Genomic DNA, 57671 nt, shown 5'->3' with positions numbered 1-57671 from the left:
AATAGAATTCAATGTCGCCTTACTACCAAACTGGTTAGGTCCAAGAGTCGCACTATTAATGCTGTCGACCAGCTTGCCATTCATGTCCACCATCGTGACAGAAACCACACCACCCGCATTGACCAGATTGCGCAATTGCTGGCTAGCCAAACTTGAAAGGCTGAAGTCTACCGATATGTCGTTCGCATTGACGGAAGAGTCGACTGCAACAACTTGTCCGTTGATTTTCAGATAGGCCTTTGAGTTGAGGTATTCCATACCATTGATGCTAGCCTTGACAGTCAGTCCATTGCCATCTGCATAGATATTGATATTGGATGCTGGAGTTCCATCCTTGTACTTGTATACAGCGGGGATCGAGTAATCAATTTTGCTGGTAGTCACATTACCAGCAGCGTCCGTCAAGACCAGGGTGAGATTTTTATCTTTAAAATGGTCGTTATATACCTGTTTGCCAATTTTGGGGTCAATGACAAAATCCAATACGGTATCTTTACTGCCTATGGATGTAATTTTCCCTATTGCTGTACCGTTGTCCAGCAAGGTTGCACTCCCGCCAGTCATTTGGCCCGGAAGAATGGCGTAACGAATATCCCCAAGAACGAAGTCAACATAACCGCCCCCGGTTGAAACCCACCATGTTTCATAAGTAGCATTCGCAGGAGAAATTGGCGGCGTTGTATCCAGCAGGACGTATAATTGCCCCCCTGCCTTGCCGGTATTTCCAAAAATATCACTGACTCGTACACCTATGTTTTTTAAGCCATCTGGTCCCAGGTTTGCACCACCGGGAATATGGATGACAGCCTTGTGGGTAATCACCTCGTCCATTGTCAAAACATGGGTAATGGGTATAGTGAATGGACTATCACCATTCATCAATTCGATTTGAAAACCCGTAGCGGCTTGCATACCTGTCAAATCAACCAGCACGTCCATGCCGGCTGCTTTTTCCAACATATTGATGCCATTACTTACTGCAGCAATTTTTACTGCCGCAATTGGTTTCAAAGCGGGTAAAGGCCCGGTACCTGTCACGGTTAAAAGTATGCTGCGCATAAGCTCGAAGGTATAGGCGGAGCTATACAGATTGGCTTTTTCTACCGTGTTCAGGCTGGCCGTGAAGTTGGCAGAGAAATTAAGTTTATTCTGTATCGTGATACCGTCAAGACTGTCAGGCGTCGCGCCATTCAGGATGGCCAATGCTGCCGTACCCAGATTGACGGCACGCGTATCGATTTGGGTTGCCCAGTATGTCAGACCAGCCGCATCTGGTGCCCGGCCAAACAGGTTTTTGTACAAGGACGTAACAACATCTGCCGTGCTTTTCCCACCATAAGTCGCGACATATTCAACTTGCTCACTGAATGACTGGGCCAACCCGGCAAGAGAAATCTTGTTGGTATCCAATTGCCCTTCCCAGTAAGTCAAACCAGCCACATCAGCTGGACGGTTGAAGTAAGCGATATACAGTTTTTGTATGGTGCTGGCATTGATGCCCATGAGACAGCCTTTTCGATAGAAGATAAAAATACGGAAACATGCTTGGGTCAGCTCCTGGGCAAGTGTTCGCTGGCTTTGCAAGGCGCGCAAGATCCCTGCCGTTTAATGAATACGGCCAGGATAAAGGCGACGAAGGAGAGCCAGGCCACGAACATCAGCCAGGATGGATATTGGTCTTTGCCGAGCAGGTGGAACCAGATCAGCAATGCCTACATTTCGTTACTTACATATTGTAACAACTTTTGAAACAGTTGTAAGTAAGTACTCAGTTTTGATCTGGCGTGTATAAACCGAGGCTGCGGGCGGCCAGTACGGCCTGGGTACGGTTGACGACATTCAACACCCGGAATATCGAAGTCACATGCATTTTTACGGTAATTTCTGCCAGCTCCAGGCGCAGGCCTATCTCTTTATTCGACAAGCCCTGGCAAAGCAGGGTCAGGGTTTCTTGCTGCCTCGGCGTCAATGCCAGCAAGGGTTCTTCCTTGTTGGCCTGTTTGCCGCGTAAAGTGATCCACGGAGTATCCAGCACTTCATTGGCCAGTATCTTGCGCACCACTTCTATCATCAGATCGGTGGAAACGGCTTTGGAAATAAAGGCTTTGGCACCAGCACGCAGGGTGGCATCAACCTCGCGTCGGTCTTCAGAAGCAGAAACCACGACGATAGCAGCGTCTGCATAATGCTTGCGTAAAGAACAGATGGCCTCTACTCCATTCATGCCTGGCAGACGCAGATCGAGCAAGATCAGGCGCAGCCCGGTGTGCGTGGTCGCTTGTGCCAGGGCCTCTTCTGTTGAAGTAACCGCGGCCACTTGTGCCTCCCCCAGCAGGTGACGCATGAATAGCAGCAAAGCATCACGATAAATCGGGTGGTCTTCAATAATCAGGGCAGAAATTTTCATCTGATTTATTGGCAGGAAGGCAAAAAGTGAGCGTCGTACACAGGTATTACCTTTAATTAATAGTGCAGACAGAATATTGATGCCGTCACTGCAATTCGGCAAGTAAAAACTGTTAGTTCAGATACGGTGTGGCTTGCAGACACGCTTCAATTAACTGCCAGCCTTGATCTTTTTATCATCTGAATTGCGTTTTGCTAAGCCATTTGTGATGGTAAAAAACCGACAGCTCCATGACCCGCCATACCCAAGCCCTTGATTTGACGTATAATTTATGCTTTGTTGCGCCGATTTGAGATTCAGATTGCGGGCGCGTAATAAGTGCTGCTAAAAGGACGTCGCCCGATCCGCCTGCACACACAAGCTGATCGGGTTTTGTTTTATCAGGACTGATACAAAACTGCTGCGGCCTATTCATTGCTGCAACAATTTTGCATAAGCCCTGCTTTTTTGAGTAAACATCATGACTACGACCCTGCCTGTATCTGCCCTCGAAACCCGTTTGCGCGAGATTTTGCAAAAGCGCATCCTGATACTCGATGGCGCCATGGGCACCATGATACAGCGCTATAAATTGACGGAAGAAGATTATCGTGGCGAGCGTTTCAAGGACTTTACCGGTCCTGAAACCGTGCGCGAACTCTTCGTCAAGGGCAATAATGAACTGCTGTCGCTGACACAGCCACATGTCATTTCCGAAATCCATGAACAATACCTGGCAGCTGGTGCCGACCTCATAGAGACCAATACCTTTGGTGCGACGACTGTTGCGCAAGATGATTACCATATGGCGCATCTGGCCTATGAGATGAATGTCGCCTCAGCCAGAATCGCGCGTGCTGCCTGTGATAAATATTCAACACCAGACAAACCACGCTATGTGGCAGGTGCCCTGGGCCCCACGCCAAAGACGGCATCGATTTCACCCGATGTGAATGACCCGGCTGCACGTAACGTCACGTTCGACCAACTGGTGGCAGCTTACCTTGAGCAAACCCGCGGCCTGGTTGAAGGCGGTGCCGATGTACTGCTGGTCGAAACCATATTCGATACACTGAACTGTAAAGCAGCGCTGTTCGCTATTGATCAGTTTTTTGAAGAAACCGGTACCCGCCTGCCCATCATGATTTCTGGCACGGTTACTGATGCTTCTGGCCGTATTTTGTCGGGCCAGACAGTACCTGCCTTCTGGAATTCGGTGCGTCATGCAAAACCGCTGACAGTAGGTTTGAACTGCGCCCTCGGTGCTGCGCTGATGCGCCCGTATGCAGAAGAATTGTCGAAGATAGCCGACACCTTTGTCTGTATTTACCCGAATGCCGGTTTGCCCAATCCCATGAGTGATACCGGCTTTGATGAATTGCCTGCCGATACCTCAGCCCTGCTGAAAGAATTTGCCGAAGCCGGTTTCATCAATATCGCCGGTGGCTGCTGCGGTACCACGCCTGACCATATCAAGGCGATTGCCGACATCCTGCAAACCCGCACGCCGCGTGATATCCCGACCGTACCGGCAGCCATGCGCCTGTCTGGCCTGGAACCGTTCACGATTGATGAAACATCGCTGTTCGTCAACGTTGGTGAACGTACCAACGTCACAGGTTCAAAAGCGTTTGCCCGCCTGATCCTCAATGAGCAATACGATGAAGCGCTGGCTGTGGCCCGCCAGCAAGTAGAAAACGGCGCGCAAGTCATCGATATCAATATGGATGAAGCGATGCTGGATTCACTGGCAGCGATGACACGCTTCCTGAACCTGATCGCGTCCGAACCTGATATCGCCCGCGTGCCTATCATGATCGACTCGTCGAAATGGACGGTCATCGAAGCTGGTCTGAAATGCGTGCAGGGCAAGGCCATCGTCAATTCGATTTCCATGAAAGAAGGCGAAGCAGAATTTCTGCGCCAGGCCACGCTGTGCAAGCGTTATGGCGCAGCTGTCATCGTCATGGCCTTTGACGAAAAAGGCCAGGCGGATACTTATGCGCGCAAGGTGGAAATTTGCGAACGTGCCTATCGCCTGCTGGTGGATAGCCTGGATTTTGATCCGCAAGACATTATCTTTGACCCGAACATTTTCGCGGTCGCGACAGGTATTGAAGAACACAATAATTACGCCGTCGACTTTATTGAAGCGACGGACTGGATACACAAAAACCTGCCCGGTGCCAAGATCAGCGGCGGTGTCTCTAACGTGAGTTTCTCTTTCCGTGGCAATGACCCGGCACGTGAAGCGATACACACGGTATTCCTGTACCACGCCATCAAGGCAGGTATGACCATGGGCATCGTCAATGCCGGTATGGTCGGTGTGTATAGTGAGCTGGACGCTGAATTGCGCGAGCGTGTCGAAGACGTGGTGCTGAACCGCCGGGACGACGCGACCGAGCGCATGATAGAAATTGCTGCCACGCTCAAAGCCGGCGGCAAGAAAGAAGAAGCCACGCTGGAATGGCGTAACGAACCGGTAGAAAAACGTCTGTCACATGCGATGGTACACGGTATCACAAACTGGATCGTCGAAGATACCGAAGAAGCCCGCGCTGCCATCATGGATGCTGGTGGCCGTCCTATCCAGGTCATCGAAGGCCCATTGATGGCAGGCATGAATATCGTTGGTGACCTGTTTGGCCAGGGCAAGATGTTCTTGCCGCAGGTGGTGAAATCTGCCCGCGTCATGAAGCAGGCAGTTGCCCACCTTATCCCTTACATCGAAGAAGAAAAGAAACGCAGCGGCGACAACAAACCCAAGGGTAAGATCGTCATCGCCACCGTCAAGGGTGATGTGCATGACATAGGCAAGAACATCGTGACCGTAGTCTTGCAGTGTAATAATTTCGAAGTGGTTAACATGGGCGTGATGGTGCCCTGCTCAGAAATCCTGGCCAAGGCCAAGGCAGAAAATGCCGACATCATAGGCCTGTCCGGCCTGATCACGCCGTCACTCGAAGAGATGGCTTACGTCGCCAAAGAGATGCAGCGTGACCCGCATTTCCGCATGCTAAAAATCCCGTTGCTGATAGGCGGTGCAACTACCAGCCGTGCCCATACTGCGGTGAAGATTGCGCCGAATTATGAAGGCCCGGTGGTGTATGTGGCTGATGCTTCGCGCTCAGTGTCTGTCGCACAATCACTGCTGACGCCGGAGAGCCGTGACCAGTACATCGCTGATCTTGGTAGTGATTACGAACGTATCCGCACCCAACATGCGAATAAAAAAGCCACGCCCATGGTCACACTGGCGCAAGCTCGTGCGAATAAAATGAAAGTGGATTTCACTGGCAGCAATGCGCCGGTCAAACCCAAATTTATAGGCCGCCGCCTGTTCAAGAATATTGATCTGGCGACGATTGCCAATTACATAGACTGGGGCCCGTTCTTCCAGACCTGGGACCTGGCTGGACCTTTCCCGGCGATACTGACTGATGAAGTGGTCGGCGAAGCAGCCACCAAGGTATTTGCCGAAGGCCAGGCCATGCTGAAGAAAATCATCGAAGGCCGTTGGCTGACGGCGAATGGCGTGGTCTCTTTACTGCCGGCCAATACCGTCAATGATGACGACATAGAAATCTATACCGACGACACCCGCAGCCAGGTGGCCCTGACTTATTACGGCACACGTCAGCAAACCGAGAAACCCATCATTGATGGCGTGCAAAGACCCAACCAGTGCCTGTCAGATTTCATCGCGCCAAAAGACAGCGGCATCAAGGACTATATAGGCATGTTTGCCGTGACCGCTGGCCTGGGTATAGAAAAGTATGAAAAACGCTTTGAAGATGCGCATGATGACTACAGCAGCATCATGCTGAAGTCACTGGCCGACCGCCTGGCCGAAGCCTTTGCCGAATACCTGCATGAACGCGTGCGTAAAGACCTGTGGGGTTATGTCGCCGATGAAACCCTGAGCAATGCAGACCTGATCAAGGAAAACTACAAAGGCATACGCCCTGCTCCCGGCTACCCGGCATGCCCTGAACATACGGTCAAGACCGAGATGTTCAAGCAGATGCAATGTGAAGAGATAGAGATGTACATCACTGAATCATGGGCCATGATACCGGGCGCGGCAGTATCGGGCTTTTACTTTGCCCACCCTGAATCGAAGTACTTTAGTGTAGGCAAGATCGCTGATGACCAGGTCACGGATATGGCAGAACGCCGTGCTGTGCCCAAGGATGAAGTAGAACGCTGGCTGGCACCGAATTTGTAAACGCCAGGGGACCGGGTCTGTCCCTGATTCCCTCTAGTGGACTGTAACAGTCCACTGGCATCCTGTAGCCTGCTGCAGGATGCTGTATAAAACTTAGCCCATTTCCCTGACTACTATTGTAGTCAGTTCGCTGGCAACCTCGGGGTCAAAGCCTTCTTCCAGCAAGCGCCACTTGAAACTGTTGCCGAGCTGCGCTTTCTTATACACGTTCAGACGATGATCCCGTTTAAATTCCAGTACTTTGATTGCCGCCTGCTGCATGACTTTCTGGCGTTTGGCCACGGTCTTGTCTTGCTTTTTTTTGGCCATTTCCAAGGGTATTTCCTTGATGACAAATTCAGCAAGCTGCAGACCGAACGCTTTTTCTTCTTTTGTACTGAACCAACTAAACATGGCGTGCTTTCTACTTGTATCAAAAATCCAGCCGATTGCCACGCTGCCTTGCCTGCCTGCGTGCGCGTGTAAGCTGGTTTACCAGAGACAGATGTCTTAATTGCCCTGATTATACTGAAACTTTGCAAGGCTTAATAAAAAACAGGGGCCTAGGCCCCTGTTCTTATACTACTTCTTGCATTGCTTGCAGATTATTTGAATACATAACCTACGTTCAGACGGAATGCACGGCCATAGGCATTGTGTAAACTATCGTTGTAGCCTGCAGTTGTGTAGTTAGGATCATATGGTGCTTTGGAATCCAACGCATTCAATACACGCAGACCGATAGTCAGGTCTTTGATACCTTTGTAGGTATAGCCCAGATCTACTGTAGTCCAGCTGGCTACTGCGCAATCTGGTACATAAGTCAGGTACTTCGCAACGCCACCCAGGGATGTCGCTGTGGAAGGCTGGCCAGTACCATAGTGGCAATAAGATACTGGGTAAGTTTCAGCAGCATTGGTGTAACGCATCAGGGATACGCCGCCAGTGAAGTTGATGGCACCATTGACTGTGTGCGCTGCCTTGGTCCAGGAAGAAGACAGGCTTGCACGCAGACGTGGAATGTCGCCAACACTGGTAGAGAAGTTGGAAATACCACCACGTGTACCAACCAGATTGGTTTCTGGATCACCCGGTTTTTCTGCACGACGGAATTCTATCGTGTAGGAAGTACGGAAACGTGTATCCAGTTTGCCATTGTCGCCGAGGTTATTACGCAAAGCCATTTCGACGTCAACACCACTAACTACTGTACTGCCCTGGTTGATATAGTTACGCAGCAAGGAGATCAACGGGCCAGAATTAGGAACGACATTGCCGTTCTTGTCTTTGACGAAATTGATAGGATTGGTGTCACGGATCACTGTGCCTGGATATGCATCTTGATTATTCAGGATCAGTGTGGATGACAGGGCCGCAACTTCATCTTCCTTACGGATGTTGTAGTAATCAACCAGGATGTCGAAGTCACGTGTAGGTGACAAGACCATACCCAGCGAGAAGCTACGTGATGTTTCTGGCTTCAGGTTAGGATTTTGACGGATCAGCGTCGAAATACTTCTGGAGCAATCAGTGTTGTCGGCACCAGTCAAAGGTGTCTTACCATCAGGGCAGCGGATAGGATCAACCAGGCCGTTCAGGAAAGTCTGGGTACCACCTGCAGTAACTTGTACCAGTGCTGGTGCACGGAAACCTTGTGCATAAGTAGAACGGAAAGCCAGGGAATCATTGACTGTCCATTTTGCGCCAACTTTTGGTACGAAATTGGTTTTGAAGCTAGGGTATTTATCAATACGTCCAGCAAAATCCATTTCAAAGTTTTTCAGGAACGGTGTACGTACTTCAACGAAAGCGGAAGTGACGTTGCGTTGACCCTGGATAAACTGGTTAGCCAGGCCCAGAATCTGGCCAGAGCTGGTCAGGTTGTCTGGAGTCAGTGTCATTTTTTCCTGACGGAATTCAACACCGGAAGCAAAGCCAATAGCGCCACCTGGCAAGCTACCGAATTCTGTGCTGGCCTTGAAATCAGCCTGGGCGATTTCAGCAACACCAACGCTCTTCAGTGGACGGCTCAGATTAGGCTGTTTGGCAACATCAGCCAAAGGCATGTTCTGGTCGATCAGTTTTTGCACTTCTGGCAGCAGCAGGAAGCCATTGGCGATATCTGTACGCTCGGAACGGTTCCACAGGACGCCAGTTTCCCAATCCCAGGTCTTGTAAGTACCTTTCAGGCCAGACGCGAAACGCAGGGATTCGTTGGTAGTATTGCTGCCACCTGCGATGTTTTCAAAGCGATACACGACAGCGGCGCGGCTGGTCGGGAATGGATTGTCAGGATGACCAACTGGCAAGATAGCCTGGAATGGTGTACCTGCGCCAGACAGGGCAAATGCTGTGGATGGTGTACGACCATCGATGGAACGTGAACCACCTGTGTAGTCACGGTCAGTTTTGTTGTACGCAATTTCAGCAAAAGCGGACATGGTATCGTTGATCTGATAAATACCGCGGGACATCAGGCTGACGTCCTGGCCGGCGCCCTGTACTTCAGCGAAATCGTCGAGGTTGTAGTTACAGAACTGACGACCATACAAAACGCTGGTAGTAGCGATATTGTATTGCGCGCCGCCTGTGATCAAACGGGAAGGATCGCAATTAGTGCGGTTAACCACGTTGGCATCATTAGCAGAGAAGAAAGTCTTGCTGCCTGGTGTACGTTCACGGTAGAAGAAAGGCTGGTTACTGATGCTGCTGGAATAAGGTGACAGGCGGCTGTTGAGCACGCTGTACAGGTCTTTTTCTACATCGTTGGCATCCTTGATCGCAACGCGGTCACGTTTGGATATTTCAGCACTGACAGTAACGTTGTAACCGTCTTGTGCATAGTTACCAAAACCGGCAAACCCACTGATGCTTTTTTTCTTGAACTGGTTGTTATCATTCGCGCCTATGCTGGCGTTCATTTGCAGACCCTGGTAATCGCTCTTGGTGATAAAGTTGATTACACCAGCGATAGCGTCAGAACCGTACACTGCAGATGCACCATCCTTGAATATCTCTACGCGTTCCAGCATGGACAAAGGAATGCTGTTGATATCGTACAGTGTCGATTGACCCTGGTTAGGATTGGCATAAGCCGATGGCGTCATGCGACGGCCATTCAACAAAATCAGCGTGGAGCTGGAACCCAGGCCACGCAGGGATGCTGTCGCTACGCCGCGGGAAAAGCCGCCATCAACTGCATCGAATGCGCTACCGCTGCCCAGGGCAGGGATAGTACGCAGCAATTCAGCAACAGAAGTCGCGCCGCTTTGGCTGATATCTTTTGCTGTCAGAGTCTGGATAGGAGAAGTACCTTCTTTATCAATACGCTTGATGTGGGAACCAGTAACTTCAATTTTTTGAATTTTTTCTGCTGGCTCAGTCTGTGCATGAGCATTGACGAGCATACTGCCAGACAACATTGCCAGTGCCAGCTTGACAGCATAAGCACATTTCTTCTCTTGATAAAACATCCAGAATCTCCTTGGTGGAACATGAACAGGTATAGCCTGCAATGATGGCAACAATCGCTTAAGTCTCTTGAACTGACTTGAGGTTTCGCGGTCGAACCTAAACGTTGCTTAAACAATGTGCATATCGTCTTGTTCTTACGCGATAGTGTTTTGCCAAAAACCTGTGGTTTTCCACAGTCTGCGTAACACTAACAATTCGATACACTTTGTTGCATCTCAGAATGATCCCATTACAATTTCATTACCGTCCAATGAGAATTTCATAAAGACGTATATAATTATCGTTATGATTGATACCTTACCCATAGAAAAGTACTTCGCCCGGCAACTCAAGATCAAGCATCTGCGCCTGCTGGTAGAACTGGCGGATAAGCAGACGGTTGCTCAGGTTGCGGCGACTTTGCATGTCAGCCAGCCGGCTGTTTCCAAGATGCTGGGTGAAATGGAAGAAGGAATAGGTGTCAAATTATTTGAACGTGCTGGCCGTGGTATAAAACCAACACCCTCTGGTGAATGTCTTATCAGACATGCCAGAGAAGTCTTATTCAATTTACAAAAAGCACATCAGGAGATGCGTTCACTGGCTACCGGCACCGTCGGTAAAGTCACAGTCGGCATCCTGAGTGTGGTCTCGACCACCATCATTCCGAAGGCGGTCAAGATACTCAAGGCCAGCTGGCCCAATGTCACCTTGTGCATCATGGATGGCACGGTTGATCAGCTCTTGCATGAACTGCGCGAAGGCAAGATAGACATGGTCATAGGCCGTGTGTTTTCTGAACGTGCGGCAGAACATCTGCAGGAAGAGGTTTTGTATGACGATCCACTCGTCATCGTCACGTCCAGCAAGAACCCGCTGGCAAGACGCGATAACCTGACCTGGATGGATTTGAATAACCTGCCCTGGATTTTGTCGGTAGAAGAATCACCGACGCATCAGCGCATGATCAACCTGCTGGCCAAGAATGGCTTGAACAAACCTACCGACGTCATCGAATCAGTGTCGCGCTCAGTCAACGTGCCTTTGCTGATGGAACCGCCACGTCTGGGCTTGTTGTCACTGTCGGCGGCCCGCCAACTGGTGTCTGAAGGTGTCTTGCAAATCCTGCCCCTGAACCTGGGTCACCTGCCCAGTCCGGTAGGCATGATATGGAACAAGACCCGGCCTTTGTCCCATGCAGCCCTGACCTTCCAGGATTGCATACGCCAGGCTTCGCAATCCTACAAAAACATGCTGATAGGCTAAGCATGAACATGCTTGGCTGATTTACAATGTGTCCAGTTTCTTCGCCTGGACAGCAAATGCAAACAGATCACTTATCGTATGGTTCAGATCAGTCAGGGCTGATTTGTGGCTATGTTTTTGCACATGAACAGCCTGGCAAGCCCCTGGACACCAAAGAGGCGGTCGAATGGCTGCAATCACCGCACAGCAGCCGTGATGATTCTTTTATCTGGCTGCATTTCAATTTATCCAATGTCGCTGCCGAAAAATGGCTGCGCGAACATGCGTCCCTGCCGGACGAATTTTTTGAAACCCTGCATGAAGGCTCACGTTCTACCCGCATAGAACACGCCGACCATAGCCTGATCGCGGTCGTCAATGATGTCTTGCATGATTTTGCCTTTGAAGCCTCGGACATCGCCACCCTGTGGCTGAATGTCAGCAGCAATGTCATGATCAGCGCCAGGCGCAAACCGCTGAAGTCGGTAGACCGGTTGCGCAATGCGGTGAACCAGGGTGAACATTTCAGCTCACCGACAGAATTACTGACCCATTTATTGCGTGACCAGGCTGATGTGCTGATAGGCATAGTGCGCAATGTCATCAAGAAGATCGACGACATCGAAGACCATTTGCTGGCCGATCGTTTAAATCACAAACGGGCCAACCTCGGCGAATTGCGGCGGGTGCTGGTGCGCCTGCAAAGATTGCTGGCACCTGAGCCTGCCGCCCTGTTCCGCCTGCTGCAAAGACCACCGGTCTGGGTGGCTGAGCGTGATGTACAGGAGTTGCGTCAATCGACGGAAGAATTTGCCGTGGTGCTCAGTGACATGGCCTCTCTGCAAGAGCGCATTAAACTCCTGCAGGAAGAAATTGCCGCCAGCGTCAATGAACAGAATAACCGCTCGCTGTTCGTGCTGACGATCGTCACCGTACTGGCCCTCCCCATCAATATCATCGCTGGCCTGCTCGGTATGAACGTTGGTGGCGTGCCATTAGCGCAACATGAAAATGGTTTCTGGATAGTCGTTGCCATCGTGGCGACGTTTACTGCGATTGCCGGTTGGCTGGCATTCAGGAAAAACCGTAACGATTAAAGCTTCCCTTCCACCAGTATTGCAAGGAAAAGCCATGAGCAAGCTGTCATTCAATCAGGGATCACCACAATTCATCCCGCTATCGACTTACCAGTCCTACCCGGAAACTGAAATGCTGGCGCGTGCGCAAAGCTTTTACGAGGACATGAAAAGGCGCAAGACCATACGCGAATTTTCTGAGCGCCCCGTACCACGCGCAGTCATAGAAACCTGTTTGCTGACAGCGGGGACAGCACCATCAGGTGCCAATCACCAGCCCTGGCATTTTGCCGTGGTCAGCGACCCCGCCCTGAAGCACAAGATACGCATAGAGGCAGAGATAGAAGAGCGCGAGTTTTATGACAGACGTGCCCCACAAGAATGGAAAGATGCGCTGGCACCACTGGGCACGGACGCGGACAAACCTTTCCTGGAAACTGCCCCTTACCTGATCGCCATCTTTGGGCAAAAAGCCACACTCATGGATGACGGCAGCGCTGTCAAAAATTATTATGTGCCTGAGTCTGTATCGATTGCGACTGGCTTTTTGATTTCAGCCCTGCATCAGGCTGGCCTGGCAACATTAACCCATACCCCCAGCCCCATGGGGTTTCTCAACCAGTTGCTGCAAAGACCAGACAATGAAAAACCTTATATCCTGTTGGTAGTCGGCTACCCGGCAGAGCATTGCCTGGTACCGAATATACAAAAGAAGCCACTGGAGCAAATTGCCAGTTTCTTTTAAATCTGTAAGCTGATGTCTATCTGAAGGGGTTTCTTATGACTGCCATTTACTCACGCCTGCTGCTGGCCGCCTGCATGCTAGCTGGCATGATCATCAGCCTGCATGCACATGCCGCTGATGACAATGCCACTCTGGTCAAACAAGTCATGCAAACTGAAGCCGCCTTCGCCAGGACCATGGAAGTGCGTGACCACAAGGCTTTTACTGAATTCCTGGCGGATGAAACCATCTTTTTTTCGACCAAAAAAGTCTTGCACGGCAAACAGGAAGTGGCAACGGCCTGGAAACGCTTTTATGAAGGTGCTGCCGCCCCTTTTTCATGGGCACCGGAAACAGTAGAAGTGCTGGAATCGGGCAAGCTGGCACTCAGCAGTGGACCGGTGCGTGACCCGCAAGGCAAACTGGTGGCAACCTTTACTTCAATATGGCGGCAAGAAAGCCCGGGGGTCTGGCGTATCATTTTCGATAAGGGAAATGACGTCTGTGAGTGTGCCAAGCCTTGAATAAGGCAAAAAATCCCTGTTTTGCATCAGAACCAGCACAATTTGAGCATAAAACCCACATTCACCCCGGAATTGTAGACAGACACACAAAAAGCTGATGTAACATGCAGAATAAAGCTGCGCGTAACACATCGCGCTGCCAGCAGTAGCTACGCTAAAAACCGAGCTCAAGCGTCACATTTCCGGACACCGGTGTCATGACTGATATTCATACACAGTTTATTGAGCTTGGCCAACTGCGCATAGGCATGTTTGTCTATTTGGACGTGGGCTGGATGGACCATCCCTTCCCGGTTTCTAATTTCAAGATCAGCAATCAGTCGCAAATCGATACCATACGTTCGCTGGGTCTGGAGCGTATACGCTATGCGCCGGATAAAAGCACGCCGGAAACCAGCAGCACTGCCGAACAACAGCCCGCCCAACAGGAAATCAAGGCCACTGAAAGTCCTGCGGCCTTTGCTGCCCGGCAAAGAAGAGAATTGCTGGCCAGCCAGCAAGCCAGCCTGCAAGTCTGTGAGCGCCAGTTTGCCCACGCGGCACAAACCTTCAAGCAGGTCACGGATCTGCTCCATTCCCAGCCTTCCCAGGCCAAAGAACTGGCCGAACAATTGATACAAGGTTTCTTGGGCCAGATACTCGGTGAAGATGAAGCAGCGATACGCCTGCTGTCAGAAAAAGCCGGTGAAAAAACTTCACTGCATTCGATCAATGTGACCGTCATCTCACTCTTGCTGGGCAGGGCGCTGCATTTGAGCAAGGCAGAGATGCTGGACCTGGGTGTCGCCACCATCCTGCATGACATAGGCAAGATGGAATTGCCAGACCGCCTGCGCTGGCAGGATGAGCATTTCAATCATGCCGAGCGTGAGCTGTATCATGAACACGTACTGCATAGTCTGGCAATGGCGCGCAAGATGGGCTTGTCGGCGAATGTCATGCTGGCCATCGCCCAGCATCATGAGCATGCCGATGGCACGGGCTACCCCAGCAAGGTACAGGGTGACAAGCTGAGCCCGATCAGCCGCATCGTTGCCCTGGTCAATCATTACGATAATCTGTGTAATCCGGCCAACCCGGCATTTGCAGTCACGCCGCACGAGGCCCTGTCGCAAATTTTTACCCAGCACAAGCCACGCTTTCATGCCCCCACCCTGACCGCCTTTATCCGCATGATGGGTATTTATCCGCCGGGCTCAGTCGTGCAATTGACCGATGAACGTTATGCGATGGTGGTTTCTGTCAATTCTGCGCGGCCCATCAAACCCAAGGTAGTCATCCACAATTCGGCCATACCTCGTGACGAAGCACTGGTCATCAATCTGGAACATGAAAGCACATTGTGCATACACCGCAGCTTAAAGCCGCTGCAACTGCCGAAGGCGGCTTATGATTATTTGTCGCCACGCAAACGCCTATGCTATTTCTTTGAACGCGGGCTGGAGGCCGAAACGCGTACCGAAGATGGGGCAGCCGCATGAAAGCCCATCCCTGGCAATCACTGATAGAAGGCTTGCTGGAAGCGGTGATACTGGTCGATCCCATACAGCTACGTATAGTCGCGGCCAATAAGTCTATTCATCACTTGCTGCAAGTCCCGCCCGGCAGCCTATTTGGCAAGGGCATCGTTGATCTGGCGGCGGCACCTGAAGATGTATTCTTCTGGGAAGATGTGGCGGCAGGTTTATCAGAAAACATCCATTCCGAAACCTTGCTGAAACGTGCTGATGGCAGCATAGTCCAGATAGAAAGGCGGGTAACCCTGCTCAGAATGGGGCTGGACAGCTCAGTCTATGTGGTCGCCATCAATGACCATTCCAGTCAGCGCCAGGTCGAGAACGAGCTTGAAAAATTGATCGCCGAACTGCGCGCCACACTGGAATCCACGGCAGACGGCATACTGGTCACCGATCTTGATGGTGCGATACGCAGTTACAACCATTTGTTCGCTGAACTATGGGGCTTGCCAGACGGGTTGATGACACAGCGTGATGACAAAGCCATCTATGCCTGGATGGACAAGAGCATGCTTGATGCCCGCCAGTATGAAGAAAGACTGGGTACCATCACCCGCTCGCCGTTGATGGAAGCCACCGATGTACTGACCCTGCGCTCTGGCAAGATACTCGAGAGAGTGACGCTGCCGCAGTATGCACGGGGACGCCCGATAGGCCGGGTTTATTCTTACCGCGATATCACGCAGCGCCTGGCAGATGAGGCACGCCTGCGCCTGGCCGCCAAGGTATTTGAATCGAGTACCGATGCGATTTTCATTACCGATGCAGAACAAAAGATAGTCACCACCAACCCCAGTTTCGAACGTCTCAGCAGTTATACCGAACAGGAAATGCTGGGCAAGACTCCCAGAGAATTTTTTTCCATGGAAGGCAATGCCACCCAGGTGGAGAACCTGCTCAATGAGCTGGAAAACCTGGGTTTCTGGGAAGGTGAATTGTGGAACCGCCGCAAGAATGGTCATGCTTATCTGTGCATGATTTCGCTGGTCAAGGTCGCCGATGCCCAAGGTGGTGCTTTGCACTACATAGGTTTTTTCAAGGACAGGACCGAAACCCATACGGCAAAACAGAAGATAGAGGAACTGGCTTTCACAGACGTGCTGACAGGCTTGCCCAACCGACTTTTGCTGGATGAACGCATACGCCAGGCGATCACGATTTCCAGCCGCAATCATTCGACCTTTGCCCTGCTATTTCTCGACCTTGATCATTTCAAGCAAATCAACGATGCCCTCGGCCACCCCTTTGGTGACCGGGTGCTATTGCAAGTCACAGAACGGTTGAAGAAATGCATACGCCAGGTGGATACTGCCTCGCGACTGGGCGGCGATGAATTTGTCTTGCTCCTGCATGAAGCAGATGCCGAAGGCGCAGAGATTTGTGCCAGGCGAGTATTGGAAGAATTGTCCGCACCGTTTTCACTGGATGGCATGAATTTCACTGTGACGGCCAGCATAGGCATTGCGCTTTATCCGGCAGACGGACAAAGCATGGCTGACCTCATCAAGAATGCCGACAGTGCCATGTACCACGTCAAGGAACGCGGGCGTTCAGACTTCCGTTTTTACCAGCGCCAGATGAATATCGGTCTGTTGTCACGCATGAAGCTCGACCATGCCATGCGGCAGGCACTGGAACATGAGTTATTCCGCTTGCATTACCAGCCTCAGATAGAGCTGGCTACCGGCAAGTTGCTGGGTGTCGAAGCCTTATTGCGCTGGACGGACAAAGACCTGGGCGAAGTCAGTCCTTCACAATTCATACCGGTGGCAGAAGAATCGGGCGTCATTGTCCCCATAGGTAACTGGGTCCTGCAAACAGCGATACGGCAGGCCGCCTTATGGAACCGTGACGGCCAGTCCATGCGGGTGGCGATCAATGTCTCGGCACTGCAATTCCAGCAGGCCAATTTTGTTGACAGCATTGCCGCAGCCTTGCTTGAACATGACTTGCAGCCACATTGCATAGAACTGGAATTGACAGAGTCGATACTCATCAAGGATGCAGAAGATGCCCTGAGAAAACTGGAAGCCCTGGCAGCCCTCGGCGTCAAGCTGGCGATTGATGATTTTGGTACCGGTTATTCCAGCCTCAGTTACCTGAAACGCTTCCCTATCTACAAACTCAAGATAGACCGCTCATTCATCAATGACTTGCCCGGCAATGAAAGCGATATCGCAATAGTCACCGCCATCATCAGCCTGGCCCATGCCCTGAAATTACGGGTGATTGCCGAAGGCGTCGAAACTCAGATGCAAAGGGATTTTCTGCAGCAACTGCAATGCGAAGAAATGCAGGGCTATCTGTTTGCCCAAGCGATGTCGGCAGAAGAATTTGAGCAGCGTTATCTGCGCTGAGATTTGCGCTGAAAATAAGCTAAATTGCCGGACACATAAAAAAATGCCGCTAAAAAATGAGCGGCATTTTTTCATTTATTCATTTGAGCATCAGGGCAAATCAAAGATGCGTTTTCCAGTAACGCGAATCATCGCGAATCTCTGCAATCTGTTCGCTGGTCAGGTCATTGCTGACCAGTTCGCGGCTATCCATCGCCATGCTGCCAACCTTGACACTGGCTTTGAGCAGATAACGGTAGCCTGTCACCGTATCACGATCTACACCGTCGCCATGCAGGTAGCGCAAACCCATTTGAAACTGGGCACTTGATAAACCCTGGTCAGCAGCCAGCGTTTCCCAGTGAGCAGCCTGGGCAACATTTTTTTCTATCCCGGTACCATCCTGCAAGGCCAGCGCCAGGTAATGCTGGGCACTGGCATTACCTTGATGAGCAGCCTGTTGATACCAGAATACCGCTTCTTCGGGATTTTCTTCCACGCCCTTGCCGTTGGCATACATATAGCCCAGGGCCAGTTGGGCAGAAGTCAGACCTTGCAGGGCAGCGCGGCGGAACAGGCGGAAGGCCTGGCCTTCATCAGTGTCGACACCCTCGCCTGTCAGGTACATGACACCGAGGTTAGCCTGGGCACCGGCATGTCCCTGGTCGGCTGCCTGTTCCAGCCAGTAAGCTGCTTCCTGAGGATTTTGCAGGTTCTCACTAGGCTCAAGGTAGAGCAAGCCCAACATATTCTGTGCCTGCGTGTCCCCTAGCAGGGCCCAGCGCCGGACTTGCATTTCATCATCAAAATCATCGTCACCCAAAGCCGAGGCACAGGTCGTCATGATCATGAGCACCATCAGCAGATGCCGCCATTTTTTCATTTTATCCTCACCTGTTTTACTTCATGTACAGAATGCTACGCCTATCCTGCCTTTTGCGTGTGTCTCGACTGTTGGATTAGGTAACAAAATGTAGCCACCAGTCAGCAAGTGCAGCCACTCTGAGAGTAAACTACAGGGACAGACAGTTTCCCCACCAGCCATGAAAGCAGATGCCGTGACCTCAGCAAAAAAGCTACGCATAGGATTGATTGCCAACCGATCTCACCAGGACGCCCCGAATTCTGCACTGGTGCAGCTACTACATGGTGGCGGACCAGCGCTAAGACATCTGCAGGCTGAGCTGGTCATCGTCGGGCGTACTCTGGACGCCATTATTTCACATGGCCTGCTAGAAAGCTGCCCTGCGGTCGAGCGTTTTCCCTATGGCCGTGAAGGTGGGCTCATGAAACTGGTATCAAGGGTGGTCGATAAAGACCCGGCCAGGGCGGTGGATGCGGTGATTTACCTGATAGATCCGGTCGATCCTTCTTCGGTTTTCCCGGAAGCCCATGCACTCAAGCGTCAGTGCGTGATACACCGTAAACCTTTTTTGGCGACGCTGGCCAGCGCCAGAGAATGGCTGGAACTCGAAGCCACGGCAAGCGGTGCAGCAACAGACCACAAACTGAACCCGACTTTTGAATTACAAAATGAAGGTATCGCCCTGATCGCCCATGATGCGATGAAGGACAGCATGCTGCTCATGGCAGAGAAACACTTTGCGCTGCTCGACAGCTTTGGTCACCGCTATGCAACCGGCACCACCGGTGGCCTGCTGAACAAGCTGGCACAAAGAATCAAGGGAGAAGAGGCTGGAAAGAACTGGGTCACCCCTTATCTTTCCGGCCCCCTCGGTGGGGATGCGCAACTGGCAGAGCTGGTGCTCGACCGGCAGATACGCCGCATCCTGTTCCTTGAAGACCCGCATGTGGCACGCCAGCATGAAGCCGACATACAGTTACTTGAAAGAGCGGCCCGCACCGTCTGTGACTTTTCGCAAGTCATCAGTGAAGTCACTGGTGCAGACCGCTGGCTGACCCTGCTGACCCAAAGGGTCAGCAGACAGGCTTAGGCCGCTGTTGCGGTCTGGCTGGACAGACGCTTGAGTCTTTCCAGCGTACTCTCACCTGCAGTATCTGCCTGCGCCACCGATTTGCGGATGGCGTCAATCTCTGCCGCCTGGTCCAGCGGTTTTTGCCCGATATCGGCAACGATGCGCAAACCTGCTGCTTCGTTACTGACTGTCTGCGCACGGCGGGTCAGGGCATTCAAGGCACTTGAATGGCTGGCCATGCTGGACAGGCTGCTGAGTTGCTCCTGTCTGTCCATGCGCAGTTGCTGCAAGTCTTTCTGTGCCTTGGCCGCAGCCAGGCTTTGCAGGGCTTTTTTCGCAGCAGCATCAAAGTCTGCCAGTTGTTTGGAGAAGGCATCGACGATCTTCTGCAATTCATCCATGTATTCTCTGGCATCTGCTTCTTCCTGAATTTCCAGTGGCAGACGTGCCTTGTTGGCTTCAAGCTCATCACAGAACAGGCTGACCGTTGCTTCAGAAATCTTGCCTGCAGCAAGACGATCTGCCAGTGTTGCCGAGGCTTTTTCATCGTTCGCAATCAGCTCACGCAGGCGCACCACATCATTATGTTCCTTGTCGAAAGAAGCACGGGCCGCGGCCAGTTTTTGTGCCGTATCACGCAGGGCGGCTGCCAGGCGGTCACGGTCAGCTTCGGTCGCTGTCTCTGGATCAAAATTGGCGATCGCCTCAGATATCTTGTCGCCGAGTGCGCCAAAGTGTTTGGAAATCAAACGTGCGGTCAGGCCCCAGCCATTCATATTGCTCATGGTAATCCTCTCAGTGTGTGATGCGGTAATGGTCAAATACAGTATTACGGGTACTACATCAAAACGGTGCTATTGCACCAGCAGCCTTTCCGCCTCCAGGGGTAGGGCAATCATAAAATCAACATGGATGTCGCGCTTGCTGCTGCCATCCCTGCTGCGTAAAATCTCAGTGCTGATCAGCAGTAATTCGGACTGCTCACCAGCCTCACTCAAACTCCTGCGGTAAGGCATGAAGACCACGTCCTGTTGCAAACCGAGCTTGCCTGCTGCATCATCGATGCGGGTTTCGACACCTTTAAAAGGAGCAACGAATTCCTGCGCCGGGTCACCGGCATCGCGTTCATATTGCAGACTGTCAGCATCAGCAAATACATTGTCGAGACTGGCCTCGTCCCAGCCTATGCCCGCCAATTGCTCGCGCCACAGGCTGTAGTTGCGGTCACCCAGGCCGGCACCGTTTTCACCGAGGAAGGATTGCTGGTCTTCGACGGTTTCTGGTATCAGCCGGGTCAGGTGGCTGCAATACAAAAGCTCTTGCAATTCACCGCTGGCATCGCAATACAGCTGCAGGAATTTCTCGCCGCCATTGTTACCATCGGCGTCGCGGTTCAGGTAATAGCGGTACATCTTGCCGCTGATCGGCAGTTGCACACGGCTGATGGCGACGATGCGGGTCTCGGCGTCATCCGGCATCGCTATCAACGAACCCTGGCTGATGGCACGTATCAACGGTGTCTTTTGCAAATTGACGACACTGCCTATACGCGCACCCAGTGGCAGGGAAGCATCCTGCCTGCCACTCTCTGCATGCATGTCATCTGCGACCAGTTCATCCTTGTCGTGTTTGTTGAACAGCTTGCCTACATACTGATATGCATCTTTCCAGGCCATGGTATTAATTTCCTCCTAAACTGTAATGAACTGCACTGTCTTGCTTATTGCGCTTATTGCGCCTGTTGCGTCTGCTGAGCAGGAATTGCCAGCCTGCCCAGGCCAGCGCAGCGAACAGCAAGATGACGAGAACGGTGCGCAGCAATTTAAAATCACCGTTCTCCTGGGCCACTTTGGTCGCTGTCGCTGTTACTGTTGCCGCTGCGCTTTCTGCATCTGAACTGCTCAGTGCAGGTGTCTTGTCACCCACTGCGGCAGCGCTGCTGGCGACCTCATCCTTGCTACTGCCTGTCCCGACATTGGCAATCGGTTCCAGTTGCTGGGACTGACGGTTTTCTGCTGCCTGAGGGTGGCTCATCACACTCCCCAGTATCACGCCACCGACAACGGCAGGCAAAATGCCACTGCCTCTCTGCGCTACCTGCGGCTGCATCATGACCGGTGCAGTTTGCGTCACAGGTGGTGTTGCATATGTAGACTGATTGGCAGCCTGTTGATTGCCGCTGTTATTAACACCATTGTTGCCACGGACACTATTGCCAAAGCCCCGCTGGCTTTGCTGCGCTGTCTGCTGGCGTGCATCCATGCTCTTTTGCGCATTCGCCTGTGCCTGATTTTTTTCCAGGTCACGGTTCAGTGCAGAATCAGACTTCTTGCTTGCATACGCAGGCTTGCTGGTATTGAAGCTGCCAAATCCTGTCTTTGAGGGTGCCGATGGCGCAGGCTTACTGACGCTTCTTTGCGAAGAGAAGCCACCACGAAAACCGCCAGAAGACCCGGATGAACGCCCGGCAGCATGTGCAAGGCTGGCCGAGAGTGGCAAGACCAGCGCCAGCATGATTGCTATTAATTTGTTATTAAAACTGTTCATGGTTCTCATCTATAGAAATATGGTTAAGCTATCTGTACAATCCCTCAACGCTTGATGGATGTCATCATAGTGAGCAAAAACACAAAGATCATCGGTAATAAATTAGGGAATTCACCATGACACGAAAATATTCAGACATGAACCAGCACGACGCCTTATACAAGATTGCGCGCGCCTATCCTGGTGGCCTGGAAGCCCTGGCGGGCCGCATGGAAGTCTCGGTGAATGTCTTGCGCAACAAGCTGGCACCGGGCATAGAGTCACACTACCCTTCGTTTGAAGAACTCTCGCTGATCGTTGAACTCTGTCATGACGCGGGCGTCAAAGATGCCCATCTGCCACTACATGCGCTGTTAAGCCGTCATGGCATGGCAGCATTTGTGATACCTGAGCCTGACCAGGTCAGTGAAGATGATTTGTCGCAAACAGTCTGCCGCGTCATGAGCCGCGTTGGCGATGTGGCAGAGGCAGTATCAACTGCCTTGATCGATGGTGTGATTACGGATGCAGAAGCCGACCTGATAGAAAAAGAATTTCAGAGTGCACTGACCGTGCTGGGTGAATGGCGTGCGCGCATACGCGCACACCATAAGCAAAAAGAATCGTGATTTTTTCTTGTGTTTGAAAAAACGCTTAATGGAATTTCTTTTCAAGCAAGGCAACTATCCGCGGCCAGCCCATCTTGCGTGCCAGATCCAGTGCAGATTCGCCTTTGGGATTGAGCGCGCCGGGATCGGCACCATGTTTGACCAGCAAACTCACCGGTGCGAGATTACCTGCCAGTGCGTCTCTCTGCAGCAGGGTCCAGCCATCAGCATCGACGCTGCGGGTAAACGTTGGTTCATCCCGCAAACCCTGGTCCATTTTCTCAGCCATGTTTTCACTCATGGGATGTTCAGGCAAGTCTGCTGTGTTGAGAATAATCGGCTGCTCTTTTTTACCAAACAGGCCAGATAAAAAGCCCTGTTTTTCTTGCGTAGCGGCGGGCACGATCATGACTTCACCAGGCTTGCCAAAATCCAGGCCCCAGGCCTGGTCATGATCATCGCGTTCGGCTTTTGACATGTCGCTGCGCATGACGTCAATACTGTAGCCACCATATACTTTACCGTTGATGGTGTACATCCAGTCACCGATCTCCGCCAGCGGGACACTGACAGGATCGCCAGCGCTAATGCTGTCCAGCCATTGCGGATTGTTCAACAAGACACCTGAGACGGTGTCGCCATCAAACTGTATTTCATTAATCCACATGTGCTCGACTTCTGGCCCTTCACTACCCGGGTCAGTCGCAAACGCGACCTTGACCGCAGCCAGGCCTAGTCCGGGAATAATGCGTCGGTACTCCCATGACAGCTCGCGCCAGAAATACTTGAAAGTCTTGCGCGCCTGTTCGGCTGCCGCCTGCATCGCCGGGCTGGCACCTTCATACATGACTATCTTGTCTTCGCTCATGATATTGACCAGTAAAATAAAAACACTGTAGCGCAAAGTTGACTGACAAATAAGCAAGTGCATGACTTCGTTTCAATTGATACAAGTCCTTACTTTTTATGCATCAGGTGCTTCACTGGGCATGGCGACATCTACGGAAATTTGAATAGATGAAATATTTGCCCAGCAGCATTTTCACTCCTGCTTTACAATGTAAGCCTGCCCTATGCCAAGCCGCCAGGCTGCCATCATCATGTCCACAGAACTTGCCAGCCAGCGACCTACCTCCCTTGCGGATTTGTATATTTCATTTACCTTATTGGCATTGCAAGGATTTGGTGGCGTACTCGCGGTTGTACAGCGCGAACTCGTGGAAAAGAAACGCTGGATGACGATGGAAGAATTCGTCGAAGACTGGGCTGTTGCACAGATTTTGCCGGGGCCGAATGTCGTGAATCTGTCGCTGATGATAGGCCATCGCCATTTCGGTTTTGCCGGTGCCATGACAGCGCTGGCTGGCATGTTGTCAGTGCCCTTGCTGATCGTCGTGATGCTGGCGGTGGTGTATGCGCAATTTTCACAATATCCTCAGGTAGTCGGTGCGCTACGTGGCATGAGTGCGGTGACTGCCGGCCTGATCATTGCGACAGCGCTCAAGCTGGTACCGGCGCTCAAAAATAATCCTGTTGGCAGACTTACTGCGCTGGTTTTCAGCGCACTGTGTTTTGCCGGCATCGCTCTCTTGCGCCTGCCGCTGGCCTATGTCTTGTTCACCCTCGGCACCATCACCTGCGCACTGGTTTACCGGAGGCTGAAATAATGCCTGATACCCTGCATGGTGCCCTGCACATCACGATGAACTGGCATGACTGGTTGCAGTTGTTCCTGCATTACATGATGCTGTCGCTGTTGTCGATAGGCGGGGCGATTTCCACCCTGCCTGACATGCACCGTTACCTGGTCACGCAACAGGGCTGGCTTAGCGACGCACAATTCAATGCCTCGGTGTCGATTGCCCAGGCTGCACCCGGCCCGAATGTCTTGTTCATCGCCCTGATGGGCTGGAATGTGGGCATGAACGCCGGTGGCATGTGGACAGCATTGATAGGTGTTTTCGTCGCCATGACAGGCATACTTTTACCTAGCACCACCCTGACTTATGTCGCAGCAAGCTGGGGTCATGCCAACCGTGAATTACGCAGCGTGCGCGCCTTCAAGCTGGGCATGGCACCGATAGTCATCGGCCTCTTGCTTGCTACTGGCTGGATCATGGCAGCATCGCATGACCAGGCCAGCAGGGACTGGCCTTTATGGCTGATGACCGTGGTCTGCACCGTCGTGGTCTGGCGCACCCGCCTGCATTTGCTATGGCTGCTGGCGGGTGGTGCTGCACTGGGCTGGTTTGGCCTGATCTGAAGACAAAAACAGTCAGACAAATCCAAGATAACGCTGGCTCGCATCGTAATACTTGAGGTTGGGCAGCAAATCCAGCATGTCCGTATCTGATACACCCAGCCATTTGCCCAGCGTGGCGGCATATTGATCGACCGAGGTGGTCGGCAACAGACGTCCCTGACCTACATCGTCATCACTATCGGTCGCCACCAGCGGTGCGGTACCGTAATAACGCTTGCCGTTGACTGCACCACCAAGCATGAAATGCATGCTGCCCCAGCCATGGTCAGAGCCATCATTATTACCGGTCAGGGTGCGGCCAAAATCGGAAGCAGTGAAGCTGGTGACCTTGCTATCGACCTTCAATTCCTTGGTCGCTTCATAAAATGAATTGAGAGCTTCAGCAACACTGGCCAGCAAGCCCGGATGGGTGCTGACCAGGCCATCATGGGTATCAAAACCACCCATGGAAACAAAGAATACCTGGCGTTTTGCACCCAGCGCACCGGCACAGGAAATCATGCGTGCCACCATCTTCAATTGCATGGCCAGGTTGTTGTCTTCATTAAATGGCGTGTTGATTGCTGGTGCTACCGCCAATGCTCCGGTCAGGACATCATTGGCATCTATCGAGCGTTTGCTGACGCGGGTATATTCATTTTCAAACAAATGCGTGCGGGCCTGCGTGACCAGATTTTGCAAAGCCGTGGAACAGGCGGCAGAACCAAACAGCGGCGCCTGCAAACCTGCAAGTGGCACGGAACCATTGGTCGAAACCTGGTATTGCACGGCAGTATTGCCAGACAAGTAAATTGCATTGCCGGAGACATTCACGCATGTGAAAGTCGCATTGCCATTGCCCGCCACAAAGCGGTCACCCATGCGCCCGCCCCAGCCCGATGTTGCCCCTTCGGCTGCAGATGATTGCCATACCGATTGCTGGTCATTATGCGAAAACAGCTTGGGCGGCAACATCGCGGTCTTGTTCGTATATTCCAGCTTGGTAGTAGGCCGTATCAGGGTGCCGACATTGAGCATGATACCCATCTTGCCTGTATTGAAGATGGGCAGCAGCGGTGCCAGCTCAGGTGCCAGCGCATACTGGTGACTGACACCGTTTCTATCGACCGGCACATTCACACCCTGCAAGGCTGTTGCATCAAGTTTGTCGCGTCCATAGGCCAGCGTCGGGCGCAGACGCGAATAAGCGGCGTAGTTGGCGCTGTCGTAAGGCACGAGCGTATTGGCGTAATCATTACCGCCATATAAAAATACACAGACGATGGCTTTGTAATCGTCAGCCGTGGCGGCTGAGGCTTCGGCCATGGCAGCGAGATTCAACGCCCAGGGTGTGGCGACACCGGCGATGGAGAGTGCAGAAGCACGTTGCAAGAATGCGCGGCGTGAGGCATTCATCGTATTTGAATTTTTCATGATGCTTTCCTGTAGTGATGGCAGCAAATTATTATTGGCGCGCAAGTGCGCTCATTTGAGAACGATGAATTCGGGAGCAGCCAGCACCAGAGTCAGTGCCGCATAGATTCTTTGTTTGCGGCGGGTATCTGTACCACGCGGCATGCTATCGACAGCCGTGCTGAGGTTTTGCAAAGTCGCCGCACTTAACTGCCCGGCTGCCAGCACCAGGTTGATTTCATCAAGCAGGGCGGGCGCGGTATCTGCCAGCGGCGTCAGGCTGCTGTAATCAGGCACGAGATCACTGATGCCGCTGCTGATAGCGCGCTGCATGTAATTTACATAGCCAACGACTGAAGATTCATTGGTGATCTGTAACTCGGGCGCGACCAGGCTGGCTGCTGCTATAGCAGTATTGGGCGGCACATAACCGGGGCGGAAGTAATTGAACACCGATGGTGAACGCAAGGGGCTTTGCCCCAGCCTGGTAGCAGGATCACTGGTGTTACCCAGGTTCCAGATATCATTGGTTGCCGTGACATTGTAGGCACGCGCCCAGGCCAGGAAACGCAGCATGGGTTCACGCAATTTGCCAAACTGCGGGTCACTGAGATTAGCTGGCTTGCGCGCCTCGTCATCGAGCAAGATGGCTTTCAATACGGCCTTCAGATTGCCTTTCTTGCTGGCCGTACCGCTGCCATCATCATTGAATACCGTAGCAACTCTGGAGACATAGCCACTTGAGGGATTGCTGGTCACCAGTCTTTGTATGAGCTGGCGGCTGATGAAGGGTGCCACATTGTCATGGGCAAAAATGATGTCGAGTGCGGCACTCAGTGCATCGGCTCCATTAAGCCCTTCGCCTACGGTTTTATCAAGAAAAGTGGAGGCACCGGTCTCATGCCTGATCGGTACCTGTGTCATGGGCCTGTGCAAAAAGTCAGGCTTGTCGGCCTTGCCGCCGGCAAGGTCAAAATCCCAGCCGGTAAAAATGCGCGCAAGGCCTGTGATGTCGGTCAGGTCATAGGTTTCTATATTCTTGCCATCTTGCTGGCGCGGCGTGCCATTGAGTTTGAGTTCCAGCAAACCTATGCTGAACAATTGCATCAGTTCACGCGCATAGTTTTCATCCGGCATGGCACCGGTTTGCGCATTGTATTTGGCATTGCCACGGAAGGTCAGGTATTGCCCCATGGCAGGGCTGGTCGAGACCATTTGCAGCAAGCCGCGGTAATTGCCAAAACAATTTGCTTCCAGCATGTCCAGCCAGGCCGCTGCAGCAAATGCCTTCCAGCCACCACCGATGAGGCCATCGATGGAAACCACGATAATTTCTGACAAGGCCAGAGTGAAGCGCTGGCGCAGAGTATCGGGCGAGCTGATCAATTTGCGCCAGGCGGTGGAATCAAAACCTGCCTGACTGTTGCGGTAGCTGATATCGTTAAAACCCTTGGACACTAGCCAATCCCAGCGCGTGCCATTACCAGGCAAGCTCAGTTGCTCATCTATCCAGCCTGCGTAACCCAGGCTTTGTACCCTGGCGATCTGGGCACGGCTGGCACCCATGCTGGCCTGAGCCAGGAAGCGCGCAGCCTCGCTGGCGGTAATTGCTGCAGCACTGGAATCTGGCGCTGGTGCTGCCGGTGGTGCAGCCATGGCTGTATTATTGCCACCAGTGTCATTTTGCGCCGTGGAAGCGCCACCACCGCACGCGGCCAGCAAGGCCGTCGATGCCAGCAGCGCCGCTGCCTTCAATTCTGCCTGTTGATTGAACGTATTCTGATCCGCTACGGTCTGAGTATTCATATCCGCGGCGATTAGCTGCTCTTCCATGTTCTGTCTCCCTGTATTGGTAGGTGGGCCTACATTATTCATTCTTGCTACCCAGAATGCAGACTAGAACAGGCATGTAAATTACTTATTACCCATTTGTAAGCAGTTGTCAGGAGTTAGGCTAATTTTCTATATAGTTTGTTACTTGCAAATGTAAATAGCATTAAAGATTCAAAAACCGGGCGCGTCATTTGTTACACTTTCGTTTTTTATCAGCATGCGCCGGTTTGCCGATTCAGCGACAGACAATCTTTGTTACAGGGAGAGACATAGTTTGAGGTATCCTTGCCACCTTGAAATTCTGCACACCGGTTCATATAGTCCATGAAGTTGAGCATAGAAGCGCCTGAGGATGAAGTTGCCCTGCCGGGCGAGATTCATTTGCATATCCGGTTTCGCCCTGCGAATATGTTCGGCATCTTGCTGGCTTTGCTGGTCCACGGGCTCTTGCTGTACTTCCTGCTGCACATGAATGTGCTCAAGAAGAAACTCGACAAGGCTGGCTCCAGTGAACCCATGGTCTTTATCATGGACAAGGTAGCCAAAGCCCCCAAACAGGCGACTGCGCCACAAAAGCAAAAGGCTGAATCTAAGCCGGTGCGGGTGCCACCATCCAAAAACGCAATCACCCGACCCAAGATACCGCCACCGCCAGTCACAGACTCGCCAATAGCACAACCGCCGCCGCCACAAGCCAAAGAGACCCCGCCAGAAATGGACATGATGGCCCTGGCCAATGCTGCACGTGAACGCCGCCGCCCGGCAGAACAGGCCGCCGCCCAGGAAAATGAAGGTGCGCGTCAGGCAGGCCGCGGCATGACCCCACAGGAAGTGGCCGAAGCCAATGTCAAACGCAGCATGCAGCAAGCAGCCAACCGTGGTGGTGGCAGCGGTGTGTTTGAACTGGGGACAGTAGGCACGCGGGTAGCCAGCTTCACTTTCCGTGGCTGGAACACCCGTGTCATTGCTTCGAATGGCAAGCAGTCCTTTGAAGTCGATGCCGGTCTTGGTGGTGACGTACGCCTGGCAGTAGTGCGCCGCATGATAGAAATCATACGTATGGAATACAAGGGCGACTTCAACTGGGAATCCCGCCGGCTGGGCCGCGTGATCGTCAAGTCAGCCCGGCCAGAAGATTCTGCCGAGCTGGAAAACTTCTTGCTGAAAGAGTTTTTCCCTTAATTTTCCTTAATTTCTCTTAATTTTCCCTAGTGCGGCTGGTGACCACGCCAGCCCGCCCGTAATGATTGCCAGGCCTGTACCAGCGCGTGCCGCCAGTATGCAGGCTCTGGTTTTTGCAGCAGGACATCGCTAGCCTGCAACGCCCGCAATTCCACCCAGCCATCATTTGGTACCTGATACACACTGCCTGTGTCCAATACCGTATCGGCCTGCCATGCCAGCCCCTCGACAAATTGCGGCCAGGCGATTAAACGCAGTTTCCCTGTCTTCACATATAAGGTGCTGCCTGCTGCTAACAGGCAGTGCATGCTCTGGTCTTGCCTGATGCTATTGCTATGCATGGTAATGCTCCTGAAAATGATCCAAAAAGAGCTTTGGATACAGGCATCAGGATAGACCTGGCCTGCGGACCTGCACAGACACAGAAAATACACATCTGTATCGCATCAGACAGCGAATTCATAATCTGTTATTGTATCGTTAGCCCTGAACTGTATCTGTGCAGGCCCTGAGCATCTTTACATCGTCAAGCTATGCAAACCCTACCTCTCTACAGGCAACTGGCCGACCATTATCTGAATGCTATCCGTTGCGGCACGCTCAAGCTCGGTGACCGCATGCCTTCGGTGCGCAAACTCATGCATGTGCATGGAGTCAGTCTATCGACGGCCTTGCAGCTATGCCGCCAGCTGGAAACCGAGGGCTGGCTGGAAGCGCGCCCGCGTTCCGGTTATTTTGTGCGGCAGCCACGGCGGGTGCGCCTGATACCGGCGCAGGAACCGACGATAGGCAAGATCATCGACCCGGCACAGTTTGTCGGCATTCATGAAAAAGTCTCTGAAATCATCGCCCAGGGCCAGCGCCTGGTGAAATGCAATCTGGCGCGGGCAACCGGTGGCCCTGCCCTGTACCCGCACCAGCAATTACGCAGCCTAACTGTCAGCACCTTGCGCCGCTATCCTGAACTGCTGACCAAGGCAATTACGCCGGGCGGCAACCGTGAACTCAAGGCAGCACTGGCCAAGCGCGCACTCGACTCTGGCATCAGTACCTCGGCTGACCAGGTCATCATCACCAATGGCTGTATTGAAGCCCTGAACCTGGCCTTGCGTGCGGTGGCGCAAGCGGGCGATGTCATCGCCGTCGAATCGCCAACTTTTTACGGCCTCTTGCAAGTACTGGAAAGCCTGGGCATGAAGGCGCTGGAAATACCGACCAGCCCAAGCACCGGCATTTCTGTCGAAGCACTGGAGCTGGCCATGCAGACCTATGACAATATCAAGGCAGTCGTGGTGGTGCCGCATTTGCAAAATCCGCTGGGTAGCATGATGCCTGACCAGCACAAGCAAAAGCTGGTGGCGCTGTGTGAAAAGCAAGGCATACCGCTGATAGAAGATGACTCCTACAGCGCCCTCGCCGATGGCGACAAAATCCCGACTGCACTCAAACAATGGGACCATAGCGGCAACGTGATTTACTGCGCATCGGTACACAAGATACTCGCGCCCGGCATGCGCGTAGGCTGGATACTCGCAGGCCGCTGGCAAGAACGGGTGAACATGCTGAAGTATGCACACACGCGTTATAACGAAGAATTGTCACAGATAGTCACAGCAACTTTTTTGCTGTCATCAGCTTATGACAGGCACCTGCGGAAACTACGTAGCAGCCTCGCCGTGCAAAGAGAAAAAATGGCTGAAGCGATAGCCACTTACTTCCCGGAAGGCACGCGCGTGACCATGCCAGCCGGTGGTGTTTCCTTGTGGGTGGAGATGCCGACAGGCACGTCTTCCCGCGCTGTTTTTGATGCCGCTCTAGAGGAGAGTATCCTGGTTTCGCCAGGTTTGATGTATTCCAATTCAAATCGTTTTGATCATTTTCTACGCCTCAATTGCGGCATGCCATATACCCAGGATCTGGATGATGCAATGCGTTTACTGGGTCGCATTATTCAGCATCAGGCAACACATTCTTCTGCATCAAGACAACATATTGCTGCATAAAAATTAGTCACTGTGGAAAGCCACAATTGTGGCTGCCACTGGGATTTTCCATAATGCGTGCACTGAAGGGAAAAAATATCCCTCAACGTGCTCGCCACCGGATTACATGATGTGCGAGACTTTCTACCATCCCAAGGAGACCAAGGATGAAAGCTCAAGCCTTCTACAAATCCCTGTATTTTCAAGTCATCACCGCCATCATTCTGGGCGTGATGCTTGGCCATTTTTATCCTGAATCCGGCGCCGCCATGAAGCCTCTTGGTGACGGTTTCATCAAGCTCATCAAGATGCTGATCGCACCGATTATTTTCTGTACCGTCGTCGTTGGTATCGCGGGTATGGAAGACATGAAAAAAGTCGGAAAAACTGGTGGCCTGGCATTGCTGTATTTTGAAGTTGTCAGCACCATCGCTTTAATCATAGGACTAATCATCGTCAATGTTGTGCAGCCAGGCGCTGGCATGCACGTTGATGTACATACACTCGATGCCAAAAGCGTAGCAGCGTACGCAGGGCCGGGGAAAATGCAATCGACCATAGAATTTTTGATGGCGATGATTCCTACAACGATAGTCGATGCTTTTGCCAAAGGTGAAATTCTTCAAGTATTGTTGTTTGCCTTACTCTTCGGTTTTGCCCTGCATCGTTTCGGCGGTCGCGGAACCATGATTTTCGACTTCATCGAAAAATTCTCACACGTCTTGTTTGTCATCGTCGGCTACATCATGAAAGTGGCTCCTATCGGCGCATTTGGTGCAATGGCTTTTACTATCGGAAAATACGGCGTGGGTAGTTTGCAGCAACTGGGTTATTTGATGATGACCTTTTACGCAACATGTCTGATTTTTATTTTTGTCGTGCTAGGTACGATCGCAAAAATCCATGGATTCAGCATCTGGAAATTCATCAAATACATCAAGGAAGAATTGCTGATTGTTTTGGGAACGTCATCTTCAGAATCTGCTTTGCCACGCATGATGGCAAAGATGGAAAATCTGGGCGTGAAGAAATCCGTAGTTGGTCTGGTTATTCCTACCGGTTACTCCTTCAACCTGGATGGCACTTCGATTTACCTGACTATGGCGGCAGTATTTATTGCACAAGCAACTGATACACCAATGTCTCTGATGCAGCAATTATCTTTACTAGCTTTTTTGCTGGTTGCCTCCAAAGGTGCAGCGGGTGTTACAGGCAGTGGCTTTATCGTGCTGGCAGCTACTCTGTCTGCAGTTGGTGACATTCCAGTCGCTGGCCTGGCGCTGATACTCGGCATAGACCGTTTCATGTCTGAAGCACGTGCATTAACGAACCTGATCGGCAATGGTGTCGCCACCGTCGTGGTTGCCAAATGGGGTAATGATGTGGATACCGTCAAGTTGCAAAGACGTTTGAATAATGAAACTGTGGAAGAAGCAGAAGACCCTGAACTCTTGATGGATACGGCGTCCATGCATACAGCAGTGCGCTAAGCTTAAAGCAAGTTGCAGGCAAAACAAAAAGCGGACCTTGAGTCCGCTTTTTGCATTCCGGTTTCAGCTATTTTTTCAGATGCCGCAATGCCAGAGTCAGGGCCATTAACTGTATGGTCGCAGCCAAAAAGAAAGGCGCGCCCAGCAAGATACTGCCCTTGGGAAAATGACTGACTTGCCCGACTATCGACGTTCCTATCAGCGTGGCAAACACGCTCATGATACTGGCCAGTGCTGTCAGCGAACCCATGGCCAGGCCTTGCGAACGTGCATCGACGGCACGCGAGAAAAAGCCTTGTAAGGCAGGCCCGGCAGCAAAGGCAAGCACATTGCACAGGATCAGCACATACATCATCCAGCCCTGGTTCGCCAGGCCATAACAAGTCAGTGCCAGAGTCGAAGAGGCCAAGCCTATCAATACCGCATTCGCATCGCCAACGCGTTTGATATAAGACCCCAGGAACACGCCCTGCATGAGTACGCTGGAAACACCGACCATGAACAGTGAAAAACCATTTTGCATGGGTGTCCAGCCAAAGCGCAATTCTGTCGATAAAACCCAAGTGGTTTGCAGAGTAAATTGAGCAAACATGGTCAGGGCATATACCCACACCAGCGCACCGACGCCACGCAAATGCGCAAGCCCCCGCAAACCGGCAAAGGGATTGGCGGCAGAAATATGAAAGTCCTTGCGGTGGTCGGCAGGCAGGGATTCTGGTAGCGAGAAATAACCATACACCACATTACCCAGCGATACAGCGGCAGCCAGATAAAACGGGTAATGGATATGCGCCTCACCCAGCAAGCCACCAACGACAGGCCCACAGATAAAACCGAGGCCAAACATCGCACCTATCTTGCCCAGCGCCTTGGCGCGGTTTTCTGGTGTCGATACGTCGGCAATATAGGCATTTGCCACGGACAGATTACCTGCAGTGATACCGCCTATGGCACGCACCACCAGCATCCAGTAAATGCTGGTGACCTGGGTCAGCAAAAGGAAATTCAAACCGAGGCCAAATACACAGATCAGCAAAACAGGGCGACGGCCAAAGCGGTCACTGAGTGCTCCTATCATAGGAGCAAAGACAAATTGCATGACACCATACACAGCGACAATCGCGCCATACCAGTAAGCCTGGCTGTCTGCCTGCAAGGTATAACTAGCCACCAGCCGTGGTAGGACCGGAATGATAAGACCTATGCCGAGGATGTCGAGAAATACCGTGATCAATACAAAACGTACATTGGTCGGCAGCGGCTTGGCAGCATCTGCCTGTTCAGAACTTGTCATACCAGACATCCTTTTAGCGGAATTTACGTAGCCTAATAGTATATGATTACCGTCAAGTACAATTGCACGGGAGCCATTATGGCTTTGTTTGATCACTTTCTCATCATTGCCTTGCTGGTCGCCATCAGCGCATTTTTTTCCATGTCCGAGATTTCACTGGCGGCTGCGCGCAAGGTCAAGCTGCAGATACTGTATGCAGAGGGCGAGCCACGTGCGGGCAAAGTGCTGGCACTGCAGCAAGAGCCGGGACATTTTTTTACGGTCGTACAAATCGCCCTGAATGCGGTCGCCATACTTGGCGGTATCCTCGGCGAACAAGCCCTGACGCCGTATATCCTGAAAGCTCTGGTCGCTATCTTTGGCATGACCAGTTGGGTAGAGACTGTCAGCTTTGTCACATCCTTTTTGTTCGTGACCTCGATTTTCATTTTGTTTGCAGACCTGATGCCCAAGAAGATTGCCATGATTTCGCCAGAGACCGTGGCGATGCTGGTAGTCAGCCCGATACTTTTGTGTGTGCGCCTGTTCAAGCCCCTGGTCTGGGTCTTCAATGGCCTGGCCAACCTGATGTTGCGTCTGTTTAATTTGCCGACGACCAGGAATGAGCAAATCACTTCAGATGAAATTTACGCCATGTTTGATGCCGGTGCCGAAGCAGGGGTGGTGTTGCAAAGCGAGCACCATATGATAGGCAATGTGTTCGAGCTGGAAAGCCGCACCGTGCCATCAGCCATGTCGCAGCGCGACAGCATTGTCTATTTCACCCTGCAAGATACTGATGTGGTCATACGCCAGAAGATCGCCGAGCATCCGCATACCAAGTTTTTGGTATGTGATGGCAATATCGACAATGTGGTCGGCTATGTCGAGTCCAAGGATATCTTGAAGCGGGTGCTGACCAACCAGGCATTTACCAAGGTGCAGGAATTATCCATACGCACAGCTCTTGCCGTGCCTGATTCGCTGACCCTGTCTGAAATGCTGGAACAATTCAAGGGAACGCGCGAAGACTTTGCTGTCATCTTCAATGAATATGCCCTGGTGGTGGGTGTCATCACCCTCAATGATGTGCTGAGTACCCTGATGGGCAATCTGGTTCACCCCTTCCTCGAAGACCAGATCGTCCAGCGTGATGCCAATTCCTGGCTCATTGACGGTGCGACAACAATCGAGGATGTCTGCCGCGCTCTCGACATCGATAGCTTGCCTGAGCAGGGAAGCTATGAGACCATTGCCGGTTTCATGATGACGATGCTGAAAAGGATACCCAAGCGCACTGATTTTGTCATGCTGGGGGCTTACAAATTCGAAGTCGTCGATATTGACCACTACCGCATAGATCAATTGCTGGTCGTCAGACTCGATGATGCGGCCGATACCAGCAAATCACCATAATTATTACTGTTTTGCTATCTGCTTTCTTCAGCATCAGGTCTTAACCCATTTTTATCACCGTCAACAGCAGCTTCTGCAAAGCTGCTGACTTACCCGTTTTTATCAGGATTTTCATGTCGCACGCTTGTGGAGTAGATTTTGGCACCTCGAATTCAACTGTTGGCTGGCACAGGCCGGGCCAGCCTGCGCTGTTAGCGCTGGAAGAGGGCAAAGTCACCCTGCCATCGGTGGTATTTTTCGATGTGGAAGATGAACAGGTCAGTTATGGCCGGGCGGCGCTGAGCAATTATCTGGCTGGCTATGAAGGCCGTCTGATGCGCTCGATGAAGAGCTTGCTGGGCACCAGCCTCATGGATGGCCAGACTGAGGTACAGGGCAAGTCCGTGCCTTTCCGCCATTTGCTGGCGCAATTTATCGGTGAACTCAAAGCACGTGCAGAAAAATCTGCGGGCTGCAACTTTACCCAGGCTGTCATAGGCCGCCCTGTGCATTTTATCGATGATGACAGCAAGGCCGACAAACTCGCACAAGACACGCTGGAACAAATCGCCCGCGCAGCAGGGTTCAGGGAAGTGCAATTCCAGTATGAACCAATTGCTGCCGCCTTTGATTATGAATCACGCATCAGCAAGGAAGAACTGGTACTGGTTGCCGACATAGGCGGTGGTACCTCAGACTTTTCGCTGGTGCGCCTGGCGCCGGAACGTGCCCACAAAATAGACAGGAAAGACGATATCCTCGCCAATGGCGGCGTCCACATAGGTGGCACTGACTTTGACAAATACCTGAGTCTGAACCATGTCATGCCGCTGCTGGGCCTCGGTGGCCGCCTCGGCAGCCAGATCGAAGTACCGTCCAGCTATTATTTCAACCTGGCAACCTGGCACACAATTAACCTGACATATACCCAAAAAGTCTGGCGTGAATTGCAAGAAGTTTACCGTGATATCAATACGCCGGAATTGCGCCTGCGCTTTGAACGCCTGCTAAACCTGGTCGAAGAACGCGATGGCCACTGGCTGGCCATCAAGTCAGAAGAAGCCAAGATTTTATTATCTGATCAACAAGCGATAGACTTGCCACTCGAGCGTCTGCGCAGCAAACAAGCAAGCCCCGTCTGCCATCTGGCACTGGACCAGCAAGGTTTGCAAGCCTCGATTGCCCACCTGACCAGCAATATCGGCGACACCGTCAATACCGTACTGAACATGGCAAACCTGAAACCGGAACAGGTCGATACCGTGTTTTTCACTGGCGGCTCCAGTGGTGTACGCGGCTTGCGCCAGCAGATCGCCAGCATCGTCCCGACCGCCACCAAGGTTGAAGGTGATTTGTTTGGCAGCATAGGATCAGGCCTGGGCCTGGATGCCGCCCGCCGCTTTGCATGAAAATTGCGCTTGCAAGGTAGGCGTCAGCTTCGACTAATATATTTCACTTAAAGTCACAATGTCGGTGAGCCATGGCTACGCCCGGCGACAAAACTTAAACTATACTTGTTGCATCAATTAGCAGGCTTTTCTATCCGGAGAAGGCATGTCGAACGAACAAGACGATGATGATGAGCTGTTCCTGGTTGAGGATGCGGAAGAAGAAGCCGCGACTCAGCAAGCAGGGCGCAGCTGGAAAATCGCCATCGTCGATGATGATGAAGACGTACACCGCACCACCTGCTTTGCACTGCAATATGTGCATATCCTGAACCGCCCCCTGGAATTCATCCATACTTACTCCAAGAGTGAAACCCGCAGGGTATTCGCCATGGAAAGCGATATCGCCGTGGTATTGCTTGATGTGGTCATGGAAACCGAGCATGCCGGGCTGGAGCTGGTCAGTTTCATCCGCGATGAACTGGGCTGGAGCGATACCCGCATCATCCTGCGCACCGGTCAACCCGGTTATGCGCCAGAAGAAGAAGCGATACGCGACTACGACATCAATGACTATAAAACCAAGAATGAGCTGACCCGCAAAAAACTGCTGACATCTTTGACAGCAGCCGTACGCTCATATGAACAGATACGCACCATCGATGCCAGCAGACGCGGCCTGCACCAGATCATCAGCTCCAGCGCCGCCTTCACTTTCGAACACGGCATACAGTCTTTTGCCAGCGGCGTGATTACCCAGATTGCTGCCTTGTGCGGTGTACCGCCTGAAGGCTTGCTGTGTGCCCAGGGTGAGCTCAATGAGTTTGATGAAGAAATCCCTGAGACCTTCAACGTCATCGCTTCTGCCGGGCATTACAGCAACCTGATGAATTGCCCGATTGATGATATCCACAATGCCCGCGTGCGCGATGCTTTACGGCATGTGCTGACAAACCGTGAATCATTATTCACCGATCACAGCATGACGCTGTATTTTTCTGGTCGGGGTAACCGCCCTCTGGCGGCCTTTATCGACTTGCCGTTTTCACTGTCAGAGATCAACCAGCATTTGCTGGAAGTGTTTTGTTCCAATCTAGGCGTCTGTCTCGATAACCTGAGCCTGGTCAACCAGCTCAAGAACCATGCTTACCGCGACCAGTTGCTCAAACTGCCCAACCGCCTGAAGTTCATAGAGCAGATCAGTGCGACCCTGGCCAATGAACTGCCAGGGCAAATGGTGGCGCTCATGGACATTGATGATTTTGCCGAAATCAATGATGTACTCGGCCATCATTATGGCGACCTGATACTCAAGGCCGTGGCCGACAGGCTGCGTGAAAAGCTCGGTGCTCCCATCTTTCTGGCGCGCATTTCCGGTGACGTATTTGGTCTGCTCGGTAGCAAGGAATTGCTTGAACCGGAAACCCTGAAGCTGATGTTTGTACAGCCATTCACGATAGCAGAAACTGCCCATGCAGTATCGATGTCGATAGGCATGGTAGCACTCGAAGGTTATATCGGTGATGGTGCCGAGCCGCTGAAAGATGCGAGTATCGCCTTGAAGCGTACCAAGATACACCAGCGCGGCAGTTGCACCTTGTTCACCCGCTCAATGGGTATAGAGATACGCGAACGCGCAACCCTGATGCAGCATTTGCACAAGGCCTTTGATGCCGAGCGCCTGTTCCTGATGTACCAGCCGCAAATTGATCTGGAGACTGGCAAATTCACCGGGCTGGAAGCACTGATACGCTGGCGCAATGATGATGGTGTGCTGATACCACCGAATGATTTTATCCCGCTGGCTGAATATTCCGGCCTCATCATCAGCCTCGGTGCCTGGGTATTGCGCACCGCCTGCTTCATGATGGTCAGGCTGCAAAAAGCCGGGATTGCGCCGCAACGCATGGGGGTGAATGTCTCGGTCGTGCAATTCCGCCAGGACGACTTCATCGCCATTGTGGAATCCGCATTGAAGGATACTGGTTTGCAGCCAGAAAACCTGGAACTGGAAATTACCGAATCAGTCACGATGACCAGCGCCATCCTGTTTGAAAGCAAACTCGCCAGTTTGAAAAAACTGGGTGTCAAAATCGCTATCGATGATTTTGGCACTGGCTTTTCTTCGCTGAGTTACCTGGACAAATTGCCGGTCGATAGACTCAAGATAGACCGCGCCTTCGTCAACCAGATCGATACGCCCGAAGGGCCGCGTATCGCCGAACTGATTACCCAGCTAGGTAAGAAACTCGGCCTGCAAGTCATTGCCGAAGGGGTAGAGCATGAAGCCCACTGGAAGACATTAGCAGCGATGGGTTGCCATGAAGCCCAGGGGTTTTATATAGGCCGCCCCATGCTGGAAGAAAATCTCATCAGCTGGATCAATCTCAGAAAATAAAAAGCTGTCACAAAACGGGCAAGATACTTCCCCCCGTCTCGCAACAGCCTTCTATCACAACATGTAAGCCAGATACTGCCTGCAGCATCTGGCTTTTTAAAGCTTACTTGCTACAACTTACTTCTTGTCCGTCATGGCTGGACGGTCACCAGTCTTGTGTTCTGGGCTATGCTCACCACCAGGCTTGCCCATGCGATCACGCATATGCGATGCCATACGACGATGGCTTTCATCAAAAATCTTTTGCTGCTCAGGTGTCAGCACAGCATAGAAAGTTTTCAGTGCGGTCAGGCGTGTTTGCATTTTCGCCAGATGCTCTTTCATTTTTTCCAGCCCTTTTTCCATACGCTCTGGCGTCGTCAGTTTTTCCATTTCCTTGCGGTCAGGACGGGCTGGCATGGCACCGGGATTCATGGCATCGATAAAAGTTTTCCAGGCTGGTTCTTGCGCAGCCGTGATTTTCAATTTGTCATGCAGCTCGGCCTGGTGCTTGGCCATGCGCTCTTTCATTTTTTCTGCCCACTTGGCAGGGTCGCCATGTGGCTGACCATGACCGGCATTGGCAGAAGCGGATGCTGGTGAAGGAGGCTGTGCCAAGGCACTGCCTGCACTACCGATCATGCTCAGGCCAACAGCCGTCACTGCGATCATGAGTTTCTTTTGGAGTTGCTTTTGTAAGGTATTCATCATTTATTTTCTCTTTCTGTTCAGAAGAATAAACTCACAGGTCTGCTGCACATACTCTGCAAATTTGTGAGTCAAGCTGACTGATCGCTTGCGGGACTGGATGCAAGTCCGGTGTTGCGGTCTCAGACATGTGGTGCATCTTGCAGCAAGCTTGTAACGTCGAAATGTCCGTCTGCTCTCGCTTTGTATCGACGTGTAACAGTAGAGAATGATAAGGTGGTATGTTACGGTTTAAGATAACAAGACGATACAAAATCAGGGTTTTTATAGACTGGATCGGGCTCATAATGAAGAACATGGACACACCAAATAAAATTCTCATCGTTGATGATGATCGCGACATCCGCAATTTGTTGGCTGATTATCTGGATAATAATGGCTACAGCACCATCATGGCTGCCGAAGGCAATGCCATGTGGGCAGCCCTGCAAAATCACCAGGTTGATCTGGTCGTACTGGACCTGAACCTGCCTGGTGACGATGGCCTGACACTGTGCCGCACGCTGCGCAGCAAATCGACTTTGCCGGTCATCATGCTGACTGCACGTGGCGAGCCGCTGGACCGCATCCTGGGTCTGGAAATGGGCGCCGATGATTACCTGCCCAAACCTTTTGAGCCACGCGAATTACTGGCCCGCATACGCAGTGTATTGCGCCGCACCCAGACCAATGTCAACACACATTCTGGTGAAGCCTTGCAAAAACTTAAATTTGCGGGCTGGACCCTGGACTTGACGGCCCGCCACCTGATCAGCCCTGACGGCATGGTGGTGTCTTTGTCGGGTGCAGAATTCCGCATGTTGAATATCTTTTTGGAACACCCCAACCGCGTACTGAACCGTGACCAGTTGCTGAACATGACGCATGGCCGCGATGCCGATCCATTTGACCGCTCCATCGATATTCAGATCAGCCGTCTGCGGCAAAAACTACGCGAAGATGCGCGTTCACCTCAGATTATCAAAACTGTCAGGAACGGTGGCTATGTACTGGCCGTGACTGTCGTCGTGGAGCAAGATGCATGAAAATCCTTTCGTCGATGTGGGGCCGGGTATTTGCCATCCTGCTGGTAGGCGTCATCGCATCGGCGGTACTGACCTGGTCGCTGGCTTTTGGCGAAAGGCAGAAAACCATATCGCAATACCGGGATTCTCACGCGGTTGAACGTGCTGAACAACTGGTGCTGGCACTGGATGCGCTGCCAGCCGAGAACCGCGAAAAATTCCTGGCGACAGCACCACGCCTGGGTTTGAAGGTGGCTACCCTGCCAGCGGAAACCACTGACCAGGCACCTCGTTCTGACTACGCAGCAGCAGTCAGCGAAAGACTGGGCAAGACGTTTCGCGTGATGTCATTGGCGCAGGACCCTGAATCATGCCCGCGCAACCCGCAAAATGTACAGACCAACCGCCTGCCCTGCGAAGCACTGGGTATCACCCTGCATGATGGCACTGCCCTGCGCCTGACGGTATTACCACCGCGTAATCCGGCCCCACCATTGCGCCCTGACTTTTTGCAATACCTGTTCCTGTTCCTGGCCAGCATAGCCGTACTGGCTTACCTGATCGCCCGCATGACCATGCGGCCTTTGCAGCAAATGGCCAAGGCAGCCACCGCATTGGGGCAGGATATCAACCGCCCGCCTTTGCCAGAAAAAGGCGCGACAGAAATTTTGCAGGCCACCCGTGCCTTCAATGCCATGCAAGCCAGAATACGCCAGCATATTGCCCAGCGCACCCATATGCTGGCGGCGATCACTCATGACTTGCAAACCCCGCTGACGCGCCTGCGCTTGCGCCTGGAAAAGGTCAGGGATGAAGAATTGCGCGACAAACTCATCGAAGATTTGTCCGGCATGCAAATGATGATACGCGAAGGCCTGGACCTGGCGCGCAGCATGGACAGCAATGAAGCCCTGAAACCGCTGGACCTCGATTCTCTGCTCGACAGTGTCTGCGCCGACGCTGCGGATGCCGGACAAAATGTCAGCTTTGAAGGCAAACCCGGTTTGACTGTCATGGCCAGACCACAAGCCCTGCGCCGCTGCCTGACCAATCTCATCGACAATGCCGTCAAATATGGTCAATATGCAACGGTCAGCCTGGTGTCAGGCAAGGACGCCGCCAAGGATGTCTTGCATGTATTGATACGTGACGGTGGTCATGGCATACCGCCCGAATTTCAAAGCAAGGTATTTGAGCCATTCTTTCGTATGGAAACTTCGCGCTCCAGAGAATCCGGCGGTACCGGACTGGGCCTGACGATAGCCCAGAATATCGCTCAGCAACATGGCGGTAAATTGCAGTTAAGCAATCTGCCCGAAGGTGGCCTGGAAGTGCGTCTGACCCTGCCCTTGCAAACGGCCTGAGTCCTTTTTTCGTTTTTCCCCTCGCTGCCCCGCAGGCTATGCCAGCCCTGCCGGGCAGTGGTGCAGCCTGATTTGCACAACTTTGCACAACACAGAGCTGTTGCTGGCATCAGCAATGCTCAAAAAGTCTGTCTCCCCCTGTCCAGGCAAGCCCGCGTCCCTGTAAAATCCGGGGAAAACCTGAGGACTTGCCCATGATTAATCTACAACTAAGTGATGTCAGCCACATCATACAACTCTCGATCGCCCCGGTATTTCTGCTGACCGGCGTCGGTACCACGCTCTCTGTGCTGACCAGCCGCCTGGCACGCATCATAGACCGCTCCAGGGTGGTAGAAGATCTGCTGCATGGAGAGAACAGCCCGCCTGTGAGCCCTCCGGGCGTCGAAGAAGAATTACATGAGCTGTATGAGCGTTCGCACCTGATCAACCGCGCCATCACCCTCAGCACCTCTTGTGGTCTGCTGATCTGTCTGGTGATTGCTACCCTTTTCATGGGGGACGCGACCAGCCTGAACCTCGACAAGCTGATCGCCACGCTGTTTGTAGGCGGGGTGTTTTCCCTGATAGGCAGCTTCATTTATTTCATGCGAGAGATTTTTGTAGCAACCAAGACCCTGACGCGTCAGCGCAATCTGGGCAGACGCAAAATCATAGAACGCGAATAAATCTTTGCATCCAGCAAAAAGCCCCGCATCGCAAGATGACGGGGCTTTTTTACTGGCTGGCTGCTTTACTTTAAGCGACTATTTCAAGATATTACTTTGCTACCGCTGGTGCCTGTACCGTAACAATGACATCAATCGAAGCAGTACCTGGATTGGCCACCGTAATTGGCTGGTAGCTGCCAGTAGCGCGGAAAATCAGTGTGCCCGGAGTGGCAGGCGCAATGAACCCGGCATTGCTGGTACCTGCACCGGCGATTGCAACAGTAGGTCCGGCAATCTGCGTCCAGCTGTAATAGATGATATTGCTGGTGTTCGACGGTGCATCGACTTTCAGGGTCACGGCACTATTGGTCAGCACTAACTGCACCGGTGTATACGACACCAGCGAGATAGGTGGCAGCGGATCGACATAAAACACCACATCCAGTTGTACCAGCGGGTCCAGCGAAAAACCACCGGGCTGGATGACAGAATTGGACGCATTGAGGGTAAATACAAAAGGCGTGCGGGTATCAACAAACTTGGGCAAAGCCGCGCTGGCGACACTGCTGAAGGCGTTGAAGATTTCTACCGAAGGACCGGATTTTTGCTTCCAGTAATAATAGATAGGCGTGCTGCTGTCGACCTTGCCATTTGCATCGTATTTGACTGACTTGCTGCCATCAAGCGTGATAGTGGAACCCGCCGCCACCACACCACCGCTGTAAGAGATAGGCACAACGGTAGGTTTGACGATAGGCGTCACTGTCACAGTCTGGGTTGCGGTACCGACTTTTTGCTTGTCATCAGTCACACGACACTGAATTTTCAAGGCCGTGGATTCTTTCACTACTGGCGCGGTAAAGCTGGTCGCGGCAGCATCTGTCGGTGCCAGGGTGATGGTAGTACCGGCAGCATCGCTGACTACCCATTGATAAGAGTAAGGCTCGCCTATTGCCGCTGGTGTGCCGCCACTACCGGCGCAACTCAAGCTGACCTTGTCACCCGAGGCTGCGTTAGTCGTCCCGCTGACTTTGGCAGTTGGGCTGGCGGTAGCAGAGGCTTCCTGCTTGACCAGCAAAGTTGTGGATGCCTTGATGGTATTGCCTTTGACATCGACCGCATTGAGCGTGAATTTATAGGTGTAGTCCGCCGTCAATAAGGTAGGTGGTGTCACTTGCAGCACGCAACTCGCATCTGCCCCTGTGCTGCTCTTGCTGATGGTCTTGCAGTCAGCATTTGTCACCGCTGCCAGCGGGTTGGCCGACAAGGTCAGGTTTTCTACCTGCCAATACATATTCGTGATGATGCCGGCGGTACTGCTGGCCTGGCCGTTGAGGCTCAGAGGCGCGCCGCTAGTCACGGACAGAGCATCAGGGACGGCAATTGCCATGGGATTGGCCGTGGGAGTGCCTGTACCCGCCGTACCACCACTACCGCCACTGCCTCCACCACAGGCCACCATAGCCAGGCTGGAAAAAACGATTAGGGCTGTTTTGATTTGCTGAACCACGCTGACTCCGATGTCTTGCTGAATAGGGGAATGCTTAACATTGTAGCTTCATGCCAGCGTTTGCAATACCTTTCAGCTAAATGTTGACAAAATGTTTCAAGTTTTTGGAAAACATCAATATTTTGCGAACGATCGTGCAAAAAATAATTAGGTATGGCACTCTAATCAAAAAAATTCCAAACAGACTGGAGACTGACGATGAATACCCTGCACTACGCCCACTGGCCGCAAGGCTTGCCGCATCACCTGATCGCGCCGGAAGCCAGCGTGTATACAAATCTGCAGGTGTCCGCACTGCGTTACCCGGACAAGGCGGCGATCATCTTTTATGACACCGTCATCACTTACCGCCAATTGCATGAAGAAGTGCTGGCCCTGGCGGGCTATCTGCAAGAAGTATGCGGCGTGCAAAAAGGCGACCGGGTCTTGCTGAACATGCAAAACAGCCCGCAATTTGTCATAGGTTTTTATGCCATCCTGCGCGCAGACGCCATGGTGGTACCAGTCAATCCCATGCTGATGACAGATGAACTCGCGCATTACATTGATGACAGCTGTGCCAGAACCGCCCTGGTCTCGCAAGAAATTTTCTCGCGCTTGCAACCATTAGTAGGCCAGGGTATCTTGCAAAATGCGATAGTGGCTACTTACTCTGATCATTTGACTGCAGCAACCAACCTGACCATCCCTGATTTTGTGAAGGCAGAGCGCCAGGTGCCCGTACAGGCTGGCGTCAGTAGCTGGCAAGCTGCGCTGACAGCAGGACATCAGGCGCAAGTCCATCAGGCGGGGCCGGAAGACCTGGCCTGCATGCCTTATACCTCAGGCACGACAGGCAAACCCAAGGGCTGCATACATACCCATCGCTCAGTCATTTTCAATACGGTGGCCAGCCCCACCTGGTCGGGCAATATAGTTGCCAATCATGTGTCTTTGGCAGTGCTGCCATTCTTCCATGTGACGGGCATGCAATCGGTGATGAACAGCATGATTTACTGTGGCGGCACCCTGGTCATCCTGCCACGCTGGGACAGGGATGCGGCCGGACAGCTCATCACCCGCTATGCCGTCAGTAACTGGACGCTGGTGCCATCGATGATGATAGATTTCCTGTCCAACCCGCGTCTGGCTGAATATGATATCTCCAGGCTGACCCGGGTATCTGGTGGCGGCGCAGCCATGCCCGCCGCGATTGCCCAAAAGCTGCTGGACTTGTCCGGGCAGGTATACATGGAAGGTTATGGCCTGTCAGAAACCATGGCCGCTTCCCATGTCAATCCTGCACAGCGCATGAAGCAGCAGTGCCTGGGCGTGCCCTATTTCAATGTCGATTCACGCATCGTTGACCCGACCACCCTGCAAGAAGTAAAACAGGGCGAAACCGGCGAAATCTGGATACACGGCCCGCAAGTCTTCCAGGGTTACTGGAACGACCCACAAAAAACCGCCGATGCCTTTGCCGAACTCGACGGCAAAAAATTCTTCCGCTCCGGTGACCTAGGCTATATGGACCCTGAAGGCTTCTTCTTCTTCACCGACCGCCTGAAACGCATGATCAACGCAGCTGGCTTCAAAGTCTGGCCCGCCGAAGTCGAATCCATGATGTACCAGCACCCCGCCATCCAGGAGTGCTGCATCATCGCCGCCCACGATGCCTACCGCGGTGAAACCGTCAAAGCCGTGGTTGTTAAAAAACCTGGCAGCGACGTGACTGCAGAGGACATCATGACCTGGGCGCATGAAAAAATGGCCGCGTACAAGGTGCCCAAATTTGTCGAGTTTGTGGATAGTTTGCCGAAATCAGGGACTGGGAAAGTGATGTGGCGGACACTGCAGGAGAAGGAAGCGGCGAAAGCTAAGACTTAAGCTTCAAGCAATTTAATTGCGGTCGTGGAGGGGGTTGGTTTTGACGTTGGGTCTGCCTTTGACTTTTCGCCGTTCCCATGTGTAGCCGCCATTTGTGCTGTACAGAAAATGGATTAAGAAATGCCCGTGTTTGAGCGCAGCGAGTTTTGGGCATTTCCCATTTTTTGTACTGCACAAATGGGCACCCCGTAGGGGCGGCTATGCCTGGGTCGCCTTTCTTTGAATTCTTTCTTTGGCGACGCAAAGAAAGAATTTCGGCCGCCGGGCCGAGACCCGGCTTGTGTCCACGGAGGGCAATCGTTTTAATCAAAGTACGGCAATGCAACAAACGCCACTAGGCTCCAGCCTGCGCTGGAGCGACGAATTTAAGATTGCACTTTGGCTTATTTTTTACCGTTCATCGACGAAGCCCCACCTTCTCTCAAGGCAAAGGAAAAATCAAACATGTCGTCGTTGCATGCGCATAAATCTTCCCCGCCGCATCCACAATACGCCCCTCAGCAGTACCAACCTGCTTACCCACCTGTATGACCTTGCCCTCAGCCCGCACAGGCCCGGTCTTGGCATTCATCGCGCGGATCAGGTTCACCTTGATTTCCAGCGTGGTATAGCCCACACCAGCTGGCAACATCGATTGCACGGCGCAACCAACGGCAGAATCAAGCAAAGTACAGAAGTAACCACCATGCACACTGCCCAGCGGGTTGTAATGCTGCAAACCCGGCGTACCCTGGAACACGATGCGGCCGGCCTCGCCTTCTACCGGGATGAAATCCAGGGTCTTGCCTATGTGGGCAACCGGGTATTTCCCTTCAAGGATGCCACGCAAGAAATCAATACCGCTGACTGCTTTCAATTGATCCAGACCCAGCACGCCGGGTTCTGCCATGCGCGCGCGAACTGCAGCTTCCTGTTCCTGCCATTGTTTCAAAATCGCTGCTGCGTCACCCTTTGCGTCATTCTTTACATCACTCATCATGCATCCTTCCGGGGGAATAAAATCATCTGGGTACAACGGAACAGGGCAATCGTCTTGCCCTCATAACTGACTATGGCATCCCAGACCTGTGTCGTGCGGCCCAGATGCACGGCAGTGGCGACCACGCTGATGGTGCCGGCGCGGGCGGTGCCCAGGTGATTGGATTTCAGTTCAATTGTCGTAAAACTCTGTGCCCCTTCTGGCAGGCTGGCGACACAGCCATAACCGCAGGCGGTATCTGCCAGGGTCACCACGCTGCCGGCATGCAAATAGCCGTTAGGGGCCAGCAGATGTGGCAGCACTGGCAATTCTGCCGTCATCTTGCCTTTTTCCACCGTCAGGATATTGATACCCAGGTGACCGGGTAAAAATTGGGCACCGAACTGGTTCAGGCGTTGTGCCTGTTCTTCTGATGCTAGTGTGTTAGCGGCAGTATCTGCTGAGGACATCATTTTTCCTTTGCTCATATAAACTACTTTCCAGGCTACATTCTAGTTATTGCAGGAAAGCGCTGACAGTGTCAGTATTGACTCTTTTGATGCAGATTACGACAAATGGCACATATCGAAGTCTGGCTCTACCCTCAATGCATGGCATCTGCGGTCACTGGTCCGCTGGATGTGTTTGCGGTCGCCAATGCCATCTGGTCGCTGAAGAACGTCGATGATGTAGATCCGCTGTTCACCTGGAGCACCCATTCCATTGATGGCAAGCCTGTCATGACACCTGCCAGGGTCAGTCTGGGTGCGGATGCCTGCATACGTGCTGACAGCAAGGCCGACATCATCTTATTACCCGGTTTGTACATGGAAAACGGTGTTACCGGCCTGACCAGCAGCATGCATGCGATGCGTGAACTTTTCCCCATCTTGCGAACCAGACACGCCCAGGGTTGTGTGCTGGCCGCCAATTGCAGCGCCACCTTCTTGCTGGCAGAGGCTGGTTTGCTGGATGGCGGCCATGCAACAACAACCTGGTGGCTGGAAAGAGCATTTAAGACCCGTTACCCAGAAGTCAGCCTGCGCTTGTCAGAAGTACTGGATGAATATGAAAATATCCTGACCAGCGGTGCCGCCACCAGCTTTTTGAATCTTGCCTATCATCTGGTCGAACGCTTTGGTGGCCAGGATATTGCCAGCGGCGTCGCCAAGACTTTGCTTATCGATGCCAACCGTACTTCGCAAATGCCATACATGCAAATGCTAAGCCTGACCCAGCAAGATACCCACCAGCATGAAAACATCCTGGTGCAACGTGCGCAAAAATGGCTGAGCCTGCATCATCACCTGCCTTTTCGCCTGCCTGCACTGGCCAGGCATCTGGCAGTCAGTGAACGCACTGTAATACGCCACTTTCACCAGACTCTCGACACAACACCAGCCAGTTATGCCCAGCAAGTCAAAATGGATATCGCCAAGCGTCTGCTGGAAACCACCACGCTGACACTGGAACAAGTGGCAGAACGCACAGGTTATAGCGACCCCAGCTCATTCCGCAGGCTGTTTAAAAAACATTCTGGCCTGTCACCTGCCAGTTATCGTGAGCAATTCAGACCAGCAAGACGCCTCGCAACTAGTACCTGAGAGTCAGGCTACAAATTTCATACAAAAAAGCCAAGGAAATTTAGCTTAATTTCCATGTGGAAATTATTTCTGAGACTTTTCTGGATATAATCTTTGCATGCACAAGCTACCCGGAAAAAGAAAAGTCTCGTATGGCGCTGAAACAACAGCGCCAGAAGCGCCCGCTTCTTTGAAGGATGTGGCCCCTGACGCAGGCCTCTTGACGCCACCCCTACCCCCACCTCTGACCGCTCCGGATTTGGCTGAGGCCATCCTGGTGCAGGATACTCCCCCGTCCGAAAACCCGGCTATCTCGGATACGCTCGCCAAATTCAATGTCGTCAGAACGCAACTACTACGTTCGCACACGCGCTATCTGGTCAAATGGCAAGTGACGCTGACGCATGAACAGGCTGGGGAAAAACTGAGTTATTACGGCAAGGTCAATGATATTTCCGAAAATGGCCTCAGCATGTTCTGTGACTACAATGTCTTCTTTAGCGGCAAGGTCAAACTGGTCATGACGCTGCCACCGCTGAACGTAGGTATGCAGGCGCAAAAAATAGAAGTCGAGAGCAAGATGGTGTATACCATACTGTCGCAATTCTCATTCCGCATAGGCCTGGAATTCCTGAACTTCCATGCCGGTGAAAAGAAAATCCTGATGGACAGGCTGGAAAGCAGCAATGCCGCGCTCAGACCCGGCAATGCTTAAATAGCAAAACACAAACGCTAATCGCCTCCCCCACCACAACCGCCGCCGCAACCTCCGCTACAGCCCGAACTGTCACCGCCGCTATCGCCACCACCACTGTCGGCATGGCTGCTGTGGCTACTTTGGTGGCTGGAATCACCAAAATCATAGCCTGGGTCATTGCTACTGCCACCATCGCTACCTGCATAAAAGTCACCGCCGCAATACACCGTGCCATCCCCATTCTTGCGCAGTGCGCTGCAATCGGGCGCGTAACGGAAACCATCGGCGATATTCCACTTGGCATCGAGTGCAAACAGTAGTGGCAAACGTGTCGCCCGGCGCGGGTTGATATTTTCTTCGAGGCAGGCAAACCACCAGGTGCGGCGCAAACCCTCGTTGCCACGCCGGTTGGCACCCAGAACTGCAGCCGGGGTGTGATGCATGTAGCGGCCAAAAGCTTTTTTACAGAATTGCTCGTAGTTTTTTGTATAAAGTATAAATTCATGCCAGAGATCATCGACCACTTGTGATGGCATGGAAATATGCTTGAAACCAGATTTCAGATACACCAGAAAGAACTGTCTTAAGGCGCGCGCGACCAGTTGCTGGTCTTTGACGTTCAGATCGGGACGTTGTTTGTGTAGTCTTTCCAACAGTCCGGGTGGAAACATGTAGCTGCGTATATAGTCGGCCTGCGCTGCCCGGCGCCAGCGTATCCAGACAAACATCAGACTGGCAACCAGCACAAGTACAACAACGCCAAAAAGTAAGTGCATCGGGCTTGCCCTCAATCAATAGAATTTAACAAAATCTTGTGCCATGCATGCTTTGCGCCAAAGCAATTTTGGCATAGTATGGATGTAAAGGTACATCGTACCGGCAAGGCAGACTGCACCGTAGCTTATTCCAAGACCGGTAAGAGATACCAGATTTTCTCTTCCCCGGATTCTGATATGTTGTTTTATGAAAAATATTTTTTCTAAGGGGCTGATCTGAAATCTTGTACTTCATTCACATGATTGCCTGGAGTGACAAAAGCCATACGTGGCATGATGAAATCAAGTCTGTCGCTGGCATGCAGCTTGCATGTTGTCATTCAGCCTGATCATCAAAGTAAGCGCAATACCAGGCAAAGATTTTATATAGGCACGACCTCGTAGTAACTGAACTTCTTTGTGGGAGATTCACTATGAATTTGCGTCACTTGCGCATAGGTACCCGACTTGCTGTGGGCTTTGGTGTGATACTGGCTAGCCTGGTACTCATACTTATCATCGATGGCATCTTCAGTGCCAATAACCGCAAGGAAATGGTTGCAGGCCTCGAACTCTCTCACAGTAAAAGCGAACTTGCTGCGACCATGAAAAGCAGCATGCTGGAAGGCGGTATCGCAATACGCAACATAGGCTTGCAAACCGACCTCGGCGAAAGTGACAAACAAAACGTCATCTCCAAAAAACAGCAAGCCCGCTTTGCTGAAGCCAGGGGCAAACTCGTCGCCCTGGGCCTGAGTGCCGAAGAGAAAAAAATCATTGATGCAGTTTCTGAGCTCGACAAGCAAATCGATTTCCCCATCAAGGAAGCGATGAAGATGTTACTGGCCTTCAACGGTGAAGATGCCGTCAAGCTGATCGCCACCCAAGTTGATCCATTGCAACAAAAAGCTATTTTGGAAATCAACAAGCTCGTGGAAATCCAGAACAAGGCGGCCTCTGAACTGTCTGCCACGGCAGAGAGCAAGGGCAAACAACTGACCTTCACCCTGTTCGCCATTGGTGCGGTGATCCTGTTATTTGGTGCAGGCTTTTCCATCTTCATGACACGCAGTATCACCACGCCTTTGCGCGATGCAGTTTCCATCGCCAAGCGTGTGGCTGCCGGCGAGCTGACTTTCCGTGAAGCGGCAGATGGTACGGATGAGATCAGCGAGTTGCTGAATGCCCTGAAAGAAATGAGTGATAACCTGCACAACATCGTCAGTGAAGTCCGGCAAGGTACTGACGCGATTGCGATTGCAGCCGTAGAAATCTCCAGCGGTAATTCTGACCTGTCTTCGCGCACAGAGACCCAGGCAGGGGCGCTTGAAGAAACCGCCAGCTCGATGGAAGAAATCACGGCTACTGTCAGACACAATGCCGACAATGCCAGACAGGCGAATGGCCTGGTCACCTCGGCATCGAACTTTGCCATCAAGGGTGGTGAAGAAGTCGGCAAGGTAGTGCACACCATGAACTCCATCAAGGAAAGCTCACGCAAGATTGTCGATATCATCAGCGTCATTGACGGCATTGCCTTCCAGACCAATATCCTGGCCCTGAATGCAGCGGTAGAAGCTGCCCGCGCCGGTGAGCAGGGCCGCGGCTTTGCGGTAGTGGCCTCGGAAGTACGCAATCTCGCACAGCGCAGCGCCAGTGCCGCCAAAGAGATCAAGACCCTGATAGGTGACTCGGTAGAAAAAGTTGATGCAGGCGGCAAGCTCGTGGATGCAGCGGGCAAAACCATGAATGAAATCGTCAGCTCGGTCAAACATGTGGCCGAGATCATGTCCGAGATCACCGCAGCCGGGCAGGAACAAAGTTCAGGCATAGAAGAAGTCAACCGCGCCATCAACCAGATGGATGAAATGACGCAGCAAAATGCGGCATTGGTAGAACAGGCAGCCGCAGCGGCAGAGAGCATGGAAGAACAGGCCAATATCCTCGCCAGGGCAGTGTCTGCCTTCAAGCTCGATAAATCCAGCAATACCGTACGCAGGGTACAGCAAGTGCAAGCTACTCCCGTGCGCAACGACTATACTGAAGACGAACCCTCCTTAATCAAGTCAACTGCTGGTAAACTAGTGAGGGCACTGGGTTTCAATAAAAATTAGCAGAACGTGAGGGAGCAGACGCCCTGCCCGAGGTCTGCTCCAACAAACACATTATGAACAAGTCGGCAGCATTAAAGAGCATCGTTGAACAAGCCAGCAAGGGTGATCTGGTCTTTCCGACCAATGTCAACGCCTCACTGAAGATACAACAGGCTCTCGACGACCCTGACTGCGGTATAGAAACAGCCGCAAAACTGGTCATGACTGAACCCCTGATGTCAGCCCGCGTGGTTGCCATTGCCAACTCTGTTGCCTATAACCGCTTTGGCGGTGGTGTCACCAATATCCGCACTGCCATCACTATTCTCGGTTTCAATACCCTGCGCTCTGTCACCGCTGCTGTCGTCATGCGCCAGCTCAGTGCTGCCGTTTCTGACCCAGCCATACGTGCCAAGATGGAAGCCCTGTGGCGTCATTCTGCCTATGTGGCGGCACTGGCGCACCTGATTGCGCGCAAGGTCAGCAAGGTCGATGCCGAGACTGCACTGTTCGCCGGTATCGTGCATGAGGTTGGTGGGTTTTACCTGCTGTCACGCGCCCAGGAATTCCCGGCCTTGCTGGAAATCGATCCCAGCCCGCCCCCACCAGATGCGCTGGCAGAAACCGATGAAACCTTCATAGGCCGTGCTGTACTGAATAAACTGCTGGTACCCAAACGCGTGGTCTCGGCAGTAGAAGCCCTGTGGTATGGCATGCGCGTCATGCCACCAGAAACCCTGGGCGACACCCTGTTGCTGGCCAATGAACTGGCCGCAGTGCCATCGCCGCTGGATCCGCGCTCGCCAGAGAGCATACGCCAGTCAGCCTCGGAAATTGATTTTGCCGTGGGTGAAGGTACCCTGACTTCCATCCTGTCAGAATCGGCAGAAGAAGTTGATGCACTGACTGCATCCCTGATCAGTTAGCTGCTAACAGCTAAATAGCTAACGACTAACACTTCGCCCTTCAGTTTTGCTCTCCAACGAAGTTGGCAGAAATTCGGCATAATAGCTGTCGCATTTGCAATTTTTGCCCGCCACAGCTTGCTGCCTTGTAAAAGTCAGCAGCCTGCTGCGCCCCTGCCATCTTCCAAGGAAAAACCATGCAATTGAAAAGTTTGCTCCGCTCCGGCCTGTTCAGTTCTTCCATCCTCGCTGGCATCGCCGTGTTTGGCATACCTGCCATCAGCGCTCACGCTGCTGCACCTATGGTAAAAACCAGCGCCCCCGGCTTTTACCGCACCATGCTGGGTGATTTTGAAGTCACTGCCTTGTCTGATGGCACCGTACCCCTGCCTGTCGATAAACTGCTGACCAATACCACGCCAGAAAAAGTCGGCAAGGCGCTCGCCAAATACCATCAGCAAAGCCCGGTCGTCACCTCATTCAATGCCTTCCTCATCAATACCGGTAGCAAGCTGGTGCTGATCGATAGCGGCGCAGGTGTATTCTTTGGCCCTACAGTTGGCAAGCTGCAGGCGAACCTGAAAGCATCTGGTTACCTGCCTGAGCAAATTGATGAAATCTACATCACCCACATGCATACTGATCACATTGGTGGCCTGGTGGATGGCGATAAAGCAGTATTCCCCAACGCCACCATACGTATAGACCAGCATGACACCGATTACTGGTTAAGCCAGGCCAACCTGGACAAGGCCAAAGCGGACGCCAAAGGCAGTTTTGAAAAAGCCATCGCCATCCTGAAACCCTATGTGCAGGCAGGCAAGCTGAAACCATTTGAAGGCGATACTGAACTGGTGCCCGGTATCAAAGCGGTAGTAGCCCATGGTCATACGCCTGGTCACAGCACTTATAAAGTCGAAAGCAAGGGCCAGACCTTGATGCTGTGGGGCGACCTGATGCACGTTGCTGCAGTGCAGTTTGACGACCCTACGGTCACCATACAATTTGATAGCGACAGCAAGGCAGCCTATGCGCAAAGACAAAAAGCTTACGCTGATGCAGCGCAGCAAGGCTATCTGGTAGGTGCCGCCCATCTGGCCTTCCCTGCCCTCGGTTATGTGCGCAAAGAAGGCAAGGGCTATGCCTGGACGCCACTGAATTACGCACCCCTGCCATGATCTGAATTGTCATCTGCCTGATTGACAGTACCCGGCAAATCGGACACAGTGCAAACTCTGTCCTTTGCCGGGATTTTTATGTCTTCTCAGTATCAGAATATCGTCACATCAGTGCCGCTCATCAGTGATGATTTTGACCTGCGCCACTTGCCCGCAGACTTTTACCAAAACCCCTATCCCTACTACCACGCCCTGCGCGAGCAGACACCCGTGCGCAAGATGCCCGATGGCTCTTACATGCTGACACGTTATGCCGACCTCGTACATGTGTACAAAGATGCCAAAACTTTCAGCTCAGACAAAAAACTGGAATTCAAACCCCGCTACGGTGATTCGCTGCTGTATGAACATCACACCAATAGCCTGGTCTTCAATGACCCGCCGCTGCACACCAGAGTACGCCGCCTCATCATGGGTGGCCTGACACCCGCTGCCATGGCCGATACCGAACCCGGTCTCGTCAAGCTGGTGGATGGCTTGCTGGATCAAATGGAAAACAAGAATGAGGTTGATCTCATCACAGATTTCGCCTCCGCCATACCGGTAGAAATCATCGGCAATCTGCTGGCCGTGCCGCATGATGAACGCGAGCCGCTGCGTGAATGGTCACTCGCCATCCTCGGTGCGCTGGAACCTGCAATAACACCAGAATTTTTTGCCTATGCCAATCAATGTGTCGCAGAATTTCTGGATTACCTGAAACAACTGGTGGCACAACGCCGCCTGCATCCCTGCGACCCCAAGACCGATATGCTGACCCGCCTCATAGAAGGCGAAGCCAATGGTGAGAAACTGACTGAAACCGAGCTCTTGCAAAACTGTGTCTTCCTGCTCAATGCCGGGCATGAAACCACCACCAACCTGATCGGCAATGGCCTGGTGGCCCTGCAGGAATGGCCAGAACAAAAAGCCCGCCTGATCGCCCAACCAGAAATGATCAACACCGCCATAGAAGAATTCCTGCGCTTTGAAAGCTCTAATCAATTGGGCAACCGCATGACAACGGTGGATACGCAGATCGGCGATGTCGCTATCGCCGCTGGCAGCCGCATCAGCCTGTGCATAGGCGCGGCCAATCGTGACCCCTTGCAATTCCCTGATCCTGACAAACTCGACCTCAGCCGCAGCCCGAACCGTCATCTGGCATTTGCCTCGGGCATACACCAGTGCGCAGGCATGTTTTTGGCAAGGCTTGAAGGCAGGATAGCGATTTCCCGCATGCTGGCCCGTTTCCCGAACTACCAATTAAGCGCAGCACCCGTCAGAGGTGGGCGCGCACGCTTCCGCGGTTTTTTATCTGTACCCTGCAAACTATAAAACGACTCACAACAAAAAATACGGAGACAAAATGAAGACAAATAAGCACATCAAAAAAAGCCTGCCGGCAGCTGCAGCAATCATGCTGTGCGCCAGCCTCAGTATCAATGCGCAGGCACAGATCAAGATAGGCGTCACCATTTCATCGACCGGCCCGGCAGCTTCGCTGGGCATACCCGAGAAAAATGCGATTGCCATGCTGCCCAAGGAAATCGCAGGCAAAAAAGTCGAGTACATCGTCCTCGATGATGCCTCCGATACCACTCAAACCGTGACCAATACCCGCAAGCTGATTTCGGAAGAAAAAGTCGATGCCATCATAGGTTCGACCACCACGCCAAACTCACTCGCCATGCTGGGCGTCATCGGTGAAGGCAAGACCCCGACCATCAGCCTCGCCTCCAGCAACCGCATCATAGAACCCATGGACGCGAATAAAGCCTGGATGTTCAAGACGCCACAAACCGACACCATGATGGCAATTGCGATTGCCGAAGACATGAGCAAAAAAGGCGTCAAGACCATGGGTTTCATCGGCTTCTCGGACGCCCTCGGTGAAGCCTTTTTGGTCGAAGTGACAAAGTATGCCGAACTCAAAAAGATCAAGGTCGTTGCGACAGAACGCTTCAGCCGCAATGACAACAGCGTGGTTGGCCAGGTCTTGAAACTGATGTCTGGCAACCCCGACGCCATCGTCGTCGGCGCATCCGGTACACCTGCCGCCCTGCCGCCAAAAACCCTGGCAGAACGCGGCTACAAAGGCCGCATCTACCACAACCACGGCGTCGCCAACAGCGACTTCCTGCGCGTCTGCGGCAAAGACTGCGATGGCACCTTCCTGCCAACCGGCCCGGTCATGGTCGCCAGACAACTGGCCGACAACAACCCTGTCAAAAAAGCCGCGCTTGATTTCTCCACCAAGTTTGAAAACACTTACGGCGCAGGCAGCCTTGCAGCATTTGCCTCCTATGCCTGGGACGCTGGCCTGCTGCTACAACAAGCCATCCCCGTCGCTTTAAAGAAAGCCGCGCCCGGCACAGCAGAATTCCGCGCAGCCTTGCGTGATGCCCTCGAAGCGACGCAGGGTCTGGCGACTACCAACGGTGTTGTCAACATGAGCAAATCTGATCACCTCGGCCTCGATCAAAGGGCGCGTGTCATGGTGCAGATCAAGGGTGGGAAATGGGTTTATCAGGCGGAGTAAAGCAAGGCGAAAAAATTTTCTAACTGGTACATGATAGTAGGGGCGATTAGCTTTGCGTAATCGCCCGCAAACTAGATCATATGAAGAGTCAGCCTTGAACCGTTGTTACTCTGCTGCGTAAACCATTTGATAAGTGAAAGAAAAATGAGTCAATATTCTGATTTATCGCACTTGCTAATTGCTGGCGCATTGTTAGGAAAGTTGAAGCCAGTTGACCCAGTTAGGATTCAAGAAAATCAGCGTACTCATGGCGAATTGCCATCCGACTATGTAGAATTCTTGACTTCAATTGGTGCCGGGACAATTGGAGATAGTCAATACAGCTTGTATTCCGGTTTGATTGATCCGGATTTTATCTACGGTGATGATCGTCAACAAGTTGAAAATATTCTTTTTTTTGGTGACGATTTTCAAGGCTTCAATGCTGGCTTCAAAACCGACGAAGCCTGGCGTGTCGTTGAAGTCACCCCCTTAGACTTGCAAGTCAGCGTCGTTGCTCCAAACTTTCAAACGTTCATTCGAGAAATGATCACGCAACTGTGAGACTAATTAATCTCAAAAAGAATTAATGGGTAAAGAATAAATTCTAGCCAGTATCCCTATTGCAGTTCTTATCCTAGCTTTGCTTCCATATCTAAGGAATCTCTGATTAAGTCCCCGAGCAATGATTCAGAAACGGTAATATAAGCTTATTTTCCATTGAATCATAAATACCATGAGACAGACAACATTTGCCGAAGGTGGCTTTGAACGCTATGCCAA

General features: G+C 52.3%; 47 protein-coding genes (1 of these 47 running past the window's edge). 29 read left to right on the top strand and 18 right to left on the bottom strand.

Going from position 1 to position 57671, the window contains the following annotated elements:
* Positions 1-1593, bottom strand: partial view of a DUF4214 domain-containing protein gene (locus ACO0LI_RS26805; RefSeq protein ID WP_423036527.1) — the 5' portion only. The gene continues 798 nt to the left of window position 1, outside the view; only the first 1593 of its 2391 coding nucleotides appear in the window; it begins with the start codon at positions 1591-1593; its stop codon lies beyond the left edge, outside the window.
* A 175-nt stretch (positions 1594-1768) separates the two neighbouring features.
* Positions 1769-2407 carry a response regulator gene (locus ACO0LI_RS26800; RefSeq protein WP_423036525.1) on the bottom strand — a complete coding sequence of 213 codons (639 nt, stop codon included), beginning with the start codon at positions 2405-2407 and terminating at the stop codon, positions 1769-1771.
* A gap of 460 nt (positions 2408-2867) precedes the next feature.
* On the opposite strand from ACO0LI_RS26800, the gene metH reads away from it, so the two are divergent.
* Positions 2868-6617, top strand: coding sequence for a methionine synthase (gene metH / locus ACO0LI_RS26795; RefSeq protein ID WP_423036523.1), 3750 nt, complete (start codon positions 2868-2870; stop codon positions 6615-6617).
* A 93-nt stretch (positions 6618-6710) separates the two neighbouring features.
* Here the strand turns inward: metH and ACO0LI_RS26790 are convergent, their stop codons facing one another.
* Both ACO0LI_RS26790 and ACO0LI_RS26785 read right to left on the bottom strand, forming a co-directional pair.
* Positions 6711-7052 carry a hypothetical protein gene (locus ACO0LI_RS26790; RefSeq protein ID WP_423036522.1) on the bottom strand — a complete coding sequence of 114 codons (342 nt, stop codon included), beginning with the start codon at positions 7050-7052 and terminating at the stop codon, positions 6711-6713.
* Positions 7053-7201: 149 nt separating this feature from the next.
* Positions 7202-10069: a TonB-dependent receptor plug domain-containing protein gene (locus ACO0LI_RS26785; protein WP_423036521.1), complete on the bottom strand. Its 2868-nt coding sequence runs from the start codon at positions 10067-10069 to the stop codon at positions 7202-7204.
* A 286-nt stretch (positions 10070-10355) separates the two neighbouring features.
* Between ACO0LI_RS26785 and ACO0LI_RS26780 the strand changes: the two genes are divergently transcribed.
* The 6 genes from ACO0LI_RS26780 to ACO0LI_RS26755 all read left to right on the top strand — a co-directional run bounded on the left by ACO0LI_RS26780 (position 10356) and on the right by ACO0LI_RS26755 (position 17492).
* Complete coding sequence (locus ACO0LI_RS26780) at positions 10356-11315, top strand: LysR family transcriptional regulator (RefSeq protein ID WP_422953940.1); 960 nt, start codon at positions 10356-10358, stop codon at positions 11313-11315.
* A gap of 56 nt (positions 11316-11371) precedes the next feature.
* A complete protein-coding gene (locus ACO0LI_RS26775; RefSeq protein ID WP_423036520.1) occupies positions 11372-12391 on the top strand; it encodes a transporter in 1020 nt (339 codons plus the stop codon).
* A 34-nt stretch (positions 12392-12425) separates the two neighbouring features.
* A complete protein-coding gene (locus tag ACO0LI_RS26770) occupies positions 12426-13115 on the top strand; it encodes a nitroreductase family protein (RefSeq protein WP_423036518.1) in 690 nt (229 codons plus the stop codon).
* 35 nt (positions 13116-13150) lie between these two features.
* Positions 13151-13618, top strand: a complete 468-nt coding sequence (locus ACO0LI_RS26765; protein ID WP_422953937.1) for a YybH family protein — start codon at positions 13151-13153, stop codon at positions 13616-13618.
* A gap of 197 nt (positions 13619-13815) precedes the next feature.
* The gene (locus ACO0LI_RS26760; protein WP_423036516.1) at positions 13816-15099 is read left to right on the top strand and encodes an HD-GYP domain-containing protein; all 1284 of its coding nucleotides are present in this window, start codon (positions 13816-13818) and stop codon (positions 15097-15099) included.
* A complete protein-coding gene (locus tag ACO0LI_RS26755) occupies positions 15096-17492 on the top strand; it encodes a sensor domain-containing protein (protein WP_423036514.1) in 2397 nt (798 codons plus the stop codon). Before ACO0LI_RS26760 ends, ACO0LI_RS26755 begins: the two co-directional genes overlap by 4 nt.
* Positions 17493-17592: 100 nt before the next feature.
* On the opposite strand, the gene ACO0LI_RS26750 is transcribed toward ACO0LI_RS26755, so the two are convergent.
* Positions 17593-18354 carry a tetratricopeptide repeat protein gene (locus ACO0LI_RS26750; protein WP_423036512.1) on the bottom strand — a complete coding sequence of 254 codons (762 nt, stop codon included), beginning with the start codon at positions 18352-18354 and terminating at the stop codon, positions 17593-17595.
* 160 nt (positions 18355-18514) lie between these two features.
* Here ACO0LI_RS26750 and ACO0LI_RS26745 point away from each other — a divergent pair, with 160 nt between their 5' ends.
* Positions 18515-19426, top strand: a complete 912-nt coding sequence (locus ACO0LI_RS26745) for a methylglyoxal synthase (protein WP_423036510.1) — start codon at positions 18515-18517, stop codon at positions 19424-19426.
* Here ACO0LI_RS26745 and ACO0LI_RS26740 read toward each other — a convergent pair.
* The 3 genes from ACO0LI_RS26740 to ACO0LI_RS26730 all read right to left on the bottom strand — a co-directional run bounded on the left by ACO0LI_RS26740 (position 19423) and on the right by ACO0LI_RS26730 (position 21955).
* On the bottom strand, positions 19423-20193 hold the full coding sequence (locus tag ACO0LI_RS26740) for a hypothetical protein (RefSeq protein WP_423036508.1): 771 nt from the start codon (positions 20191-20193) through the stop codon (positions 19423-19425). The genes ACO0LI_RS26745 and ACO0LI_RS26740 overlap by 4 nt on opposite strands.
* 69 nt (positions 20194-20262) lie before the next feature.
* Positions 20263-21084 (bottom strand): hypothetical protein, encoded by an 822-nt coding sequence (locus ACO0LI_RS26735; RefSeq protein ID WP_423036506.1) that lies wholly within the window; start codon positions 21082-21084, stop codon positions 20263-20265.
* Positions 21085-21088: 4 nt separating this feature from the next.
* Positions 21089-21955, bottom strand: a complete 867-nt coding sequence (locus tag ACO0LI_RS26730; RefSeq protein ID WP_423036504.1) for a hypothetical protein — start codon at positions 21953-21955, stop codon at positions 21089-21091.
* A gap of 116 nt (positions 21956-22071) precedes the next feature.
* Here ACO0LI_RS26730 and ACO0LI_RS26725 point away from each other — a divergent pair, with 116 nt between their 5' ends.
* Entirely contained in the window at positions 22072-22563 is a 492-nt protein-coding gene (locus tag ACO0LI_RS26725) for a phage regulatory CII family protein (RefSeq protein WP_423036502.1), read from the top strand.
* 25 nt (positions 22564-22588) lie between these two features.
* Here ACO0LI_RS26725 and ACO0LI_RS26720 read toward each other — a convergent pair whose 3' ends face one another.
* A complete protein-coding gene (locus ACO0LI_RS26720; protein WP_423036500.1) occupies positions 22589-23410 on the bottom strand; it encodes a DUF2314 domain-containing protein in 822 nt (273 codons plus the stop codon).
* 232 nt (positions 23411-23642) lie between these two features.
* Between ACO0LI_RS26720 and ACO0LI_RS26715 the strand changes: the two genes are divergently transcribed.
* Together ACO0LI_RS26715 and ACO0LI_RS26710 are read left to right on the top strand one after the other, a co-directional pair.
* Complete coding sequence (locus tag ACO0LI_RS26715; RefSeq protein ID WP_422953928.1) at positions 23643-24209, top strand: chromate transporter; 567 nt, start codon at positions 23643-23645, stop codon at positions 24207-24209.
* Complete coding sequence (locus ACO0LI_RS26710) at positions 24209-24805, top strand: chromate transporter (protein ID WP_423036498.1); 597 nt, start codon at positions 24209-24211, stop codon at positions 24803-24805. Before ACO0LI_RS26715 ends, ACO0LI_RS26710 begins: the two co-directional genes overlap by 1 nt.
* A 12-nt stretch (positions 24806-24817) precedes the next feature.
* Here the strand turns inward: ACO0LI_RS26710 and ACO0LI_RS26705 are convergent, their stop codons facing one another.
* Both ACO0LI_RS26705 and ACO0LI_RS26700 read right to left on the bottom strand, forming a co-directional pair.
* The gene (locus tag ACO0LI_RS26705; RefSeq protein ID WP_423036496.1) at positions 24818-26218 is read right to left on the bottom strand and encodes a DUF1501 domain-containing protein; all 1401 of its coding nucleotides are present in this window, start codon (positions 26216-26218) and stop codon (positions 24818-24820) included.
* 51 nt (positions 26219-26269) lie between these two features.
* Positions 26270-28030, bottom strand: a complete 1761-nt coding sequence (locus ACO0LI_RS26700; RefSeq protein WP_423036494.1) for a DUF1800 domain-containing protein — start codon at positions 28028-28030, stop codon at positions 26270-26272.
* A gap of 324 nt (positions 28031-28354) precedes the next feature.
* Between ACO0LI_RS26700 and ACO0LI_RS26695 the strand changes: the two genes are divergently transcribed.
* Positions 28355-29212: a hypothetical protein gene (locus tag ACO0LI_RS26695; protein WP_422979108.1), complete on the top strand. Its 858-nt coding sequence runs from the start codon at positions 28355-28357 to the stop codon at positions 29210-29212.
* Between the two features lie 26 nt (positions 29213-29238).
* Here the strand turns inward: ACO0LI_RS26695 and ACO0LI_RS26690 are convergent, their stop codons facing one another.
* Complete coding sequence (locus ACO0LI_RS26690) at positions 29239-29553, bottom strand: hypothetical protein (RefSeq protein ID WP_423036492.1); 315 nt, start codon at positions 29551-29553, stop codon at positions 29239-29241.
* A gap of 192 nt (positions 29554-29745) precedes the next feature.
* Between ACO0LI_RS26690 and ACO0LI_RS26685 the strand changes: the two genes are divergently transcribed.
* Positions 29746-31215 carry a PLP-dependent aminotransferase family protein gene (locus tag ACO0LI_RS26685; protein ID WP_423036490.1) on the top strand — a complete coding sequence of 490 codons (1470 nt, stop codon included), beginning with the start codon at positions 29746-29748 and terminating at the stop codon, positions 31213-31215.
* 146 nt (positions 31216-31361) lie between these two features.
* Positions 31362-32684 carry a dicarboxylate/amino acid:cation symporter gene (locus ACO0LI_RS26680; protein WP_423036488.1) on the top strand — a complete coding sequence of 441 codons (1323 nt, stop codon included), beginning with the start codon at positions 31362-31364 and terminating at the stop codon, positions 32682-32684.
* Between the two features lie 67 nt (positions 32685-32751).
* Here ACO0LI_RS26680 and ACO0LI_RS26675 read toward each other — a convergent pair whose 3' ends face one another.
* Positions 32752-33978 carry an MFS transporter gene (locus ACO0LI_RS26675; protein ID WP_422951619.1) on the bottom strand — a complete coding sequence of 409 codons (1227 nt, stop codon included), beginning with the start codon at positions 33976-33978 and terminating at the stop codon, positions 32752-32754.
* 78 nt (positions 33979-34056) lie between these two features.
* Here ACO0LI_RS26675 and ACO0LI_RS26670 point away from each other — a divergent pair, with 78 nt between their 5' ends.
* The 3 genes from ACO0LI_RS26670 (at position 34057) to ACO0LI_RS26660 (ending at position 39138) form a co-directional block, all read left to right on the top strand.
* On the top strand, positions 34057-35373 hold the full coding sequence (locus ACO0LI_RS26670) for a hemolysin family protein (protein ID WP_422951620.1): 1317 nt from the start codon (positions 34057-34059) through the stop codon (positions 35371-35373).
* A 113-nt stretch (positions 35374-35486) separates the two neighbouring features.
* Positions 35487-36761: an Hsp70 family protein gene (locus ACO0LI_RS26665; RefSeq protein WP_423036486.1), complete on the top strand. Its 1275-nt coding sequence runs from the start codon at positions 35487-35489 to the stop codon at positions 36759-36761.
* Between the two features lie 145 nt (positions 36762-36906).
* Positions 36907-39138 (top strand): bifunctional diguanylate cyclase/phosphodiesterase, encoded by a 2232-nt coding sequence (locus ACO0LI_RS26660; protein WP_423036484.1) that lies wholly within the window; start codon positions 36907-36909, stop codon positions 39136-39138.
* 117 nt (positions 39139-39255) lie between these two features.
* Here ACO0LI_RS26660 and ACO0LI_RS26655 read toward each other — a convergent pair whose 3' ends face one another.
* Positions 39256-39828, bottom strand: coding sequence for a Spy/CpxP family protein refolding chaperone (locus tag ACO0LI_RS26655; RefSeq protein WP_423036482.1), 573 nt, complete (start codon positions 39826-39828; stop codon positions 39256-39258).
* 293 nt (positions 39829-40121) lie between these two features.
* Here ACO0LI_RS26655 and ACO0LI_RS26650 point away from each other — a divergent pair, with 293 nt between their 5' ends.
* The 3 genes from ACO0LI_RS26650 (at position 40122) to ACO0LI_RS26640 (ending at position 42861) form a co-directional block, all read left to right on the top strand.
* Positions 40122-40850, top strand: coding sequence for a response regulator (locus tag ACO0LI_RS26650; RefSeq protein ID WP_422951624.1), 729 nt, complete (start codon positions 40122-40124; stop codon positions 40848-40850).
* Positions 40847-42193 carry an ATP-binding protein gene (locus ACO0LI_RS26645; RefSeq protein WP_422951625.1) on the top strand — a complete coding sequence of 449 codons (1347 nt, stop codon included), beginning with the start codon at positions 40847-40849 and terminating at the stop codon, positions 42191-42193. Before ACO0LI_RS26650 ends, ACO0LI_RS26645 begins: the two co-directional genes overlap by 4 nt.
* A gap of 197 nt (positions 42194-42390) precedes the next feature.
* Positions 42391-42861 (top strand): DUF2721 domain-containing protein, encoded by a 471-nt coding sequence (locus tag ACO0LI_RS26640; RefSeq protein WP_422951777.1) that lies wholly within the window; start codon positions 42391-42393, stop codon positions 42859-42861.
* A gap of 91 nt (positions 42862-42952) precedes the next feature.
* On the opposite strand, the gene ACO0LI_RS26635 is transcribed toward ACO0LI_RS26640, so the two are convergent.
* The gene (locus ACO0LI_RS26635; protein WP_423036480.1) at positions 42953-44353 is read right to left on the bottom strand and encodes a hypothetical protein; all 1401 of its coding nucleotides are present in this window, start codon (positions 44351-44353) and stop codon (positions 42953-42955) included.
* A 198-nt stretch (positions 44354-44551) separates the two neighbouring features.
* Here ACO0LI_RS26635 and ACO0LI_RS26630 point away from each other — a divergent pair, with 198 nt between their 5' ends.
* Positions 44552-46219: a long-chain fatty acid--CoA ligase gene (locus ACO0LI_RS26630; protein ID WP_422951627.1), complete on the top strand. Its 1668-nt coding sequence runs from the start codon at positions 44552-44554 to the stop codon at positions 46217-46219.
* A 421-nt stretch (positions 46220-46640) separates the two neighbouring features.
* On the opposite strand, the gene ACO0LI_RS26625 is transcribed toward ACO0LI_RS26630, so the two are convergent.
* Entirely contained in the window at positions 46641-47195 is a 555-nt protein-coding gene (locus tag ACO0LI_RS26625; RefSeq protein WP_422951628.1) for a PaaI family thioesterase, read from the bottom strand.
* Positions 47195-47647 (bottom strand): PaaI family thioesterase, encoded by a 453-nt coding sequence (locus tag ACO0LI_RS26620; protein WP_423036478.1) that lies wholly within the window; start codon positions 47645-47647, stop codon positions 47195-47197. The genes ACO0LI_RS26625 and ACO0LI_RS26620 overlap by 1 nt, the downstream gene beginning before the upstream one ends.
* A 105-nt stretch (positions 47648-47752) precedes the next feature.
* On the opposite strand from ACO0LI_RS26620, the gene ACO0LI_RS26615 reads away from it, so the two are divergent.
* The gene (locus ACO0LI_RS26615) at positions 47753-48781 is read left to right on the top strand and encodes a GlxA family transcriptional regulator (RefSeq protein WP_162061349.1); all 1029 of its coding nucleotides are present in this window, start codon (positions 47753-47755) and stop codon (positions 48779-48781) included.
* 97 nt (positions 48782-48878) lie between these two features.
* On the top strand, positions 48879-49475 hold the full coding sequence (locus ACO0LI_RS26610; protein ID WP_423036476.1) for a PilZ domain-containing protein: 597 nt from the start codon (positions 48879-48881) through the stop codon (positions 49473-49475).
* A gap of 17 nt (positions 49476-49492) precedes the next feature.
* Here ACO0LI_RS26610 and ACO0LI_RS26605 read toward each other — a convergent pair whose 3' ends face one another.
* Positions 49493-50233 carry a glycine-rich domain-containing protein gene (locus tag ACO0LI_RS26605; protein ID WP_422951631.1) on the bottom strand — a complete coding sequence of 247 codons (741 nt, stop codon included), beginning with the start codon at positions 50231-50233 and terminating at the stop codon, positions 49493-49495.
* A 413-nt stretch (positions 50234-50646) separates the two neighbouring features.
* Here ACO0LI_RS26605 and ACO0LI_RS26600 point away from each other — a divergent pair, with 413 nt between their 5' ends.
* From ACO0LI_RS26600 to ACO0LI_RS26575, 6 genes are all read left to right on the top strand, one after another.
* Positions 50647-52326: a methyl-accepting chemotaxis protein gene (locus tag ACO0LI_RS26600; RefSeq protein ID WP_423036474.1), complete on the top strand. Its 1680-nt coding sequence runs from the start codon at positions 50647-50649 to the stop codon at positions 52324-52326.
* Between the two features lie 53 nt (positions 52327-52379).
* Complete coding sequence (locus tag ACO0LI_RS26595; RefSeq protein ID WP_422951633.1) at positions 52380-53231, top strand: HDOD domain-containing protein; 852 nt, start codon at positions 52380-52382, stop codon at positions 53229-53231.
* Positions 53232-53407: 176 nt separating this feature from the next.
* Positions 53408-54388, top strand: a complete 981-nt coding sequence (locus tag ACO0LI_RS26590; protein WP_423036472.1) for an MBL fold metallo-hydrolase — start codon at positions 53408-53410, stop codon at positions 54386-54388.
* 78 nt (positions 54389-54466) lie between these two features.
* A complete protein-coding gene (locus ACO0LI_RS26585; RefSeq protein WP_423036470.1) occupies positions 54467-55705 on the top strand; it encodes a cytochrome P450 in 1239 nt (412 codons plus the stop codon).
* A gap of 31 nt (positions 55706-55736) precedes the next feature.
* Positions 55737-56909, top strand: coding sequence for an ABC transporter substrate-binding protein (locus ACO0LI_RS26580; RefSeq protein WP_423036468.1), 1173 nt, complete (start codon positions 55737-55739; stop codon positions 56907-56909).
* 144 nt (positions 56910-57053) lie between these two features.
* On the top strand, positions 57054-57452 hold the full coding sequence (locus ACO0LI_RS26575) for an SMI1/KNR4 family protein (RefSeq protein ID WP_423036466.1): 399 nt from the start codon (positions 57054-57056) through the stop codon (positions 57450-57452).
* Positions 57453-57671: the final 219 nt, after the last annotated feature.

This window comes from Undibacterium sp. Tian12W, from assembly GCF_049339405.1.
Classification (GTDB): Bacteria; Pseudomonadota; Gammaproteobacteria; order Burkholderiales; family Burkholderiaceae_D; genus Undibacterium.
This window is presented reverse-complemented; position numbering and strand designations above follow the sequence as displayed.

What these genes read in the sequence shown, in the direction of transcription:
- ACO0LI_RS26680 (WP_423036488.1), top strand. Translation starts at nt 31,362, where the DNA reads ATGAAAGCTCAAGCCTTCTACAAATCCCTGTATTTTCAAGTCATCACC.
- ACO0LI_RS26730 (WP_423036504.1), bottom strand. Translation starts at nt 21,955, where the DNA reads ATGAACAGTTTTAATAACAAATTAATAGCAATCATGCTGGCGCTGGTC.
- ACO0LI_RS26740 (WP_423036508.1), bottom strand. Translation starts at nt 20,193, where the DNA reads ATGAGCAATATGAATGGCTGGGGCCTGACCGCACGTTTGATTTCCAAA.
- ACO0LI_RS26690 (WP_423036492.1), bottom strand. Translation starts at nt 29,553, where the DNA reads ATGCATAGCAATAGCATCAGGCAAGACCAGAGCATGCACTGCCTGTTA.
- ACO0LI_RS26600 (WP_423036474.1), top strand. Translation starts at nt 50,647, where the DNA reads ATGAATTTGCGTCACTTGCGCATAGGTACCCGACTTGCTGTGGGCTTT.
- ACO0LI_RS26735 (WP_423036506.1), bottom strand. Translation starts at nt 21,084, where the DNA reads ATGGCCTGGAAAGATGCATATCAGTATGTAGGCAAGCTGTTCAACAAA.
- ACO0LI_RS26665 (WP_423036486.1), top strand. Translation starts at nt 35,487, where the DNA reads ATGTCGCACGCTTGTGGAGTAGATTTTGGCACCTCGAATTCAACTGTT.
- ACO0LI_RS26630 (WP_422951627.1), top strand. Translation starts at nt 44,552, where the DNA reads ATGAATACCCTGCACTACGCCCACTGGCCGCAAGGCTTGCCGCATCAC.
- ACO0LI_RS26700 (WP_423036494.1), bottom strand. Translation starts at nt 28,030, where the DNA reads ATGGAAGAGCAGCTAATCGCCGCGGATATGAATACTCAGACCGTAGCG.
- metH (WP_423036523.1), top strand. Translation starts at nt 2,868, where the DNA reads ATGACTACGACCCTGCCTGTATCTGCCCTCGAAACCCGTTTGCGCGAG.
- ACO0LI_RS26575 (WP_423036466.1), top strand. Translation starts at nt 57,054, where the DNA reads ATGAGTCAATATTCTGATTTATCGCACTTGCTAATTGCTGGCGCATTG.
- ACO0LI_RS26585 (WP_423036470.1), top strand. Translation starts at nt 54,467, where the DNA reads ATGTCTTCTCAGTATCAGAATATCGTCACATCAGTGCCGCTCATCAGT.
- ACO0LI_RS26710 (WP_423036498.1), top strand. Translation starts at nt 24,209, where the DNA reads ATGCCTGATACCCTGCATGGTGCCCTGCACATCACGATGAACTGGCAT.
- ACO0LI_RS26785 (WP_423036521.1), bottom strand. Translation starts at nt 10,069, where the DNA reads ATGTTTTATCAAGAGAAGAAATGTGCTTATGCTGTCAAGCTGGCACTG.
- ACO0LI_RS26800 (WP_423036525.1), bottom strand. Translation starts at nt 2,407, where the DNA reads ATGAAAATTTCTGCCCTGATTATTGAAGACCACCCGATTTATCGTGAT.
- ACO0LI_RS26745 (WP_423036510.1), top strand. Translation starts at nt 18,515, where the DNA reads ATGAAAGCAGATGCCGTGACCTCAGCAAAAAAGCTACGCATAGGATTG.
- ACO0LI_RS26675 (WP_422951619.1), bottom strand. Translation starts at nt 33,978, where the DNA reads ATGACAAGTTCTGAACAGGCAGATGCTGCCAAGCCGCTGCCGACCAAT.
- ACO0LI_RS26580 (WP_423036468.1), top strand. Translation starts at nt 55,737, where the DNA reads ATGAAGACAAATAAGCACATCAAAAAAAGCCTGCCGGCAGCTGCAGCA.
- ACO0LI_RS26725 (WP_423036502.1), top strand. Translation starts at nt 22,072, where the DNA reads ATGACACGAAAATATTCAGACATGAACCAGCACGACGCCTTATACAAG.
- ACO0LI_RS26770 (WP_423036518.1), top strand. Translation starts at nt 12,426, where the DNA reads ATGAGCAAGCTGTCATTCAATCAGGGATCACCACAATTCATCCCGCTA.
- ACO0LI_RS26595 (WP_422951633.1), top strand. Translation starts at nt 52,380, where the DNA reads ATGAACAAGTCGGCAGCATTAAAGAGCATCGTTGAACAAGCCAGCAAG.
- ACO0LI_RS26615 (WP_162061349.1), top strand. Translation starts at nt 47,753, where the DNA reads ATGGCACATATCGAAGTCTGGCTCTACCCTCAATGCATGGCATCTGCG.
- ACO0LI_RS26755 (WP_423036514.1), top strand. Translation starts at nt 15,096, where the DNA reads ATGAAAGCCCATCCCTGGCAATCACTGATAGAAGGCTTGCTGGAAGCG.
- ACO0LI_RS26705 (WP_423036496.1), bottom strand. Translation starts at nt 26,218, where the DNA reads ATGAAAAATTCAAATACGATGAATGCCTCACGCCGCGCATTCTTGCAA.
- ACO0LI_RS26590 (WP_423036472.1), top strand. Translation starts at nt 53,408, where the DNA reads ATGCAATTGAAAAGTTTGCTCCGCTCCGGCCTGTTCAGTTCTTCCATC.
- ACO0LI_RS26780 (WP_422953940.1), top strand. Translation starts at nt 10,356, where the DNA reads ATGATTGATACCTTACCCATAGAAAAGTACTTCGCCCGGCAACTCAAG.
- ACO0LI_RS26620 (WP_423036478.1), bottom strand. Translation starts at nt 47,647, where the DNA reads ATGTCCTCAGCAGATACTGCCGCTAACACACTAGCATCAGAAGAACAG.
- ACO0LI_RS26750 (WP_423036512.1), bottom strand. Translation starts at nt 18,354, where the DNA reads ATGAAAAAATGGCGGCATCTGCTGATGGTGCTCATGATCATGACGACC.
- ACO0LI_RS26660 (WP_423036484.1), top strand. Translation starts at nt 36,907, where the DNA reads ATGTCGAACGAACAAGACGATGATGATGAGCTGTTCCTGGTTGAGGAT.
- ACO0LI_RS26625 (WP_422951628.1), bottom strand. Translation starts at nt 47,195, where the DNA reads ATGAGTGATGTAAAGAATGACGCAAAGGGTGACGCAGCAGCGATTTTG.
- ACO0LI_RS26605 (WP_422951631.1), bottom strand. Translation starts at nt 50,233, where the DNA reads ATGCACTTACTTTTTGGCGTTGTTGTACTTGTGCTGGTTGCCAGTCTG.
- ACO0LI_RS26650 (WP_422951624.1), top strand. Translation starts at nt 40,122, where the DNA reads ATGGACACACCAAATAAAATTCTCATCGTTGATGATGATCGCGACATC.
- ACO0LI_RS26775 (WP_423036520.1), top strand. Translation starts at nt 11,372, where the DNA reads ATGCAAACAGATCACTTATCGTATGGTTCAGATCAGTCAGGGCTGATT.
- ACO0LI_RS26645 (WP_422951625.1), top strand. Translation starts at nt 40,847, where the DNA reads ATGAAAATCCTTTCGTCGATGTGGGGCCGGGTATTTGCCATCCTGCTG.
- ACO0LI_RS26655 (WP_423036482.1), bottom strand. Translation starts at nt 39,828, where the DNA reads ATGATGAATACCTTACAAAAGCAACTCCAAAAGAAACTCATGATCGCA.
- ACO0LI_RS26760 (WP_423036516.1), top strand. Translation starts at nt 13,816, where the DNA reads ATGACTGATATTCATACACAGTTTATTGAGCTTGGCCAACTGCGCATA.
- ACO0LI_RS26765 (WP_422953937.1), top strand. Translation starts at nt 13,151, where the DNA reads ATGACTGCCATTTACTCACGCCTGCTGCTGGCCGCCTGCATGCTAGCT.
- ACO0LI_RS26715 (WP_422953928.1), top strand. Translation starts at nt 23,643, where the DNA reads ATGTCCACAGAACTTGCCAGCCAGCGACCTACCTCCCTTGCGGATTTG.
- ACO0LI_RS26685 (WP_423036490.1), top strand. Translation starts at nt 29,746, where the DNA reads ATGCAAACCCTACCTCTCTACAGGCAACTGGCCGACCATTATCTGAAT.
- ACO0LI_RS26720 (WP_423036500.1), bottom strand. Translation starts at nt 23,410, where the DNA reads ATGAGCGAAGACAAGATAGTCATGTATGAAGGTGCCAGCCCGGCGATG.
- ACO0LI_RS26670 (WP_422951620.1), top strand. Translation starts at nt 34,057, where the DNA reads ATGGCTTTGTTTGATCACTTTCTCATCATTGCCTTGCTGGTCGCCATC.
- ACO0LI_RS26610 (WP_423036476.1), top strand. Translation starts at nt 48,879, where the DNA reads ATGCACAAGCTACCCGGAAAAAGAAAAGTCTCGTATGGCGCTGAAACA.
- ACO0LI_RS26695 (WP_422979108.1), top strand. Translation starts at nt 28,355, where the DNA reads ATGAAGTTGAGCATAGAAGCGCCTGAGGATGAAGTTGCCCTGCCGGGC.